We start from the raw sequence: 56523 nt of genomic DNA on the forward strand, positions 1-56523 counted from the left end.
GCAGATGGTAAGCTTTGGCAGATGGTCCGCGAGGAAGACCGCGCCTGGCATGCCGGGGCAGGGGAGTGGCACGGGCAGAGCGACATTAACTCCCGCTCAATCGGGATCGAGCTCGACAACGCCGGAATCCATCCCTTTTCTGAGCCCCAGCTGGCGGTACTCGAAGCGCTGCTCAAAGATGTCATGGCGCGCTGGAACATTGCGCCCGAGGGGGTTATCGGCCATTCCGACATGGCTCCGGGGCGCAAATTTGACCCTGGTCCTCGATTTGACTGGCAAAGGCTGGAACGACAGGACCTCGCAGCCAAACGTGGCGGCTCGCCTGTAACCCCCGAAGAATTCCGAGCCCTGGCCCAAGCCCGTGGCTACACCGCACCTGTTGATGACGCCACCCTGCTCGCAGCAACCCGCCTGCGCTATCGCCCCTGCGCTAAAGGCCCACTGGAAGCTGCCGACCTCACAGCACTTAGCTGATCCGCCCTTCTTCTGTTCAAAAATACCTCGGGGATGAATTGGCCGCAGGCCAAGAAGGGGCTGGCCCCTTTGCTTCGCCTCCACTCTTGACGCGACCTGATGCAGCGCATACCCACGCCTTCGCGCGGAGGGCCGGATGGCCGCTGGGGTCGCAAGGCGCCAGAGGAAAGTCCGGACTCCACAAGACAACGGTGCCGGGTAACGCCCGGGCGGGGCAACCCGACGGAAAGCGCCACAGAAATCAGACCGCCTGCGACTTCGGTCAAAGGTAAGGGTGAAACGGTGGGGTAAGAGCCCACCGCGCCCCTGGCAACAGGGGCGGCACGGCAAGCCCCACCGGGAGCAATGCCAAATAGGGTCCCCGCGCGGGCCGGTCGGCGTCAGCCGATACCGCCGCTAGGTATGTCCTGACCAAGAGGGACCGGGTTGGCAGCTAGAGCCGCGCAGCAATGCACGGCCCAGAGGAATGGTCATCGAAGGGGGTAACCCCGGAACAAGATCCGGCTTACAGGCCCTCCGCGCGTATCAGCCGATCAACTGCCCGGTGGTGTGTATGCTCCGGTCAATTTTGCGGCCTTCTTGGCGATGGCCGCGAAGTCTTTGGCCTTCCACGCGCGCACGGTGTGGATATTCGACACCGCGCCTGAGGCTGCAACCGCCATGCCAACCGCTACGGCATCCGTTCCATCCGGAACTTCACTGATGACAACGACGTCGTTTTCGCCGGTGGTCATGTAAAAGGCCAGCAGCTTGCCCCCGACCTTTTTTAACAGCGCCCTGACGGGTGCGGTGCGGTCTTTGGGCTTTTTCATCATGCCTTTGACGCCGTCTTCGGAATAGGATGCGTAGGTAATGAAAATGGGCATTGATACCTCCTGCAATGCAACGTGTTGAAGGACCCGTAATTTGGCCGGTCCATTGGCCGTCAAGTACGCCCGAGCGTACTGAGTTCTAAGCGGTCGCGATCAGCCAGATGCCCGCGACGATCAGTGCGAAACCGGTGATAGGGGCAAGCCACCACGCCCGCGGCAACAGCTTTTCCAACGCGACATAGATTGCGATCCCGGCGATCCAGTACAGATTCATGATCCCGCCCACGAACAGCAGGGCCATCAAGGCCCAGCAGCAACCCAGGCAATATGCCCCGTGCAGAGCGCCGACGCGGAACGCGCCGTAGCCTCCCGGTCGGTTATGCGCGGTCAGAAAATGGGTCGGACTTTGGCAGTGCCGCAGACAGGCTGTCTTCAGGCTCGAAAGCTGATAAGCGCCGGCTGCCAGCAGAACGCAGCCGGCAAAGCTGCGCGATCCGATCGTCATCATCGGACCGTCAGACAGGCCAATCCGCTCAAACCCCCATTGCGCCACGGTGGCGACAAGGCTGAACACGGCCCAGGCGACCAGATAACCGACCAAAAAACACAGGCTGAACCGCGCGGCGCGATCCTTCTCGGGTCCTGCGCGTTTCAGTGCAGTGTACAGCAGCACCGCAGGGGCGGCGCTGGGCGTCATCATGGCGACCATCATCACCCACCACATCAGAAAGATCAGTACGGTGTACGACAGGTCCCAAATTGGCGCGCCGCCCATCTGCATGGGTTGCCCGATCGGACCAGCCATGCGGGTCATCTCGACCGCGCTCATGTTCATCCCGATCCCGGCAATGGTGTACCAGGCGGACGCCAGGATGATCAGAAACACGCTGCCAAGGACGATGCCGCGATCCTGCCGCAACAACCGCTCGACCGGCCCGGCGCGGGGCGGGGTGGAGTGTAACGTCATGATGTGCCTCGGATCAGGCGCCCACGACACCGTGGCCAGATATATTCAGATGAGCCATATGCGCATGAGTTGCGTCAAAGTTCAGGCTTATCGCGCCGCCGGTGGTTTTCCCTGTGCCCGAGGCGGCCTCGGCATGGCGGTATTCGAATCCGTTCGGCAGTTGAATCGATGCACGATGCGGCGCGCCGGACACAATATGCGGTATCGGGCTGACTTCGACATCAAACAGACCCGACGCCTTGGCGTATCCTGACCGCTCATCTCGGTTCCAATCAAGCTCGATCGGAGCATACAGAGTTTCATGTTTGGTCGGGGCCATAGCGCTGTAGACATACCAGAATGTCGCCATCTCATCGGTGTCTTCACCGGTCATGATGGCCTGTAGCGCCGCACGCTGATCGGCGCTGGCGCTCTCGTCGATGATCAATTGCATCTGACCATTGCCCTCATGGATCGGTCCGGGCCAGTAATAGACCCCAGCCGCGCGCAACCCGCCCAGATCGGTGTCGCCATAGTGGCCGCTTTGAATATCGAATGCGACTACGGCCTCGCAATTGCCGTGTGTCGGTAGAACGCTGAACTGGCACGGACAGCCAAAGTTGCAGTTGCAATTGGCCAGCTCTTCGCCCTGAATAACCCATTCTGTCATGATGCCCCCCGGAAACGCTTTACAAAAAACGCTGCGCGATGCGGAAACAGCCTGTGATCAATGCCTCGGGGAACGAGCCTGAATTTGGCTTCTTGGAATAAAGCGCACACATATCACGAAATTACAATTCGTTCAAATGAACACAATTCGCGCGTGGCTGGAGTGCGTGATTTTGCCGGAACCGAGCGACCTGTATCGCCAGCCCCGATCAGATGGTATCCTGCGAAACCATACAGAATTTGTTCATTGGGAGGGTCACCATGAGTTTCATGAAAGCACTTGCATCCGTCGCGGTCGGATTTGCCGCTGCCAAAGGTTTGGAAAAGTACAAGCAGATGGGTGGCATGGCCGGTTTGCAGGACATGATGCAGGGCGCAGGGGGCGGGTTCGGCATGGACCAATTGGGCAAAATGGCCGAGCAGTTCGGAATGCCAGGTGGCGCGGGCGGATTGCAGGACATGATCGGCAAGCTTGGTATGGCAAACCCGGTTGGGGCAGCCGGTCTCGGCGGTCTGATGAATGCGATGCAGGGTGCTGCAAAAACCGGCAGTCAGCAAACCGTGGACATGATGGAAACCGTCTTTGGGGGAACTCCGGGCGGTGCCATGATGGAGGAGCAGGCCAAGTTGATGCTGCGCGCCATGATCCAGGCCGCCAAGGCAGATGGCGAGTTGGACGCGCATGAAAAGGAAACCATCCTGGGAGAGCTTGGGGACGACATCAGCGACGAGGAACGCGCCTTTGTTCAAGAACAGTTAGAGGCCCCGATCGACGTGATGGGTTTGGCCGCCGATTCTGGCGCGCCGCTCAAGACGCAGATCTACGCAACCTCGTTGGCGGCGATTCGTCTGGATAACCAACGCGAGGCCTCTTACCTGCACCAATTGGCCACGGCGCTGGGCTTGTCAGACGCTGAACGCGATCAGATTCACACCTATATGGGCGCACCGACCTTGTCGGCCTGATTTCCAGCGCAGCCCCGGCGCGAATGTCCTTGACATGGGCGGTGCAGGGCGTAAAAGCGCACGCTCAAGAGGATTCAACCGAAAGGCCCCTGCCTTTTCGGACGCAGGAGATAACCATGGCGAAGCCGACGACAATCAAGATCCGTCTGAACTCGACCGCGGGCACGGGCCACTTCTACGTGACCAAGAAAAACGCGCGCACCATGACCGAGAAAATGACCGTTCGTAAATACGACCCGGTTGCTCGGAAGCATGTTGAGTACAAAGAAGGCAAGATCAAGTAATCTGCTTTTTTGACGTGGAATGTAAAAAGGACTCTGCCGCCGGCAGGGTCCTTTTTTCTTGCGTGCCTGCCATTTCGTTGCTGGACGTGCCGAAATCGGGCCGTTGCAGTGGCGCATCAGCCCTACGGGTATTCTGATCCGGGGCGGCTTGCATTTTCGCGCTACCTACCGCTACGCTTGAGGTAACCGTTCCAAAATGTTGACCGCCATGAAAAAAATCATCTTGCCAGCTCTTGCTGTTTTGACCCTTTCGGCTTGTGACGACCCTTTCAACCGCGAAGGTGTCGGCTTTACCGGAATTGACGGCGAACCCCGCACCATCTCCGACGTGGAAGGCGCGGCGGCTTTTGTTCCTAGCGCAACCAATGTCCCGGCCGAGCTTGCCAAGTTACCAACGGTTCAAGTGACTTCTGACAAAACCGAGTTGGAAAAGCTGGCGGGCGTTGCGATCGACAATGGCGGGCGCAGCGATACCACAGCCGTGCAGCTGTCCGGCAGCGCGACAACCCTGTTCCTCAGCACCGTGTCGGTGAATGGGCAATTGTTCGGGGTTCTACGGACCCCCAACAACAGCACCAAAGTTGATAACTCGGTCGGATCCGTCTTCGGCGCCGAGACCGAGCGGTTCACCGGATGCCTGTCTGCCGGTCAGGTCTACCGCAAAGGCAGTTCTGAAAAGAGTTCAGGCTTCGCCGTTCCGCTAAACTGCAGCTAATAGACTTCTCTCTCAAGTCCAAAGCCCCCGCCGAATTTGGCGGGGGTTTTTGTTTGGCTTGCGACAAAGAAAAAGGGCGGACCCGTATGGCCCGCCCTTTGAACTTAAGTATTCCGGCCGCTTATTCGCGATTGCCAAACAGTTGCAGCAGGAACATGAACATGTTGATAAAGTCCAGATACAGGCTCAGCGCGCCCATGATCGCGGCCTTGCCCAACCATTCCTGATCTCCCGAGTGGGCCATTTGCAGATAGGTGGTCTTGATGTTCTGCGTGTCATAGGCTGTCAGACCGGCAAAGATCAGTACGCCCAGAACCGAGATGGCAAACGCCATCGCCGACGAGGCGATGAAGATATTAACGATCGAGGCAACGATCAGGCCGATCACACCCATGATCAGGAACGTGCCCATTGCGGACAGGTCTTTCTTGGTCGTGTAGCCATAAAGCGACAGACCCGCAAAGGCGATCGCAGTGATCAGAAACACCTGAATGATCGACTGGCCAGTGAAGACCAGGAAAATCCAGCTGATCGAAACGCCCATGACGGCGGCAAACACGTAGAACACGGTTTGTGCGGCCGCTGCCGACATGCGATTGATCCCGGCGCTGAAGCCAAAGACAAACAGCAGAGGGGCAAACATGATGACCCATTTCAGAGGCGACGCGAACAACGAGTAACCCAGCGATGTCAGATATTTGCCCTCGCTGAGCTGAGCTGCTGCCGCTGACGGATCGGTTGTCGTTGCCAGGCCCGAAATTGCCCAGGCCGCTGCAAAAGTGATCAGCATACCAACGGACATGGTGCCGTAGACTTTGTTCATATGGGCGCGAAGGCCCGCGTCAATCTCGGCAGCGCGCGCACCGGTCGCCGTCCGGATCGTGTCGAATTGTGCCATTAAAAGGGTCTCCCTTCATTCATCTGTTCCCGGCCCGCGTCTGCGGGCAGGTTTCCAAGCAAATATCGGAGAGTACGCCCTCTGTTTCAAGGGTTTTACGCTTAAAACTCAGCAAAACCATCAACAAAATCGGCAGGTCGCCCAATCCGGCGGCCTGCCAGTGCGACATGCACGATTAATACAGGTCCTTGAACCAGTTATCCGGCGCATCCCAGAACGGGCGGGCGGCTTCGGAATCTGCCTGGCGGCGGGTTACGCCGATGTCTTCAAGGGCCCGGCTATCCAAGCGCGCAAGCGTCCGGCGTTGCCGCGCCAGAGACAGAAAGTCCCGAATTCTCAGGCGACGAGTGGCAGGAACACCGCATTTGGACTGTGACAGCGCAATTTGGGTCATAATGATTGTCCTTTCGTGTTTGGGTGATGCCATTTCCGAATTGCATCAATTCTGTTGATCTATATGGCGGAGCATGGCACATTATTAAAACGAATGTTTTTGATGGCACTCATAAGGAATCGTGAAGTTGAGAAATTTGGACATCACCACACTCAGATCCTTTGTCGCCGTGGCCGACCACGGCGGGGTCACCCGCGCGGCAGGGTTTCTGCACCTGACGCAATCCGCCGTGTCGATGCAGCTTAAGCGTCTTGAGGAGCTGCTGGACCTGGACCTGCTGGATCGCAGCGGACGGACCATCGCCCTGACGGCGTCGGGCGAGCAATTGCTGGCCTATGCCCGACGTATGATTGCTTTGAATGACGAGGTGATCTCGAAACTCACGGATCAGGCGTTCGAGGGTGAGGTGGTGCTGGGCGTGCCGCATGATATTGTCTATCCGGCGATCCCCCGGGTCTTGCAGAGGTTCAACGCGGATTTCCCCCGCGTCCGCGTGCAGTTGGTGTCTTCCTATACCGTGCAGTTGAAAGAGATGTTTCAGCGCGGCGAATGCGATCTGATCCTGACAACCGAAGCATCAGCTTCCGACGGATCTGAAACCATTGCCGAACTGCCGTTGCGGTGGATCGGCGCGCCGGGTGGATCGGCGTGGCGCAAGCGCCCGATCCCTCTGGCGCTTGGACGTCGTTGCATGTTCCGCCCACAGGTCATAGCCGCGCTGGATACGGCGGGCGTGTCCTGGGAATTGTCTGTCGAAACCGAAAACGACCGCACGATCGAGGCCACTGTCAGCGCCGATCTGGCGGTTCACGCCATGCTCGACGGCACCGAGGCTGCGCATCTTGAACAGATCGACTCGGGCGGCGCATTGCCCGAGCTTCCGGCGCACCGGATCAACCTTTACGGCGGTGATAGCAGCCGAAACCCGGTTGTGGACGCACTTGCGGCGCTGGTCCGCCAGAACTTCCTGATGCTTGGGGGCACACCGCTCAGGGCTGTGGCGGGGTGATGGTCACGGCGTGATCACGATCTTTCCGGTGGATCTACGCTCTTTCAGCAATTGCATCCCCTCTGCCACATCGGTCAGAGGCAGGACGTGGCTGATATGCGGTTTGATCCGGCCTTCGCCGTGCCAGCGAAACAAGGTCGAGAAACTGTCCTTTACGACCTCGGGCCGGAACCGCAGATAGCCGCCGATGTAGACGCCGATCACGGTCAGGTTCTTGACCAGTAGATGATTGGCAGGGATCTGGGGGACCTCTCCCCCAGCGAATCCGATCGGCAACAGACGACCTTCGGGATTGGTGGCGCGGAAGGCGGCCTTGAAGACATCGCCGCCAATCGCGTCATAGACTACATCAGCACCGCCAAGCGCCAAAACCTCCTCGCGCAGGTCTTCGTCGGCATCGATCAGATGATCGGCCCCGGCCTGTTGGGCGACGGCCAACTTATCTGACCCGCGCGCCTGCGCGACAACGGTTGCGCCCATCAGCTTGCCAATCTCGACGGCCGTCAGGCCGACACCGCCTGCGGCGCCGGTGACCAACAGCGTCTCACCAGGTTGCAGATGCGCACGATGTGCCAACGCAATGTGGCTGGTGCCGTAGGCGATCTGAATCGCCGCCGCATCCTCGTAGGGCATGGTGTCGGGTAAAGGAATCGCTCGCTCGGCATCAAAAATGCCATATTCGGCCAAACCACCCTGGCCGCAATAAACGGCGACTCTGTCGCCGGGTCTGAGGTCTGTGACATTGTTTCCAATTTCGTCAACAATGCCTGCAACCTCCATACCCAGGGTAAAGGGGGCTTCAGGCGTGTCCTGATAGGTTCCCTTCTGCATGAGAAGGTCGGCGAAATTCAAACCGCAGGCTTTGATCTGTACGCGAATCTGACCGGAATCTGGCCTGGGAAGCCCTGTGTTGCAAAGCTCTGCAGCGCTGCCTTTGGAATTTACGCGGTATGCAAGCATGTCGGCTCTCCGGTTCGTTGACCGCATAGGCCTGTCTGTTAGCGGGAATGTCAAATCGAAAGGCGCGCACGGTCGGGCGCCCAACTGACCGGGCGCCGAAGTGTTGCCAAATCAGAAACAAACCGGTGTCAGGCGTGCTTTGTACAACCGTAAACAACTATTCGTAATCCGGAATTCAACCCTGCTTGAAAAAATACAGGAATGCGTCAATATTGGTCACAGGTGCCGTTCGGGGGGCATGTTCCGCGTTAGGAAGTCCTTAAGCAGCGACCCGCTACGTTGGCGGGGCAGCATTCGTAGCGAGTTCCTGAACGGTTGTTTGAGTTAAAGAGGAGACTACCAATGACCCATCACGTCGATGTCCATGTGGGCAAACGCGTCCGGCATCGCCGCTGGCTGATTGGCATGACCCAACAGCAACTGGCGCAGCAGGTTGGCATCAAGTTTCAACAGATCCAGAAATACGAAACAGGGGCCAACCGGATCAGCGCGTCGCGCCTTTGGGACATTGCCGAGGCTTTGGAAGTTCCTGTCAGCTTTTTCTTCGAGGGTCTGGAGGAGGCCCAGAAGGACGAAGCGGACAAATCGTCGGTACCTGCTGATCTGATGGGTGATAAAGAGGCGCTGGACTTGGTCCGCTCTTACTATGCCATCCCGGAAAACCAGCGCCGCCGCCTGTTCGAACTGGCCCGTGTATTAAGCGAAGTTGCATAATCGAACCGGCTTGACAATGCGGGGCGGTGATTGCACGGGTAGGCCATGCAACACTCCCCTGCCAGCGACCTAGAAATTGCCGAAGAAATGGCCGACGCGGCGCGGGCGGCCATTCTGCCTTTTTTCCGACAGCCAAATCTGGAAGCCGACAACAAGCTTGAGGGCGGGTTTGATCCGGTGACCATTGCCGATCGCGAAGGCGAAAAGGCCATGCGCGCCGTTTTGGCGCGTCATCGGCCCAACGACGGTATTTTGGGCGAAGAATTTGGCGAAAGCTCCGGCTCAAGCGGGCGAACCTGGGTTCTGGATCCAATTGACGGAACGCGTGGCTTCATCAGCGGCACCCCGACTTGGGGTGTTCTGATCGCACTTGGAACAGCTGCGGGTCCGTTTCTGGGTGTGATTGATCAGCCATTTATCGGCGAAAGGTTTACCGGGGTCGATGGTATTGCCATTTCCAAAGGACCGGCTGGCACGACGCAGCTTGCAACACGCAAGACCCGATCAATTGAGGATGCGATTGTCTTCACCACCTTTCCCGAGGTTGGCACCAAGGCCGAAGCTGAGGCATTCCAAGCCGTTTCCCGAAACGCAAAGCTGACGCGTTATGGCATGGATTGTTATGCCTATGCGCTTTTGGCGGCCGGGCAGGTCGATCTGGTGATCGAGGCCGGTTTGCAATCTTACGATATTCAGGCCCCCATTGCCTTGATCCAAGCTGCAGGTGGTATTGTGACCGACTGGCAGGGCAATCCTGCGCATGGCGGCGGGCGCGCCTTGGCTGCGGCCAACGCCGAACTGCACGCCGCGGCGCTTGAGATTTTGCGGCACTACTGAACCCTGTTGCCGCCACTCCGATACCCGGCTAAAATGGACTTGGCTGGTTCTTGAGCCCGTTTTCCACCAGCTGCGCACTTCCATTGCATGAGACGGGCGAATGCAGGAGTGCAAAAATGCCCGAAATTCTGATCCGAAACGCCGATAGTATTCTGACTATGGATGATACCCGGCAGGAGTTGGCTCAGGCCGATCTGCTGATCCGGGATGGCCAGATCGTGCAGGTGGGCCACGGTCTTGAAACTACCGGTGAAATCCACGACGGAAGCGGGTGCGTCGTTACGCCGGGTTTGGTGAACACCCACCATCACCTGTACCAGACCCTGACCCGCGCCGTGCCCGGCGGTCAGGACGCTTTGCTGTTTGGCTGGCTCAAAACCCTTTATCCGATCTGGTCACGGCTCGGTCCGGAAGAGATGTTTGTCTCGGCCCAGATCGGTTTGGCCGAACTGGCCCTGTCGGGCTGTACGCTCAGTTCCGATCATCTCTACCTCTATCCCAACGGGTCGCGGCTGGACGATACGATCGCCGCAGCGGCAGAGGTTGGTCTGCGGTTCCATCCAACGCGCGGTGCCATGAGCATAGGCGAAAGCGCGGGCGGTCTGCCGCCCGACAGTCTGGTCGAGGCCGAACGCGCGATACTTGACGATATGATCCGTGTTGTCGATGCGTTCCACGATCCGTCCGAGGGGTCTATGTGTCGCGTCGGGCTTGCGCCGTGCTCGCCATTTTCGGTCAGTCAGGACCTGATGCGGGATGCCGCCCTTCTGGCGCGTGACAAAGGCGTGATGCTGCATACCCATCTGGCCGAGAATGATGAAGACATTGCGTATTCGCAGGCCCAGTTCGGGTGCCGCCCCGGCCAATATGCCGAGGATCTGGGCTGGACCGGAGAGGATGTCTGGCACGCTCATTGCGTGAAACTGAATGGGATTGAGATCGACCTGTTTGCCAAGACCGGGACCGGCGTGGCCCATTGCCCCTGTTCAAATTGTCGTCTCGGGTCCGGTATCGCCCCTGTGCGCGACATGCGCGATCAGGGTGTGAATGTCGGCCTCGGTGTCGACGGTTCGGCCAGCAACGACAGCGGAAACCTGATACATGAGGCGCGGCAAGCAATGCTGTTGCAGCGTGTCGCGCGCGGCGCTGATGCTATGTCCTCGCGCGAGGCGTTGGAGATTGCTACGCGTGGTGGCGCCGATGTCCTGAACCGACCCGATTGCGGACGGCTGATGCCCGGCAAGCGCGCTGATATCGCCATCTGGGATACGCAAGGGATCGAAAGCGCAGGCAGTTGGGACCCGGCGGCCCTGTTGTTGGCAGGGCCGACCCGCGTCAAACATCTGTTTGTCGAAGGGCGTCAGATCGTACGCGACGGTCAAATCACGACGATTGATCTGCCGCACATGATCAAGCGTCAGAACCGTTTGGCTCAGGCCCTACGAGGTTAGCGGTCAACGCGGTTCCCGCCGATCCAGACATCAGCCACGGCCCGATCGTCACCCATCATGATGGTCGGGAACACCACTTCCCAAAGGTCGTGTGCCGTGGCTTCGCGTTGCGCGATATCGGGTGTCGAGGCCAGATCGAGCACAACCAGATCGGCCTCCATCCCCGGGGCGACGTTGCCGATACTGTCCGCCATCCGCAGCGAGCGTGCAGATCCTACCGTGCCCAGCCACAGCAGCTGTGCCGGATGCAACGGCGTGCCGCGCAGCTGGCCGATCTCATAGGCCGCCGCCATCGTGCGCAGCATCGAGAAACTGGACCCGCCGCCTGTATCCGTGGCCAGCCCGACCCGGTGACCGCTGCGCATCAGGCCGTCCATATCGAACAGGCCAGAGCCGATGAAGGTATTTGAGGTGGGGCAGTGGATCAGGGCCGCGTCAACTTCGCGCAACCTGTCGCGTTCGCGCGCTTCCAGATGGATGGCGTGACCGTAAAGTCCGTTTTTCCCGAGCAGACCAAACTGCTCGTAGGTGTCCAGATAATCGCGCGCATTCGGGAACAGGGACCGGACCCACTCAATCTCGTCGGTCTGCTCACTCAGATGCGTCTGCATCAGACAATGCGGGTATTCGGCCCACAAAGCGCCCATCGCCTCAAGCTGTTCGGGGGTTGAGGTGGGGGAAAACCGGGGCGTGATGGCATAAGACAGCCGGTCAATCCCGTGCCATTTTTCCAACAGGGCCTGGGACTGATCATAGGCTGTCTGGGCGGTGTCTTGCAGGCCGTCAGGCGCGTTGCGGTCCATGCAGGTCTTGCCCGCGACAACGCGCTGACCCCGCGCTTGCGCGGCGGAGAAAAAGGCCTCAACACTTTCGGGATGGATTGTGCAAAAGCTGCACATTGTCGTCGTGCCATGCGACGCTGTCAGGTCAAGATAGCGGTTAGCGATTTCGGCAGCATAGGCTGGGTCGCTGAACTTCATCTCTTCGGGGAATGTATAGCTGTTCAGCCAGTCGATCAGGCGTTTGCCCCAACTGGCGATCATCGCGGTCTGCGGATAATGCACATGCGGATCAACGAACCCGGCCATGATCAGGTGCTGCCCATAGTCTTTGACCAGCGCGTCCGGATATGTCTGCGACAACTCTGCAGCAGACCCCAGCGCTGCAACGCGCCCGTCCTGAACCACCACCGCTTCGTGTGTTTTTGCGGCCTCGGTCGGTTCCGTTTCGAAGGGTGAGCCATCAAAGCTCAGAACGCGCCCTTTCAAAAGCGACTGTTGCGCCATGTCGTGCTTACTCCACCCAAATTGTTGCCGCGCCACAGCATAGTGAGGCGAAACTTGCGGGTAAATTGGCGCATTGTCATTGTTTTCCGGTAGCTGCTTCTTCTATTTGTACGCCAATCGACAGGATAGGGGGCAGCGCATGACCACAGGCATTGACGAGGCCAAGCCGGAGCAACACGGCGATGAAGACGCCTATGCGCTGGACCGCCGAACCGTCGCGGCGATCCTGTATGCGGTTGACGTAGAAGATCGCGACAAGCTGATCGAGTTGATGGATCCGCTGCACCCGGCGGATATTGCTGACCTTCTGGAGCAGATCAACCCTTATGACCGGACGCGACTGATCCGGCTGTTCGACAAGGAATTCGACGGGGATATTCTGTCGGAGCTGGATGAAGCTGTCCGCGAAGAGGTCATCAACGTCCTGCGCCCCGACGTTCTGGCCGAAGCCGTCCGCGAGATGGAAAGCGACGATGTAGTCGATCTGCTCGAGGATCTGGAAGAGCCACAGCAGGAAACAATTCTGGACGCGCTGGAGGATTCCGAGCGTCATGCAGCCGAGCAGGCGCTGTCCTATCCCGAGAACTCGGCCGGTCGCCTCATGCAGCGCGAGGTTGTCATGGCGCCCGAGCATTGGACGGTGGGGCAGGCGATCGACTTCATGCGCGCCAACGATGATCTGCCGGAACAGTTCTATCACGTGGTGCTAGTCGACCCCCGGCTGAAGCCCATGGCGCAAGTCGCGTTGGGCAAGCTGATGGCCACGCGGCGAGAACGGCAACTGACGGACATTGCCGACGAAGAGTTCCACACCATCCCGGTCGATCAGGATGAAGAGGACGTGGCCTATGCGTTCAACCAGTACCACCTGATTTCTGCGCCCGTGGTGGACGAGGATGGACGTCTGGTGGGTGTAATCACCATTGATGACGCCATGGTCGTTCTGGACGAGGAACACGAAGAAGACATCTTGCGCCTTGCCGGTGTCGGCGAAGAAAGCTCGATCTCGGACAGTGTTTCCGCGACCAGCAAGCGACGGCTACCATGGCTTGCGGTCAATCTTTGTACCGCCATCTGCGCCTCGCTGGTGATTTCACAGTTCGAGGCGGCGATCGATCAACTGGTTGCGCTGGCAATTCTGATGCCCATCGTTGCGTCGATGGGCGGCAATGCCGGAACCCAATCGCTGACGGTTGCCGTGCGCGCTCTGGCGACCCGCGACCTGACCGCAGCAAACGTCGCGCGCGTGATCCGACGCGAGTTGCTGGTCGGGCTGCTCAACGGTCTGTGTTTTGCGATTGTTCTGGGAACGGTCGGAATGATGTGGTTCGACTCTCCGATGCTGGGTGTCGTGATCGGGACCGCTTTGGTCGTGAACATGATCATCGCCGGGTTCGTGGGTACGGTAGTCCCGGTGGTGCTGGACCGTCTTGGTGCGGATCCGGCGCTGGCGTCGGGAACCTTTGTAACGACAACCACGGATGTCATGGGGTTCTTCATATTCCTTGGCCTTGCAAGCGTGGTGCTGTTGTGACCGATCTGACTGAAATCAAAGCTGCCGCGCGCAAGGCGGCCTTTGCCCGTCGCAAAGCGGCGTTTGACGCGCGCATGCCCGGCGCGGCTGGTCGCTTGTCCGAAGTTCTGGCGGGGCACCGTGGCGTCCCTCTGTCCGGTTACATGCCGATCCGAACCGAGATTGACCCGCTGGCCGCCATGGCCGAAGCAACGGCCTATGGTCCGGTCGGCGTGCCGGTCATTCAGGCCGCTGGGCAGGCGCTGAAGTTTTCCCGCTGGACGCCCGAGGGTGCATTGAAGGATGGCCCTTTCGGCGCAATGGTGCCCGAAGTCGACGACTATTTCGACCCAGAGATTCTGATTGTGCCTCTGGTCGCATTTGACACGCGGGGCGGTCGGCTGGGCTATGGCGGCGGGTTTTATGACCGCACGCTGGAGGGGCTGCGCGCCAAACGCCCAACCTTGGCCATCGGCTTTGCCTTTGACGCACAGGAAGCAAGCGACCTGCCGCTGGAGCCGACCGATCAACCGCTGAATATGGTGGTTACCGAAAGCCGGGTGCTGACCTTCTGAACTTGGTCAGGCCGGGTTCTTTTCGCGGAAATACTCCCAGGCATCCACTTCGCGACCGTCGGGCAGAATGCAAACACCGGTCTGACCGTTCTCGCCATCGCGAATTTCATACTTTGCACCGCTTTCGATGCAAAAGGTAGCGGCAGGGTTTGCCAACTCGGTCGATTGCTCGGGCACCGGGTCGCAAGCGGCAAGCGGTGCAAGAATGGCAACAGGGAAAAGAAAACGGTGCATGTAAGCCCTCCGATCGAAAGAATTTGGTCGTTTATGGCTACGGTTAAAGCACTTGTGCTTGTGGGATACCACACTTAGGACGGGTCGGATGAGGATATTGTTTCTAGGAGACGTCATGGGGCGCGCCGGTCGCGCCGCCGTGCAGCAGCATCTGCCGCGCCTGCGCGATGAGTGGCGGCTGGATTTCGTCGTAATCAACGGCGAGAACGCCTCGAACGGAATGGGGTTGTCGGGGGATCATGCAAAGCTGTTGCTGGATGCAGGGGCGGATTGTATAACGCTCGGTGATCATGCCTTCGATCAGAAGGACATGCTCCAATTCATCGAATCCGAGCCGCGTATCGTGCGGCCCGTCAACTTTGCCAAAGGTGCGCCGGGCCGGGGGCATCGCCTGTTCACCGCGCCCGGCGGTCGCAAGGTGCTGGTGGTTCAGGTGCTGGGGCAGGTGTTCATGAAACGCCCGTTTGACGACCCGTTCTCGGCCATCGAACCGATCCTGAAATCGCACCCGCGCGGGGGCCAGGCGCAGGCGATCATCGTCGACATGCATTGCGAGGCGACCTCCGAGAAGATGGCGATGGGGCACTATTGCGACAAGCGCGCCAGTCTGGTGGTGGGGACCCATACTCATGTGCCAACCGCGGATGCCCAGATTTTACCCGGTGGTACGGCCTATCTGACTGATGCGGGAATGTGCGGAGACTACGACTCGGTCATTGGAATGGACAAGCAGGAACCCATGCGCCGTTTCATAACAGGCATGCCCAAAGCGCGGTTCACGCCGGCCAATGGCGAAGCGACGCTGAGCGGCGTATTTGTTGAAACCGATGACCGCGACGGTCATGCCAAAAGCGTAAAAATGGTGCGTGTGGGCGGCCGTTTGCAGCAAGCCGAACCCTGACGCCCATGTCGGGCTTGCCCTGTTGCTCGCAATGGGGGACACTGGGAACAGGGCATATGTGCCAGGCCAGGGTTCGGACAGAATACCAAGAATGCAATTCCTTCACCTGACAGAAACGGGCAGCGCGATACTGGCGCTGGTGATCGTTGCGGGCATGTTCGTGATGTTCCTGCGCGAGGTCTACCCGACCGAGGTGGTCGCCATCGGTGGCGTCGCCCTGATGCTGATGACGGGCATTTTGCCTTATCAAAGTGCGCTGGCGGTGCTGTCGAACCCGGCGCCCTGGACCATCGCGGCGATGTTCATCATCATGGGGGCTCTGGTCCGGACAGGGGCGTTGGACGCCTTCACCTCAGTCGCGCAGAAACAGGCGCAGGTGAACCCGCGCATCGCCATTGCTCTGTTGATGGGATTTGTTATCGTCGCATCGGCGGTGGTGTCGAACACGCCCGTCGTTGTCGTCATGATCCCCGTTTTTGTTCAGATCGCGCGTACATTGAACGTACCGGCATCGAAGCTGCTGATCCCGCTGAGCTATGCGGCGATATTGGGCGGAACCCTGACGCTGATCGGCACTTCGACGAACCTGCTGGTCGATGGTGTGGCCCGGGCCGAAGGCATGGCCGCATTCACTATTTTCGAAGTCACGCCGCTGGGTATCGCTTTGGTGATCTACGGCATGGTCTACCTGCGTTTCATTGCCCCGCATCTGCTGCCGGAACGGGACAGCATGGCAACCATGCTGAGTGACCGGTCAAAGATGAAGTTTTTCACCGAGGCCGTCATTCCCCCCGACAGCAACCTGATCGGGCGTGAAGTGACCGGTGTGCAGTTATTCAAACGCCCCGGCGTCCGCTTGATCGACGTCGTGCGCGGCGATGAATCGCTGCGCCGCAACCTCAAGGGCGTAACGCTGAACGTAGGGGACCGCGTCGTCCTGCGAACCGAAATGACCGAGTTGCTGAGCCTGCAGACCAACAAGGAACTGAAACGGGTTGATCAAGTCTCGGCGGTCGAAACCAAGACGGTTGAGGTTCTGATCACGCCGGGATGCCGCATGGTTGGTCGCACGCTGGGCGCGATGCGCCTGCGTCGGCGTTATGGCGTCTACGTGTTGGCGGTGCATCGTCGGAACCAGAATATCGGACGGCAACTGGACGATCTGGTGGTTCGCGTGGGCGATACGTTATTGCTGGAGGGCGCGCCGGGAGACATTCAAAGGCTTGCCGCCGATATGGATATGGTCGATGTCTCTCAACCCTCGGCCCGGGCGTTTCGGCGCAGCCATGCCCCGATCGCAATCGGCGCCTTGGTCGGGATCGTGGCGCTGGCCGCGCTGGGTATCGCGCCGATCCTGTTGTTGTCCGTAGTGGCCGTTGCAGTTGTGCTGATGTCCCGGTGCATTGATGCGGACGAGGCGTTTTCCTTTGTCGAAGGCCGCCTGCTGGCGCTGATATTCGCGATGCTGGCCATCGGCGCGGCGCTGGGCGAATCCGGCGCGGTTTCTCTGATCGTCGAGGCCGTTGCCCCGGGCCTGAGCGCTCTGCCGCCCTTCCTGATCATCTGGGCTGTCTACCTGCTAACCTCGGTTCTGACCGAGCTTGTGTCAAACAACGCCGTGGCCGTTGTCGTAACGCCCATCGCGATCGGGCTTGCCGGGGCGGTCGGGATCGACCCGCGACCGCTGGTCGTGGCGGTGATGGTGGCCGCGTCGGCATCCTTTGCCACACCCATCGGGTACCAGACGAACATGATGGTCTATGGCCCTGGTGGGTATCGTTTCACCGATTTCCTGAAAGTTGGCGTACCACTGAACCTGACCGTTGGACTGCTGGCTTCGCTGTTGATCCCGCTGATCTGGCCGCTCTGAAATCGGCGCAGAACCGCTGGTTTCGCAGCGTCATTCTTGTAAACTCATAATAACTCACAATCTTTGATTCATGAATTTGCAAAAGGGGATTAACCCATGGCCAAGACAAAACAGACTGTGAGGTATACAGCCGTTTTTGCGACGGTAATTGGCACCACGGTCGCTGCCGGAACGATCGAAGGCACGGCCACGTATCGCGAACGCATCGCGGTGCTGCCCGAGACAACCTTGTATGTCGAACTTCAGGATGTATCCCGTGCAGATGCCCCCGCGATCACGCTGGCGTCGCAACGCTATGCTCTGACGGGTGTGCCAGCCCCGTTCTCGCTGACCTATGATGACGCGTTGATACAAGAGGGCGCGCGATACAGTGTCCGGGCGACGATTGCGCATGGCGACAAGATGTTGATGACCACGGATCAGACCTATCCGGTTCTGACAAACGGGGCCGGAACCGCGGCCGATCTTGTGCTGGTGCAAGCCAGCGGGGCCAGTGATCAGGGGTCAGCCATGCTTGAAAACAGCAAGTGGACAGCCGTTGGTATCAACGGCGAGGTCCTGAATGCCGAGCGGCAGCCGCAGATCGAATTTACCGAAGGCGGGGCGTTTGGTGGCACTGGTGGATGCAACCGCTTTACAGGGCAGGCCGAGATTTCCGGCAACGCGATTGAATTTCCCGACAACATGGCGGCGACGCTGATGGCGTGCCCACCGGCGCAGGAAGAGGTTGAACGGCAGTTTTTTGACGCCTTACAGCAAGTGACGACCTACGCAGTTGCAGGCGACAGTCTGGTGTTTCTGGACGGGGCAGGCGAACCCGTTCTCAAGTTCATCCGTACACCATAAGCACTGGCCATCACGCGACGGCCCGCGACCTGCCTGCGTTTCGGCCCGAAAAGATGCAACCGCCCAGGAAAGTACCCTCAAGTGCGTTGTATCCGTGGTAGCCACCACCGCCAAAGCCTGCGACTTCCCCGGCTGCAAACAGGCCGGGGACAACCTGACCGTCCAATCCAATCATCTGGCTGTCCAGATTGGTCTGCAATCCACCCAGCGTTTTGCGGGTCAGGACGTGCAGTTTGACTGCGATCAGCGGTCCGTTTGCCGGATCAAGGAATCGGTGCGGTTTGGCGGTCCGGATCAGCTTGTCGCCGCGATAGTTGCGCGCCGCAAGGATCGCCATCATCTGCGCGTCCTTTGAAAACGGATTGTCGACCTGAGAATCCCGCGCCTCGATCTGGGCGCGCAGATGCGCTTCGTCGATCAAACCGCCACCCAGATGGTTCATACCGTTCACCAACTCGGTCAGTGTATTGGCGACGATGAAATCCTCGCCTTTCTCCTTGAAGGCCTCGACCGGAGCGGTGGCTTTCGAGCCCGAGAGTATCCGCTGGCGGATCACTTCCTTCCAGCTGCCCGAGGTGAAATCCGGGTTTTGTTCCGACCCGGACAGGGCGAATTCCTTTTTGATCACCTTCTGCGTCAGGACAAACCAGCTGTATTCATAGCCGGTTTTCAGGATCTCCCGCAGCGTGCCCAGCGTGTCAAACCCCGGCAGGCACGGCGGTTGCAAGCGATTGCCACGGGCGTCAAACCACATCGAACTTGGACCGGGAAGGATGCGGATACCATGCGCGGGCCAGATCGGATCCCAGTTGCGCACCCCTTCGGTGTAATGCCACATGCGGTCGCCGTTGATGACATGACCCCCGGCCTTTTCGCTGATCGGGATCATCCGCCCATCGACGTGGAACGGAACACCCGCCACCATGTCTTGCGGCGGCTCACCCAGGCGATCGCGTGGCCAGCTTTTGCGCACCATCTCGAAATTTCCGCCAATTCCACCCGATGTGACGATGATCGAAGGCGCGTAGACCTCGAACTCGCCTACCTCATCGCGGTTGGTTTTGCCGCCGCGCTGGGCGTCATCCTCTGCTAGTACCTCACCGGACACGCCCTTGGCGCTGCCGTTTTGCATGATGATGTGGCTGACTTGATGGCGGAACTTCAGCTGGATCAGCCCGGCCTCTTCATGCTCTTTCACGCGGCGAATGAAATGTTCCAGCACACCCGGTCCGGTGCCCCATGTAATGTGAAAGCGTGGAACCGAATTTCCGTGTCCATCCGCATAAGATCCCCCGCGTTCCGCCCATCCAACCACCGGGAACCAGCGCAAGCCCATCTGATGCAGCCAGGGCCGCATTTCACCGGCTGCAAACTCGACATACGCCTCAGCCCATTTGCGCGGCCAGAGGTCCTCGTCCCGGTCGAATTGCGCGCTGCCCATCCAGTCGCGCAGGGCCAGCTCACGGCTGTCGCGAATGCCCATCCGGCGTTGTTCCGGCGTGTCGATCATGAACAACCCGCCCAGGCTCCAGAACGCCTGACCACCCAGAAAATGCCCGGGCTCCTGATCCAGAAGGATCACTTTCTTGCCGCGATCTCCCAGCTCTGCCGCTGCCGCCAGCCCGGCAAGGCCGCCACCCACGACAATCGCGTCCGCCGTGTTGTTGGTCATGGGCTGTCCTTTCAGCGGCTGCGGAACCAGATGAGGAACGGGACCGCGACAACATACATCATGATTCCGTAAACGGCCGAGGGCAGGGCAAGCGGGCTGAACCCGCTTTCCGTCCCTGTGATCAGCGCAGCCAGCGTAATACCCATCGTTGCGTTCTGAATGCCGGTTTCGATCGAGATCGTCTTGCATTCGGTCCAAGAAAGCTTCGCGGCGCGTGCCAGCCCCAGACCAATGAGCAGCAGACCGATGTTCAGCGTGATCAGGCCCGCGCCCATGATGCCTAGGTTCTCGACGAAAATCTGCCAGTTTCCGGCCAGTGCGGCGATGACGATCAGAACAAAAAGAACGGTGGCAAGCTTGGATAAAGGACCTTCAATCCGGTTTGCAAACCCGGTTGCAAAGCCGCGAATTGCTACCCCGATGGCAACCGGCAGGGTGGTGATCAGGAACATTGCCACCGCAAGACTACTAATCGAAACCTCGGGTGCCGCGTCCCCCATAAAATGGACGACGGACCACGCCGCAAGGAAAGGAACCGTTATGATCGACAGCAAGCTGATGACCGCTGTCAGGCTGACGGACAGGGCGACATCACCCTTGGCCAGTTTCGACAGGATGTTGCTGGTGACACCGCCGGGGCAAAAGCTAAGAAGCATGAAGCCGACCGCAATTTCGGGCGGCAGGCTGAACAGTTTGACCGTGACAAAGGCGGCGAGGGGCAAAATCACCACCTGGCTCAGCGCGCCTATTGCGAACGGGTACTTGCGCCCCAGGACGCGTCGAAAATCCGCGACCTCAAGCCCGATACCCAAAGACAACATGATAATGGCCAGCGATAGCGGCAGGCCGACATTGATAAGCAGATCCAAGAACAACTCCTCCCCAGTCGTTCCCCTCAGCCTATGCGAGTGGTCAAGGGTCAGGCAACCGCGCCGTTAGGTCAGACGTACCGTTTGACAAATCGGCGCAGGATTTCGCCGGGTTGTGTAACATCGGCGGAATGGCAGATATCGATCAGAGATTGCGCATCTTGGGGCGGGAAATAGCCGTGGTCTTTGTAGATATTGATGCGCTGTTCAAAGTCTTTCGCATCAGCCTCGGGGTGGAACTGTGTGGCATAAACGTTCTGTCCCCATCGGATCATCTGAAAGGGGCAGGGGTCGGATGCGACCAGATGCACACAGCCTGGGGGCAGGGACTGAACGGCCTCTTTATGGCCGACAAAGGCGTCGAATTGTGGTGTCAGCTCCGCTGTTAACGGGTCCCGCAGCCCGTCTTCGGTCAAGTGGCAGGCCGAGGGACCGACCGGTTCACCATATTGCGCTTTGCTGACCTCGCCGCCCAAATGCGCGGCCAAAATGCCGAGGCCATAGCAACAGCCCATAAACGGGTGATCCCGCGCGGTGATCTGGGGCATCAGCCCCATAATTGCGCGTTCGATCCGCGCGTCCAACGGCGATTTGGTTTCCGGATCGTCGCTGACGCATCCCGGACCACCACCAACGATGACCCCCGCATAGTCAGACACATCCAGGCCTGCGGGCAAATCCTCGCAATCCAGCCGGATGCGGTGGGTCTGATCGGGCGACAAACCGCTGCGATTCAGGATCGAGGCAAATTCAGCGTCGGAGGCATCGGTTTCAGGGCGCAGTTGCAGGATCAAAAAACGTTTCATGGGCGGCTCTTACCTGTCAAAGCGGCCAGAAGACAAGAATTGCCGGTATGGAAACGGCGATGATCAGAATTTCAAGCGGCAGACCCATGCGCCAATAGTCACCGAACCGATAGCCGCCGGGGCCCAGAACCAGTGTGTTGTTCTTGTGCCCGATCGGGGTCAGGAACGCGGCCGACGCTGCAACCGCCACCGTCATCAAGAACGGGTCGGGCGAAACCTCGAGCGTGCGCGCCATCTGAATACCGACCGGAGCGGCGACAATCGCGGTTGCTGTGTTGTTCAACACATCCGACAGCGTCATCGTCACCACCATCAGAACCGTCAGGATCGCCCAGGCTGGCAGCCCATTCGTCAACTGGATCAGCGCATTGGCGATCAACTCGGTTCCGCCTGACGATTCCAGTGCGCTGCCCAGAGGGATCATAGAGCCCAGCAACACCACGACCGGCCATTCGATGTGGTTGTAGATATCGGCAATGGGCATGATCTTGGTCAGAACATAGGCGATAACCACAAGGCCCAGCGCCACCGGCAAGTAGATCAGACCGAGGCTTGCGGCCAGAACGGCGGCGGCGAACAGCCCGATCGCCAGCCAGGCCTTTTCGTTTGCAGTCACACTCAGCCCGCGTTCCGCCAGTGGAAGGCAGCCAAGCCATTCCGTGACATCTGCGCCCCGATCGCGCGGGCAAAGCAGCAGAAGGATATCGCCCGGCTGCACCTCGGTCTTGCGGACCTGGCTGGTGATGCGGCGACCCTGTCGGGAAATTCCCATCAAAACTGTGCTTTGCCGCCAGGCCAGACCCAACGCCTGTGCCGTTCGACCGGTGATACGCGCGCTTTCAGTGGCGACAACCTCGATGACCTCAAGCCCTTCGCCTTCGGCCGTCAGCACTTCTTGCCGGCGCGAATCCGAGAAATCCAGATTGAGTGCTGCGCGGAACTCATCCAGCGCTTCGGGCTTTGCTTCCAGAACCAACGCGTCGCCTTCATACAGCGTGGCATTTGTCGCACGCCCATAGCGGCGTTTGCCGTCCCGGATCAGGCCGATGATGGCGACATCTGACTTTTCTGCTGTGTCATAAAGCTCGGCCACGCGTTTGCCGATATGCGGTGACTCGGCCGGGACCGTCAATTCGGCGATGTAATCTGCCAGAACTTCCGATGTTTCTTTCTCTACCCCCCGGTCCGGCAGCAGCCGCCATCCAACCAACGCGACGAATGCAAGGCCCGAAATCGCGGCAATTCCGCCGACCGGGGCGAAGTCGAACATGCGGAACGGCTCGCCCAGTGTTTCGGCCCGGATCGAGGCGATGATGATATTCGGAGGCGTGCCGATCAGCGTCGCCATACCACCCAGAATGGTGGCAAAACTCAACGGCATCAGGCTGAGGCCCACAGACCGCCCGGCCTTGCGCGCGGTCTGAATGTCAACTGGCATTAGCAAGGCCAACGCAGCGACGTTGTTCATGAAGGCCGACAGAACCGCGCCGATACCGCCCATCAACGCGATATGCGCGCCCAGTCCGCGCGACGCGTCAACCAGAGTGCGAGTGATCAGGAACACCGCGCCCGATCGGACCAGCCCGGCTGAGACAACCAGCACCAGCGCCACGATGATTGTCGCCGGATGGCCGAACCCCGAAAACGCATTGTCGACTGGAACTACACCCAACACGACACCGATCATCAGCGCCGCGAAGGCAACCAGATCGTACCGGAACCGTCCCCAAAGCAGCATTCCGAATACGCTGATGAAAAGGGCAAAAAGAATAATTTGATCTGTCGTCATACGGTCACCATAGCTGCAGATACCGCCCGGGCAAGCCGGTCTCTTGATCCTGCCCCTCGCAAACGTCTATATGAGCGCCAAATACGCAATCACGATGACGAGGACGCACTATGGCAGGCCATTCCAAATGGGCCAACATCCAGCACCGCAAGGGGCGTCAGGACGCCGCGCGGTCCAAGCTGTTTTCCAAACTTTCCAAAGAGATCACCGTTGCCGCCAAGATGGGTGACCCCGATCCCGACAAGAACCCGCGCCTGCGTCTGGCGGTGAAAGAGGCTAAGTCGAATTCGGTCCCCAAGGACGTGATTGATCGCGCGATCAAGAAATCCGTAGCGGGTGAAGGCGATGAATACGAAGAAATCCGGTATGAGGGCTATGGCCCGAACGGTGTCGCCGTGATCGTCGAGACGATGACCGACAACCGCAATCGGACCGCATCAACCGTCCGGTCCACCTTCTCCAAGAACGGCGGCAACCTGGGTGAAACCGGCTCGGTCGGGTTTATGTTCGACCGCAAGGGCGAGGTCGTTTACCCCTCTGACGCCGGAGACGCGGATACGATTTTCGAAGCTGCCATCGAGGCTGGCGCGGAAGACGTCGAAAGCTCGGAAGACGGCCACATCATCTGGTGCGCCGATACCGATCTGAACGACGTGTCGAACGCTTTGGAAGGTGCGCTGGGCGAGTCTGAATCGACCAAGCTGATCTGGAAGCCCACAACCACCACCGAATTGGGTCTTGAGGACATGCAGAAGCTGATGAAGCTGGTGGACGCACTTGAAGACGACGACGACGTCCAGCGCGTCACCACCAATTTCGAGGCGACCGACGAGGTTATGGCCCAGCTTTAAGCGGCACTTGTTCAAATTGTCAAAAGCCCCGGTGATTCACCGGGGTTTTTTGTTGGATCAAAGGGTTCTTGGCCGCCGCGGTGAAAGTGGGTACATTTCCCGGGTTGCGGTCGCGCAACCAGATGCGGCGACCGGCATGGTCATGACACAGGCAGGTAGATGACGGACAAACCCACTGATCCGGCTAAGCGGAATGTTCCGGTTCTGGCCGGGCAGAGCATCCTGTCCCAGATTGCCTGGACGTTGGGAAGCCCCTCGGTCGTTCTGCCCTTTCTGGCGATTTCGCTGGAAATGCCGATGTTTCTGGCCGGGGCGCTGGTTTCGGTTCGTATGACCGGCAGTATGATCGCCGATGTGTTCCTTGCGCAGACAATCGCTACGCGCGAGCGGAAGAAACGCGCCATTGCCATGACCGAATTTGCCATCGGTGCCTGCCTTGTCATGGCGCTCGCCATTGCTGCTACCGGCGTGGTTCCGGTGATCGCGGTTGCATTTGTCTCGGCCTTTCTTCTGATCGGCCTGATCGAAGAGATACAGTCGCTGATGTTTACCGACCTGCTTGGGGATCACGTAAAATCCAAGCATCGGATGGTATTGCACTATTTACAGCTTGGCGCTGGCGGGTTGGGGGCCATTGGTCTGGCTTTGCTGATACATCAGGTCATGAAGGACAATCCGCCGTTTTCAAGGCATTCCGCTGTCATCGCGGTTTCGTTCGCGTTTTTTGTGTTGTCAGGTCTGTCGATTCTTGCAATGTCCGAGGCGGCCAAAAAGACACCGGAATCCGAAAAACCAGCAAAAAAGCGTAAGTTTTCCGAGAACTTCACCAATATCGTCCGCATGTTCGATCAACCTTGGTTCCGGCGATACATGGTCATGCGTATGCCGCTGGTAGTCGTGTCCCTGTCGGTGCCATTCTTCGCGCTGATCGCAGCTGAGGCGCATCACACCTCGGCCAGGGGGCTGACTGCGATGATCATTTCATCGGCCTCGGGCTATCTGGTGTCTGCGCCTCTGTGGCAGGCGGTCAACATGAAGTCGCATCGGGCGGTCATGGTGACCGGCACGTTGCTGGTGGCAGCCACCGGGTTGGCGCTGGTGGCGGTTCACTATCTTGACGCGGATCACGACGTTCACCTGCACGCCGTTGCATTGTTCGTGGTCACCGTGGCCGTGACCGGCGTCAGCAGCGCCCGCAAGCTGTATTTTCTGGACGTGGCCCCCAAGGATCAGCGCGTACAGGGCGCCGCAGCGGTCAAAAGCCTGTGCCGGATCACAGCAGTGATCCTTTCATCCGTTCTGGCTGCGGTTGCGCATATGAACGAAGTCTCTCTGGCGGTTTTGTTTATCTCGGCGGTCAGCATAATTGCTGCCATTCTGTGCTATCGCGTGGTTGTTCCGAACCGGGACCGCGCCGAGGCCGCTTGAACCGACGTCAGCTGGACGACACCATGACCTGAGCCGCAGCGCGCCGCACTGCACGGGTTAGTGGGGCCAGAGACGGGGCGAGGATGCGCCCGACCTGCCAGGTCAACGGAATGTCCAGCGGCGCATCCGGGATTAGTTCCTGTAACCGACCATCCGTGATCCAGGACCGGGCCAGCGGTTCGGGGTTCATGCCCCAGCCAAGCCCAGCAGCGGCCGCTTCGATGAACCCATGTGCTGAGGGCAGGAAATGTGTCGGCGGTGACAAGCGAGTGCCCAATTGCGCGCGCATCCATGCCGTTTGCAACGTGTCTTTCTGATTGAAGGTCAGGCATGGCGCGCGGGACAGAGATTTGTCAGTGACGCCCTGTGCGAACCAGGTTTGGATAAAGGCCGGGCTGGCCGTTGCCAGATAGCGCAAGGACCCCAGCGCGAGGGAATCGCAGCCCGTCACCGACTGACCACCTACAGTCACAGCGGCGCTGACCTCGCCGCGCCGCAACCAATCTGCGGAATGATCCTGATCATCGATCACCAAGTCGAACATCAGCCCGTCCGTCCGGGCCATCGCGTCTATGAACCAGGTCGCCAGACTGTCTGCGGGGACCGCGATTCTGACCCGGGCCGGGGCAGCGGTGTTGCGAAGCGCCAGATCGCGGCCCAATTGCGCCTCAAGCACGCCGATATCCTCGGCATGTCGTGCAATCCTCAGCCCGGCCCGAGTGCCTGTGCAGGGTGTTCCACGATGGATCAGAGTTGCCCCCACCCGATCCTCAAGCGCCTTGATCCGCTGCGAGATGGCCGAGGGTGTCACCGCCAACTCTGCTGCGGCAACCTCGAAGCTGCCATGGCGCAGAATGGCGGATAAGGCGGACAGGTGGTGCGGGTCGAACCTCATTAGCAGAACTAATCCAAGCTTACTTTCTTTAATTTGATAGGGTCGCGCACCTCGGATAGTCAACGCTCAATCACAGGAGGTTTCATGACCACATCCCTGATCGCTGGCTTTGCCCTGGGTTTCAGCCTGATTCTGGCCATCGGTGCGCAAAATGCCTTTGTGCTGCGGCAGGGGCTGCGGCGCGAGCATGTCTTTGTTCTGTGCCTGACCTGCGCCGTGTCGGATGCAATCCTGATCGCCGCAGGGGTCGCCGGTTTCGGAACGCTGGCGCAGGCCGCGCCGTGGTTCGAAACTGTGATGCGTTATGGCGGCGCCGTGTTTCTGACCTGGTACGCGCTGCGCAGTTTTTGGTCGGCCTGGCAGGGCGGTGCGGTGATGCAGGTCGGTGAGGGACAGCGTACCAGCCTGCGCGCGGCTTTGCTGACGGTGCTGGCCTTCACCTGGCTCAATCCGCATGTTTATCTGGATACGGTGGTGCTGATCGGGTCGATCTCGGCGCAGTATGACAGCCGCTTGGGGTTTGCGATCGGTGCCATGGTATCCAGTTTCGTGTTCTTCTTTTCTTTGGGCTACGGAGCAGGTGTATTATCGCCGATCTTTGCCCGCGCCCGGGCCTGGCAGATACTCGACATCGTAATCGGCGTGGTGATGCTGGGGATCGCGGTGAAACTTGTTACCATGTGAAGGGTTGTCGATCTGCGGGAATAGGTGTTCAACACACACATGAGTTCACCCGAAGATCAATCGCGCCCGCTTGTGGGGATGTTCTGGATGTTCGCCGCTGGTCTGTCCTTTGTCGGGATGACCGCGCTGGTGAAATCTCTGGGCACCACGATGAACCCGATTCAGGCGGCGTTCCTGCGCTATGCGCTGGGACTGGTATTTTTACTACCGGCGCTCCGGGCAATTCTGAATACCCGCATGACGCACCGAAATGTGACCCTGTTCGGGGTTCGCGGTGTGGTTCACGCCGCCGCAGTGATGCTGTGGTTTTTTGCGATGACCCGCATTCCCTTGGCCGAGGTTACGGCGATGAACTACATGACGCCCGTCTATGTCACCTTGGGCGCGGCCCTGTTTCTGGGTGAAAAGCTGGCCTTTCGTCGGATTGCTGCCATCGGTGTGGCACTGGTGGGTGTCCTGATCATCCTGCGCCCGGGTTTCCGCGAGATATCGCCCGGGCATATCGCGATGCTGGGAACCTCTCTGACGCTGGGTGGTTCGTACCTTCTGGCCAAGGTGTTGGTGCGCGACATACCGCCTTCGGTGGTCGTTGCGCATCTTTCGATCTGGGTCACGATCGCCTTGATTCCCTTTGCAATCGCTGTATGGGAACCGCCCAAGCTCGAAGATATCGGGATCCTGTTCCTGATCGCCAGCTTTGCAACGGCCGGGCATTATTTCATGACACTGGCCCTGCAGGCCGCGCCGGTCGCTGTAACCCAGCCGGTGACGTTCTTGCAACTGATCTGGGCCACATTGCTGGGCGCGCTGTTGTTTCACGAGCGGGTTGACATCTGGGTCGTGTCCGGGGGTACGCTGATCCTGGTCGCGCTCAGCTTTATTACTTGGCGCGAGGCTGTGCTGCAACGTGCAGGCAATACACCCCTACAAGGATCAGAAACGCCCGGTGATCGACCGCAGAAGGTTATTGATTGACGAGTCAATAAAAACCTCGTAGCTTTTCACTCTGTTGGGTGTGGCAGAGAGGCCGAAATGCCAAAGCTGGGAATGGAACCGATCCGGCGAGAAGCAATCGTCAAGGCGACGATTGCCGAACTTGGCGTGAAAAAGTCCCTGGACGTGACGGTCAGTCAGATCGCCAAGCGTGCAGGTATGTCCAGCGCGCTGGCGCATCATTATTTCGGCGGCAAAGATCAGATATTTCTGGCAGCCATGCGCCAGATTCTCAGTGATTTTGGTGCCGAGGCTCGGCAGCAGCTTAAGGACGCCGCGCCAGACGAGCGGCCGCGCGCGATCATCCGGGCCTGTTTCGCGCCTTCGTGCTTTACACCGGATGTGATTGCCGCCTGGATGACCTTTTATGTCCTGGCCCAGACAAACGACGACGCTCTGCGCCTGTGGCGGATCTATCAGGCGCGTATCCGGTCAAATCTTATCAGCGCTCTGCGCCCGATGATTGCCGATCCGGTTGAGGCATCCGAAGACATGGTCGCCCTTATCGACGGTCTGTATATCCGCGCCGCACTCAACGCCCCACAAGAGCCGAAATTGGCCGAGAACCATGCGCTGCGTGTTCTTGCCACGTTTCTACAGGTGAATAATGACCAAACCTAATATTCTGATCCTGATGGTGGATCAGCTGAACGGTACCCTCTTTCCCGATGGTCCGGCAGATTGGTTGCACGCGCCCAATCTCAAAAAACTGGCCGCGCGGTCGACGCGGTTTGCCAATGCCTATACGGCCTCGCCGCTTTGTGCGCCGGGTCGGGCCAGCTTTATGTCCGGTCAGTTGCCGTCGCGCACCGGGGTTTATGACAACGCGGCCGAGTTTCGCAGCGACATCCCGACCTATGCCCACCACCTGCGTCGGGCCGGGTATTACACCTGCCTTTCTGGCAAGATGCACTTTGTGGGTCCCGACCAGTTGCACGGGTTCGAGGATCGTTTAACCACCGATATCTACCCGGCTGATTTTGGCTGGACGCCGGATTACCGCAAGCCGGGCGAGCGGATCGACTGGTGGTACCACAACATGGGTTCGGTGACGGGCGCTGGTGTGGCCGAAATCTCGAACCAGATGGAATACGACGACGAGGTCGCCTATAACGCCAAGGCCAAGCTATACGATCTGGCGCGCGGCAAAGATGACCGTCCGTGGGCGTTAACAGTCAGCTTTACGCACCCACATGACCCTTATGTGGCGCGTCGCAAATACTGGGATCTCTACGAAGATTGCGAACACCTGCTGCCCGAGGTCGCGGATCTGGGATATGACAATCAGGACCCGCATTCCAAGCGCATCTTCGACGCTAACGATTGGCGCAGTTTCAACATCACCGAAGAGGATATCCGCAAATCACGACGCGCCTATTTCGCCAATATCTCGTATCTGGACGACAAGATCGGCGAAATCCTCGAGGTGCTTGAAACCACCCGGCAAGAGGCGATCATCCTTTTCGTCTCGGATCACGGCGATATGCTGGGCGAGCGCGGTCTGTGGTTCAAGATGACCTTCTTCGAAGGCTCGTCGCGGGTGCCGTTGATGATCTCGGCGCCCGGTTTGCCAGCAGGCCGGATCGACGCGCCTGTGTCCACCATTGATGTGACGCCGACGCTGGGTGCATTGGCTGGCGTCGATATGGCTGAAATTGCCCCTTGGACCGATGGCGAGGATCTGGTTCCGCTGGCCAAGGGGATCGAGCGTACAGCCCCCGTGGCGATGGAATACGCGGCCGAGGCGTCTTATGCGCCGCTGGTTTCGCTGCGCTATGGAAAATGGAAATACAACCGCTGCGCGCTGGACCCGGATCAGCTGTTTGATCTTGAGGCAGACCCGCATGAACGCACCAACCTTGCGGATGCGCCCGAACATTCGGGAACCTTGCAAACGCTTCGCGAAAAATCTCAAGCGCGCTGGGATCTGGACCGGTTCGACGCCGATGTCCGCGCCAGCCAGGCGCGCCGCTGGGTCGTGTACAAGGCGTTGCGGCAAGGCGGCTATTACCCCTGGGACTACCAGCCGCTGCAAAAGGCATCCGAGCGTTACATGCGCAATCACATGGACCTGAATATCGTCGAGGAAAGTCAACGCTTTCCGCGCGGTGAATGACCTCATCCTGAAGACCGGATTTCACAAGACGATGACGTACAAGACCCAACCCACCGCCAGCCATTTTATCGGCGGCGAATATGTCGAGGATACCGCAGGCGCGCCGATCGAGGTGATCTACCCCGCGACCGGAGAGGTTATCGCGACGGTACATGCCGCCACCCCGGCCATTGTCGAGCGTGCGATTGAAAGTGCGCGCCGGGCGCAGAAGGAATGGGCCGCCACCAGTGGCACCGAACGCGGTCGCATTCTGCGCCGGGCGGCGGACATGATGCGCGACCGCAATCATGACCTGAGTGTGTTGGAAACCTATGACACCGGCAAACCCTATCAGGAAACCTCGGTCGCGGATGCCACCAGCGGCGCGGATGCGCTGGAATATTTCGGTGGAATGGCTGCAACATTGACGGGATCGCACATCCCGTTGAGTGGTGGCGACTGGGCCTATACCCGGCGTGAACCCCTGGGGATTTGCGTTGGGATCGGGGCGTGGAACTATCCCACCCAGATCGCCTGTTGGAAAGGCGCGCCTGCGCTGGCCTGCGGAAATGCGATGATCTTCAAACCCTCCGAGACGACGCCGCTTTGCGCGCTGAAGGTGGCCGAGATCTTGCACGAGGCTGGACTGCCCGCCGGGCTCTACAATGTCGTGCAGGGTCTGGGTGAGGTCGGAGCGGCACTTGTGACCGATCCACGTGTCGACAAGGTCTCGCTGACCGGGTCGGTTCCGACCGGCAAGAAGGTCTACGCAGCTGCCGCCGCAGAGATGAAGCATGTGACGATGGAGCTTGGCGGCAAGTCCCCCTTGATCATCTTCGACGATGCCGATCTGGAAAATGCGGTTTCCGGGGCCATTCTGGGCAATTTCTACTCGTCGGGGCAGGTCTGTTCGAACGGCACGCGGGTATTTGTTCAATCCGGCATCAAGGATGCGTTTCTGACGCGACTGAGCGAACGGCTTCAGCAGGCAAAAATTGGCGATCCGATGGACCCCGAGACCAGCTTTGGCCCAATGGTCAGCGAAAGACAGATGGAGATCGTGCAGGGTTACATCGCCAAAGGCGTTGAAGAAGGCGCGCGCCTGATCACAGGCGGCGAACGCCTTGATCAAGAGGGATTCTACCTGCAACCGACCGTATTCGCAGAGGTCACCGACGACATGACCATTGCCCGCGAAGAGATTTTTGGCCCGGTCATGGCGGTGCTGGACTTTGCGGACGAAGCAGAGGTGCTGGCCCGCGCCAATGACACCGAATTCGGTCTGGCCGCAGGCGTGTTCACCCGCGACCTGACCCGCGCGCATCGTGTTGCTGCCGGGTTCGAGGCGGGAACCTGCTTTATCAACAGCTACAATGACGCCCCGGTCGAAGTGCCTTTTGGCGGCTCGAAACTTTCTGGTGTCGGGCGCGAGAATTCGGCGGCCGCGATAGAGCATTATTCGCAGCTCAAGTCGGTCTTTGTGCGCATGGGTGATCTTGAGGCGCCGTTCTGAACGCGCGCGAGCATGAAAAGATAGATTGGAACGCTGGGACAGGTTCCGAAATAAGCCCAAGGGCTTAGGAGACAGAGATGGAAGCAGATTTTGTCATCGTTGGCGCAGGCTCCGCCGGATGCGCGATGGCCTACCGGTTAAGCGAGGCGGGCGCCTCGGTTCTGGTGATCGAACATGGTGGAACCGATGTGGGACCGTTCATTCAGATGCCGGCAGCGCTTAGCTATCCGATGAACATGGCGCGGTATGACTGGGGATATAAGTCCGAACCGGAACCACATCTGAACAACAGGCGACTGGCCTGCCCACGCGGCAAGGTGATCGGGGGGTCGTCCTCGATCAACGGTATGGTCTATGTGCGCGGTCATGCCCGAGATTTCGATACGTGGGCCGATATGGGGGCAGATGGCTGGTCCTACGCGGATGTCCTGCCCTATTACAAACGGATGGAGACCTGGCACGATGGTGGTCACGGTGGCGACCCCAGTTGGCGCGGCACCGACGGGCCGCTGCACGTGTCGCGCGGGCCGCGTGAGAATCCGCTGTTCAAGGCGTTTGTCGATGCGGGCCAACAGGCCGGGTATGAAGTAACCGGCGACTACAACGGCGAAAAACAGGAAGGCTTTGGCCCGATGGAACAGACCGTCTGGAAAGGACGGCGCTGGTCGGCTGCAAATGCCTATCTGAAACCGGCGCTCAGGCGCGAGAACTGTGAAATCGTCAAGGGCCTGGCGTCTCGTGTGATCTTTGAAAACGGGCGCGCAATCGGTGTGGAACTGACCCGCGGCGGCAAGACCGAGATCATCCACGCCCGGCGCGAAGTCGTGCTTGCGGCCTCGTCAATCAATTCACCCAAGCTGTTGATGCTGTCGGGGATTGGACCTGCCGCCCATCTGGCGGAACATGACATCGATGTGATTGCGGATCGTCCCGGTGTGGGGGCAAATCTGCAAGACCATCTGGAGCTTTACATACAGCAGGCCTCGCTTCAGCCAATCACCCTCTACAAGCACTGGAACCTGATCAGCAAAGGCATCATCGGCGCGCAGTGGTTGTTTACCAAAACCGGGCTTGGGGCCTCAAACCAGTTCGAAAGTGCTGCGTTCATTCGATCGAAACCGGGCGTGGAATATCCCGATATCCAGTATCATTTCCTGCCCATTGCTGTGCGCTATGACGGTCAGGCGGCGGCCGAAGGGCACGGGTTCCAGGCCCATGTAGGGCCGATGCGATCCCCATCTCGCGGGGCGGTGACGCTGCGGTCGGCGCGGGCAGAGGACGCGCCGGTGATCCGGTTCAACTATATGAGCCACGAACAGGATTGGGAGGATTTCCGGACCTGTATTCGCCTGACGCGCGAGATTTTCGGGCAGGACGCGTTCAAACCCTTTGCGGGCAAGGAAATCCAGCCCGGTGCAGAAGTGCAGACCGACGAAGAGCTGAACGGCTTTATCGCTGAACACGCCGAAAGCGCCTATCACCCATGTGGAACCTGCCGGATGGGCCGCGCGGATGACAAGCATGCAGTTGTCGACCCAGAGGGTCGCGTGATCGGCGTGGACGGGTTGCGTGTCGCGGACAGTTCGGTCTTTCCTCAGATCACCAACGGAAACCTCAACGCGCCCTCGATCATGGTCGGCGAGAAGGTCTCGGACCACTTGCTGGGCAAGGATCCGTTGCCAAAGGCCAATGACCGCCCGTGGATTCATCCTGCCTGGGCGACAGGGCAGCGGTGATTTGATCCGCGTCAAAGCGGGATGACGGGCGGACGTTTAGACCTGTATTGCAACAAGTTGAATCAGGAGCGAACAGAGATGTCCCACACCCCGCATGAACTGGCCGAAGAGTTTCCGGACAAGGTTGACCTGATGAGCCAGCTCAAGCAGACCGACGCACATTTCGCGCGGTTGGCGGACGAGTACCACGAACTCAACCGCACCGTTCATCGGGCGGAAACCAATGTTGAGCCAATGGAAGACCTGGCCGAAGTTGAGCTGCGCAAGAAGCGCGCCGTGTTAAAGGATGAAATCTGGGCGATTCTGTCCAAAGCGTAAACAGCAAAAGGCGGGGTTTCCCCGCCCTTTCTATGTGACTTCGTAAGGCAAAGTTCCGCGGGAATGAGCGTCAATTGTCAGGCGACGTTCCAACGGCGGGACCGAGCGTTGATGGCAGGTTTGGCGCTCGCATATCCTGCATGAAATCCCGATCGGCTCATAGGCGCTGGCGTTGCCGATATCCAGATTGTCGGCATAGACCAACGCATCGGCGTGCCGTGTTTCACATCCCAATGCGATGGCATAACGGCGAACAGGCGCACCAAAAGAACCGCCGGACTTGGACACGTCGCAAGCCAATGAGATATAGCGCACCCCATCCGGCGTTTCCGCCAGCTGACGCAGGAAATGGCCGGGTGTTTCAAAGGCACGGTGAACGTTCCACAGCGGACAGGCCCCACCAAACCTTGCAAATTGCAACCGTGTGGCCGAGTGGCGCTTGGTGATCGTTCCGGCTTGATCCACCCGGACAAAGAAAAACGGGATGCCCTTTGCGCCTGGGCGCTGCAGGGTCGAGAGACGATGCGCAACCTGCTCGATCGAAGCTCCGAACCGATTGCTGAGCAATTCCAGATCATGCCGATAATCCTGCGCGGCAGCCAGAAACTTTGCGTAAGGCATCAGCGAGGCGCCGGCAAAATAATTGGCCAGACCGATCTTGGCGATCGAGCGCGCCTCGTCGCTTTGGAACTTTGCGAAATCCAATGTGGCTTCCAGCAATTTGTCCTGACTGATCAACGCCACTTGCAACAGCAGCTGAAAGACCTGCGTCTGGGGCGTCGCACGGGATGACAGGCGCAGGGTCTTATCCTGGGTATCATAGCTGCGCAGCGTTTCCATATCGGCAAAGCTGACCCGAATGCCGCGTTCGGTCAGGCTGTCCAACGCGGCCTGACGAATGCTGCCAGCGTCTTCGACACGCATAGCGAACCGTTCGGCGGCACGGTCAACGGCGTCAATGTAGTTGTCGCAATAGTGGAAAAAGTCGCGCACCTCCTCCCACGGGCTTGCCTGAATTTGCGCGTCTTCACGGCCAAGCGCCTCGTCCAGCGAGGCCAGCCGCTCGTGGGTTTGCCGGTAAGTGCGGTGCAATTCGATAAACGCCCGAGCCAGGGCAGGCGCGTTCGAAGCAGTCAGCCTCAGATCCGCCAGAGGCGGAATGTTGTCAGTGAACAGGGGATCGGACAAAGCCTCGCGCATATCCGAAACAAGGCGTTCACTGTCGCCCGTGCTGAGCTCGGTGACGTCCATCCCGAATTCCTGCGCCAGAGACAAAACAACCGTCGTTGATATCGGTCGGTTGTTGTTCTCCATCTGATTCAGATAGGGAAGGGAAACCCCAAGTTTTGCGGCGAACTCCTTTTGCGTCAGGGTCAATCGCGTCCGCATTTCTCGCAGTTTCGCACCTGCATAGAGTTTCTGAGTCGCCATGGCGCACCTTTGCAGATTTACTATTCGGGGAAGCTAACTTTGCAAACCCTGTTGATCAAGGTATTAAAGCCCCAAATTGCGCTCCCTGCGGATGACTGAAGTGATTGCAAGGATGGCCAATATCGAAGTAGCGAGCATTAGCCAAAGCAAGGGCATTGCCCCAGTTTCTCGGGTCAGCAATGCGCCCGCCAGGGCGCTGAGTGCTGCGCCTCCGCCCAGCATTATTGCGCCACTCAGCCCCGAAGCTGTGGCCGCCAGATGGGGGCGCACCGACAGGGACCCTGCGGTTGCATTCGGTATCGCCATGCCGTTGCCCAGGCCGACAAATGTCATGAATCCAAAGAAGCTCAGCGCTGTGCCTAGGTTGGAAAGAAACAATACGGCGGACAGTGCGACCCCTGCCGCGTTCAACCAGCATCCCCAAAGCACCATTTTGTTGACGCCAAACCGGACCGAATAGCGACCGCTGATGAAATTGCCGAAGAAGTATCCGATCGCCGGGGCGCCAAAATACATGCCGACTTCGGTTGCGGTCATCCCAAACACCACCGTTCCGATATAGGGCGCCCCGCCCAGATAGGCGAAGAATGCGCCAGAGGACAGTGCAGAGGAGAGCGAATAGCCCCAGAACCGCGGCGATGTAAGCAGCTCGGGATACTCGCGAAACTGTTCCAGCAGGGTCTTTCCGCTTTTGACAGTGGTTTCGCCAAAGTCGATATATGTAAGGCCCAGCGTAAGGGCGCCCAACGCAAATGGAAGCCAGAAATTGGCTTTCCAACCAAAGGCTTCCTCGAGCAATCCGCCGACCGCTGGGCCAATCATCGGCACAACAGCCATACCCATCGTGACGTAGCCGATCATCGAGGCTGCCTCGTCCTGCGAGTACATATCGCGCACGGCAGCGCGGCTAAGGACAATGCCGACGACGATGACGGCCTGGCACATTCGAAACACCAGGAAAATCTGCGCTGTTGGTGCGTAAATGCAGCCAAGCGTCGCCAAAAGGAACAGTCCCAACCCCCACAGCAAAACGGGGCGGCGTCCGGCCTTGTCGGCAATCGGCCCAATCAGAATTTGCAGAACGGCATTTACCAGCAGGTACAGAGCGATCGACAGCTGCATGACTTTGTAGTCAGTCTCAAAATGCAGCGCCATATTTGGCAGGCTCGGCAGGAACAGATTCATGCTGAGTGCTGATAGCCCGGAAAGCAGCACGAGCGTGGTGATTGTCGGCGGGGACCGATGCGTGGATAATGATCTAAACTGCATGGTTCACATGTATAAGCGGGTTTCCCGGGATTGCCATTCGACTTTGTAGTTGCTGACCAAAATTAGCAACTTTGCAATTATCATCTGAACATTTTCCAAAGTTTTGCAAATTTGCTGAAAATTCCTTTTGGCCTTGGTCGCGTAGCTATATGGTTGCGCCATATTTCACAGGGGACAATCGCCATGAAAGACATCCTTTCCGAGCTTGAAGACCGCCGCAACAACGCGCGGCTTGGTGGCGGACAAAAGCGGATCGACGCGCAACATGCGCGCGGCAAACTGACGGCCCGGGAACGGATCGAACTGCTGGTTGACGAAGGCAGCTTTGAAGAGTTCGACATGTTTGTCAGCCATCGCTGCACCGATTTCGGGATGGAAAGACAAAAGCCTGCTGGTGACGGCGTTGTAACAGGCTGGGGCACGATCAATGGCCGTATGGTCTATGTGTTCAGCCAGGATTTCACCGTGTTTGGTGGCTCTCTGTCGGAAACCCATGCGCAGAAGATTTGCAAGATCATGGATATGGCGGTGCAAAACGGCGCGCCAGTGATCGGAATAAACGACTCGGGTGGCGCGCGCATTCAGGAAGGCGTCGCCTCGCTTGCTGGCTACGCCGAGGTGTTCCAGCGCAACATCATGGCCTCGGGCGTGGTGCCTCAGATCAGCGTGATCATGGGGCCTTGCGCGGGTGGTGCGGTGTACAGCCCGGCGATGACCGACTTTATCTTTATGGTCAAAGACACCTCCTACATGTTCGTGACAGGCCCAGATGTGGTGAAGACCGTCACCAACGAGGTTGTCACCGCCGAGGAACTGGGCGGTGCGTCGACGCATACCAAGAAATCTTCGGTTGCCGATGGCGCGTTCGAAAATGACGTTGAGGCTTTGGCCGAGGTTCGCCGCCTGGTGGACTTCCTGCCGCTCAACAATCGCGAAAAACCTCCGGTCCGGCCTTTCTTTGACGACCCCGATCGCATCGAGACGTCGTTGGACACATTGATCCCCGACAACCCGAATACGCCCTACGATATGAAGGAACTTGTCAGCAAAATTGCGGATGAGGGTGATTTCTACGAAATTCAGGAAGATTACGCCAAGAACATCATCACCGGTTTCATCCGGCTTGAGGGGCAGACCGTCGGCGTCGTGGCCAATCAGCCGATGGTTCTGGCAGGGTGCCTGGACATCGACAGCTCACGCAAGGCGGCACGGTTTGTCCGATTCTGCGATTGTTTCGAAATCCCGATCCTGACTTTCGTGGATGTTCCGGGCTTCTTGCCGGGGACAAGTCAGGAATATGGCGGTGTCATCAAGCATGGTGCAAAACTGTTGTTTGCCTACGGCGAGGCCACAGTGCCGAAAGTCACCGTCATCACGCGAAAAGCCTATGGCGGTGCCTACGACGTGATGGCGTCAAAACACCTGCGCGGTGATTTCAACTATGCCTGGCCAACCGCCGAGATCGCGGTAATGGGCGCCAAGGGCGCGACCGAGATCATTCACCGTGCCGACCTGGGCGATGCGGACAAGATTGCCGGACATACACAGGACTATGAGGATCGGTTCGCAAATCCGTTTGTCGCCGCCGAGCGCGGCTTCATCGACGAGGTGATCATGCCGCAATCGACCCGCCGCCGGGTGTCGCGTGCATTTGCCAGCTTGCGGGGCAAGCAGTTAAAGAACCCTTGGAAAAAGCACGACAATATTCCGTTGTAAGCCACGTGGATGGGTGAACCCATCCGCGCTTTCCGACACTCGTAAGACAGGACGTCAAAGCCGAACTCGCCACATGACCCTCCGCCTCCGTCATATCTTTGCCGCCACCAACAGCGGTGCGCTTGCGATCCTTGCGGGAAGTGCCAGGTCTAGACGTGGCCTCGCCGCCGCCGTGGCGTTGTTTGTGTTGTGTCAGCCTGAAGGCTCGGTGGCGCAAAACCTGTTGCCTGTGCCATCCGGGCAACCTGTCGAACTGAGGAACGTGCTGCTGGACACAAACCCTGGCGAGCTATGGGTGCGGTTTCGTTTTGTTGCACCCAAGATCGGTTCGAACGCGGGGCAAATCACCTATGATGTGGCCATTGTTGATATGGCCCATCTGTGCGAGGTGCTCGCCATTCCCTATGTGGCGCGGCATCAGCTGGATCCTGCGCGTGTGGTTATCTCATTCTCGGACCGGGCGATTGACTTTGGCGTGTCTTCGCCCGAGGCGACGCAGTTTTTCGAAGCGTACCGGCTTGAGGACTCGCAATGTATCTGGGAAGGGCTGTGATCATGAAACAGCATGTCATTGGCATTCAGGTACATCCCGCAATTGTGCAGGCCGCGTTGGTCCGAGGCACGCGCGGGTGCGCACTGAATTGCTGCTCTTTGCCTGAAGGGGGGCAATCATGATCAAGCATCGCGGATTTCCGGGGCGTCTTCCGGGAACGGATTTTCAGTTCACCATTCGTCGCGCCAATCCCAAAGGCGTTACGCCACTGACGCGTCGCGAACGGTTTCGGGACCGTAAACCGGCAGACAAACGCGCGGATGTGGCTTTTCTGACCGCACTTTGGGAGCATTTTGGTGATCAACCCTTTGAGCGCGGCAATCTGGATGCCGGGCGGTTGAGCTGGTTGTTCGGGCGAGAAGTGATTGCGGCCGAGGATCCGTTTGATGCGGCAAGCTATGACGCGTTGCTGGTGATCGACCCGGACGCCGTGCGCGCGTCTTTTCCTGATATCGTTGACGGGAACGGATAGTCGTGCAGGTTGCTGCTGAACATAGAAAATGTTGCCGAATGGCGTGTAGCGCCTTGGTTCGAGGCACCGAACCAAAACGCCATGTCGGCGCATTTCTGCGCGCTAAATTTTCCGATGCGCGGGTTTCAGCCGGAATCGCAAATGGAAACAATCACCTATTGGCGGCAGAAATTGTACCGGGCAATCTGATCCAGCCGTGCGACTCGACTTTGCCTGCGTCGCACATGCACCTACTATTCCGTACCCCTTCCTTCCGCGGGCAGGCTTGTGTTCCCCACATAGTCCTGTCCGCGGTTTTCTTTTTGCCTATAAAGGGCATAAAGCAGCAAAAACCTGCGCATAATGCGCGGGGTCGGGCGTTGATATTGAATAACAACGCCTGTTTGCCCCATCTGCCGTCAACGACGACAAGATACACAAAAGGGCAGACATCATGCGATTCTCGAAACTCATCCTGGCGATGGCAACCTGTGCAGGGCTTGCGGCTTGCGGCGATACCACTGGAGAACAAGCGCTGCTTGGCGGTGGCGCGGGCGCAGTGGGTGCGGCCGTCCTTAACTCGGACCCGCTTTTCGGTGCAGTGGTCGGTGCAGCGGGCAACGTCCTGTACTGCAAGGCGCAGAACAACTGTAGATAACGCAAAATTCTTCGGGGCGCGCGCCGTCCCGACCGATATCGCAAAAAACGCCGCCGTGGGGTCGTATCCTCGCGGCGGCGTTTTGCGTTTTCCAAACATCAAGACAAAGGACGTTCCATGTTCAACAAGATCCTGATCGCCAACCGGGGCGAGATCGCATGCCGGGTCATCAAAACCGCCCGCAAGCTGGGAATTGGTACGGTTGCCATCTATTCGGACGCCGACAAGAACGCATTGCACGTCTCGATGGCGGATGAGGCCGTTCACATCGGGCCGCCGCCCGCCAACCAGTCCTATATCGTGATCGACAAGGTCATGGACGCGATCCGGCAAAGCGGCGCGCAGGCGATTCACCCGGGTTATGGTTTTCTGTCCGAAAACGCCAAGTTCGCCGAGGCGCTTGAGGCTGAAGGCGTTGCCTTTGTCGGCCCCCCCGTTGGGGCGATCGAAAGCATGGGCGACAAGATCACGTCCAAGAAAATTGCGCAGGACGCGGGCGTCAGCACGGTACCAGGTTACATGGGCCTGATCGAAGACGCTGACGAGGCCGTGAAAATCTCGAACGATATCGGCTATCCCGTGATGATCAAGGCCAGCGCCGGCGGCGGCGGCAAGGGCATGCGGATTGCGTGGAACGACGAAGAAGCGCGCGAAGGCTTCCAGTCATCCAAGAACGAAGCCGCGAACTCGTTCGGCGACGATCGAATCTTCATCGAGAAATTCGTAACCCAGCCGCGCCATATCGAAATTCAGGTGCTGTGCGACAGCCACGGCAATGGCATCTATCTGGGCGAGCGCGAGTGCTCGATCCAGCGCCGGAACCAGAAAGTGGTGGAAGAAGCGCCGTCACCCTTCCTTGACCCCGAGACCCGCAAAGCGATGGGTGAACAGGCTGTAGCCTTGGCCAAGGCCGTGAACTATGCCAGCGCTGGGACGGTGGAATTCATCGTCGATGGCGACAAGAACTTCTATTTCCTGGAAATGAACACCCGCCTTCAGGTGGAACATCCGGTAACCGAACTGATCACCGGCGTCGATCTGGTCGAACAGATGATCCGCGTGGCCGCAGGTGAGAAGCTGTCGATCACACAGGATGATGTGACGCTGACCGGCTGGGCCATCGAAAACCGTCTTTACGCAGAAGACCCTTATCGCAATTTCCTGCCGTCGATCGGCCGCCTGACCCGATATCGCCCCCCGCACGAGGTTGCTGCTGGCCCAATGCTGGTGAACGGCAAATGGCAGGGTGACGCGCCCGAAGGCGAGGCCGCAGTGCGCAACGACACCGGCGTATTCGAGGGCGGCGAGATCAGCATGTACTACGATCCGATGATCGCCAAGCTGTGCACCTGGGCCCCGACCCGCGAGAAAGCCATCGAGGCGATGCGCGTGGCGCTGGACAGTTTCGAGGTCGAAGGCATTGGTCACAACCTGCCGTTTCTGTCCGCTGTTATGGATCACCCGAAATTCGTCAGCGGTGACATGACAACGGCGTTTATTGCCGAGGAATATCCTGATGGGTTCGAGGGTGTCGAACTGCCCGAGGGTGACCTGCGACGCATCGCGGCCTCCTGCGCGGCGATGCATCGTGTCGCTGAGATCCGCCGCACTCGCGTATCGGGCCGGATGGATAACCATGAACGCAAGGTTGGCACCGATTGGGTCGTCACCTTGCAGGGGCAGGAGTTCTCATTGACCACTGATGCCGATCCCGATGGCTCGACCGTGACCTTCGATGACGGCACCGCTTATCGCGTGACGTCCGACTGGACGCCCGGCGATCAATTGGCTGTTCTGGACGTTGACGGCAGCCCGCTGGTGCTGAAGGTCGGCAAGGTATCCGGTGGCTTCCGCATCCGGAATCGGGGCGCTGATCTGAAAGTACACGTACGCACGCCGCGTCAGGCCGAGTTGGCCAAGTTAATGCCGGAAAAACTGCCACCTGATACGTCGAAAATGCTGCTCTGCCCGATGCCCGGTCTGATCGTGAAGGTCGATGTCGAAGTCGGGCAGGAAGTACAGGAAGGTCAGGCGCTATGCACCGTCGAGGCGATGAAGATGGAAAACATCCTGCGCGCCGAGAAGAAGGGTGTTGTTGCCAAGATCAATGCAGGCCCCGGTGACAGCCTTGCCGTAGATGACGTGATCATCGAGTTCGAATGATCATGTCCGCGCCGTTGCCACAACGTCAAAGGGTCCCGGTGGGTTGCGCCGGAGCCAGCGAGCGCGGTTCGGGTGGTCAGCCACCTTCGCGCCGTTCGCGGATCTCGCGCTGGCGCAAGGGCGTTTTGTCAATCGAACGGCCGATTTCACGCACGCTCCACGGGGATGGTTTGCGCAGCTTGACGACGCCATCCTTGTCAACAAAGACCATCTGGAACCCACGCGGGCGCAACTGCGACCGGATCGGGGACCGGGCAGACGGATCGGTATCGGTCAAGACAACCACATCGCGATCCCGCATCGCCTCTTCGCCCTCGATCAGCATGTCGAGCTGCTGTTGGAACCGTGGATCGGCGGGCGTGTCGGCAAAAACGACAATCGGACGGCTGACCCAGAGAAATTCGCTCAGGTCGCTGTCCGCTGTGGGGCGGACATATTCGTCCTCGGCAGGTGCGGTCCCGTCGGCGGCCAGGGCGGCCAGCGGGAATAGTGCCGAGAAAACAAGGGCAAGCGTACGGATCATGGGGCCTCCTGTTCCATCGAATATAGCCCCTGTTCCGCGGAATGCGACCGCCGGAATGCGGATGGACGTCAAAAAAGCGTACGCGTTTGGCGTTGTGGTGGATTAGGCGCATGGAAATCACACTGCATTTCGGGGCGCATCGCTGCGCCACCACCAGTTTTCAGGAATACATGCGCCGCAATACGCCAACGCTGGCCAAGCAAGGCATCTTGTTCTGGGGGCCGGAGGAAGTCAGGGAAACCGCCCTGCATGGGCTCAAGTCCATGACCAGCGAATCCCACGCCATGCTGCAACGAGAGCTCGACCGCTGCGAGGCACAAGGCATCACACATCTTCTCGTCAGCGAAGAGAACTTTCTGGGCATGATGCAACAGAACCTCAATCGAGGAGAGCTTTACCCCGAAGCGCAATTGCGCGCCCAATTGGTAGCTCGGGCTTTCGGTAACCGCGTGACCCGGATTGGGCTGAACATTCGTGCGCTCAGCGAATATTGGATTTCGGTCACCAGATATGCAGTCCGAAACAGGAAGCATTTCAATGGAATGCTACGCTGGAAAAAGATCGCTCAACATGATCGGAGCTGGCAGGCGGTGGTTTCAGATCTTGCGCACGCCTTTCCTGAAACACCCATACTGGTGCTCCCGTTCGAGGAGTTTTCGGGCCGCTCGAACATGCAATTGGCGCGACTGGTGAGCATGGAAGCCCCGACCGATGGGGCGGATCTATGGCTCAACAAAGGTGCAGAACAGGTCGTGCAAGACCCAAACAGCACCCAGCAAATGAAACTGTTGACGAAATACGCGGATGACCTGTCGTGGCTGGCATCCGGAGCTGACGGGTTGGCATCGCTATGCGTCCTGCCTGAAACAGCTCGTGGCTCTGCCGCGCCCGCTTGAGAGAGAATTGACAAGAGGATTAAGCAATGACCGACACAAAGGACTGGCAGGCGCTGGCTGAGAAAGAGCTGCGCGGTCGCCCGTTGGACGATCTGACCAAAGAGACGCTGGAAGGGATCAATGTCAAACCGCTCTATACAGCCAAAGATATCGCCGATCTGCCGCATATGGGAGCGCTGCCCGGTTTCGGACCGTTTACACGCGGGGTAAAGGCTACCATGTATGCCGGGCGTCCTTGGACGATCCGGCAGTATGCGGGTTTTTCGACCGCCGAGGAATCAAACGCTTTCTACCGCCGCAACCTTGCCGCAGGTCAGCAGGGCGTGTCGGTGGCGTTCGATCTGGCGACGCACCGGGGCTATGACAGCGACCATCCTCGCGTAGTCGGCGACGTTGGCAAGGCCGGTGTGGCGATTGACAGTGTTGAGGACATGAAGATCCTGTTCGATGGCATCCCTCTGGATAAAGTCTCTGTCTCGATGACCATGAACGGTGCGGTGATCCCGATTCTGGCCAGCTTCATCGTCGCGGGCGAAGAGCAGGGGCACGACAAGTCCGTCCTGTCCGGCACCATTCAGAATGACATTCTGAAAGAGTTCATGGTGCGCAACACCTATATCTACCCGCCCGAGCCGTCGATGCGGATCATTTCGAATATCATCGACTATACGTCGAACGAGATGCCGAAATTCAACTCGATCTCGATCTCGGGCTATCACATGCAAGAGGCCGGGGCGAACCTGGTGCAGGAATTGGCCTATACTCTGGCCGATGGGCGCGAGTACGTACGCGCTGCGACCGAGGCCGGAATGGACGTGGATAAGTTCGCGGGCCGCCTGTCCTTCTTCTTTGCCATCGGCATGAATTTCTTCATGGAGATCGCTAAACTGCGCGCCGCGCGTACGCTTTGGCATCGGGTGATGACCGAGTTCGGGGCAAAGTCAGAGCGCTCGAAAATGTTGCGCACCCACTGTCAGACTTCGGGCGTCAGCCTGCAGGAACAAGACCCCTATAACAACGTGGTCCGTACCGCTTATGAGGCGATGAGCGCGGTGCTGGGCGGCACCCAGTCGCTGCACACAAACGCGCTGGACGAAGCCATTGCGCTGCCCACCGATTTCTCGGCCCGCATTGCGCGGAATACGCAGTTGGTGCTGCAAGAGGAAACTGGCGTGACCGACGTGGTCGATCCGCTGGCGGGCTCGTATTACATCGAAAGCCTGACCAATGAGCTGATCGAAAAAGCCTGGGCCCTGATGGAAGAGGTCGAGGAAATGGGCGGTATGACCAAAGCCGTGGCCAGCGGTATGCCCAAGCTGCGCATCGAGGAAAGTGCGGCGCGGCGTCAGGCTATGATAGACCGGGGCGATGAGGTGATCGTCGGGGTCAACAAATACCGCAAGGAACAGGAAGACCCGATCGACATTCTGGACGTCGACAACGTGGCCGTTCGCGAAGCTCAGGTCGCGCGTCTGGAGCGTATCCGCGCAACCCGGGATGAGGCCGCCTGCCAGCACGCGCTGGAGGCCCTGACCAAAACCGCCCGCGACGGCGGCAACCTGCTGGCCGCCGCCGTCGAGGCCGCCCGCGCCCGTGCATCCGTAGGAGAGATCAGCATGGCAATGGAAAAGGAATTCGGCCGCCACCGCGCCGAGGTCAAAACCCTGGCCGGTGTTTATGGCGCCGCCTATGAAGGCGACGAAGGCTTTGCCGCGATTCAGAAGTCGATCGAGGAGTTTGCCGAAGCCGAAGGTCGCCGGCCCCGCTTGCTGGTGGTCAAGATGGGTCAGGATGGCCACGACCGGGGTGCCAAAGTAATCGCCACGGCCTTTGCCGATATCGGCTTCGACGTGGATGTGGGCCCTCTGTTCCAGACCCCGGCCGAGGCGGCTCAGGATGCGGTGGACAACGATGTGCACGTGATCGGGATTTCTTCGCAGGCAGCGGGGCACAAGACTCTGGCGCCGCAGTTGGTCAAGGAGCTCAAGAAAGCCGGGGCCGAGGACATCATCGTCATCTGCGGCGGTGTGATCCCGCAGCAGGACTATCAATTCCTCTACGATCACGGCGTCAAGGCGATCTTTGGTCCCGGCACAAATATCCCCGAGGCCGCACAGGACATCCTGAACCTGATCCGCGAGGCACGTGGCTGAAGCCTTGGAAATTCGAGATTTTCGAGACGAAAACTCTTGTGATACAAAGCCTTCAGCGAAGACTTGGGTCGTAAGGGCAGCGCGTTTTCGCGCTGTCTTTTTTTGATGCAGCAGGAGGGTGCCAATGCAACTTGATCATCTGGCCGTGTCCGGGGAGACGCTGGACGAGGCGGCAGCCCATGTGGAACAGGCGCTTGGTGTCCGATTGCAGCAAGGCGGCAAACACGCAAAATTTGGCACCTACAACCGGCTTCTGGGTCTTGAAAACGGACTATACCTTGAGGCCATCGCCATCGACCCGGATGCGCCACCCCCGGAACATCCAAGATGGTTCGATCTGGATCGGTTCAATGGGCGCGCACGGCTGACCAACTGGATATGCCGCGTGACGGATATCGAAAGCGTCACCATGCCCGATGGCCCGGTTGCGCCGATCGACGTTGAACGGGGCGCGTTGCGGTGGCGTATGGCAGTGCCGGGGTCAGGGCGATTGCCCTTCGACAATCAATACCCGGCGCTAATCCAATGGCGCGGCGATCTGCACCCCGCCGTAATGCTGCAGGCCAGCGGTTGCCGCTTGCGCCGCCTTGTTGTCTATCACCCCGAGGCGTTGGAGCTTGCACGACTGCTCGGCAAACTCGACCTAATCGAATTCGACACCGGCCCTGTCGCGATGCGGGCCGAATTCGATACGCCCTGGGGCGGGCGTGTGCTGGAATGATCGTCCGGGCAGCTAAAACCGCGGACGCGGCTGCGATTGCGGCGATCACAAATGCGGTTATCGAAGATACGCTGATCACATTCACAACGGCACAGCGGTCGACCGAGAGCATTGCCGAGGACATCGCCGCGCGATCCGGTCGCTATCTGGTTGCCGTGTCAAATGATCAGGTCGTTGGCTTCGCAACTTATGGCCCGTTTCGGTCGGGGCCGGGCTATGTGCATACGCAAGAGCACTCGATTCAGCTTGCGCAACAGGCGCGCGGGCAGGGGACGGGTCGTGCCTTGATGACCGCGCTTGAAGATACGGCGCGTGCGGATGGGGTTCATGTTCTGGTCGCCGGAATCTCTTCGGCCAACCCCGGCGCGATTGCTTTTCATGCGGCTTTGGGGTTTTCCGAGGTGGGTCGCATGCCCGAGGTTGGCCGCAAGTGGGACCGCTGGCTTGATCTTGTTCTGATGCAGAAAATTCTTTCTCCAGATCGCACCTGACAGTTGCGACATCGCGCGTTAGGGTGCGCCCATGTCGATCTGGACCCGAATATCCGATGCCATCAGTGCGCTTGCACAGGGCGAAAGCCTGACGGCCGTTTTTGAGAAACTGCGCACCCCGCCGGAACGCTCGGTTGCGTTTGCCATCGCTGTCATCGCGCTGGGTGCAAAAATGGCCAAGGCCGATGGGCAGGTGACGCGCGACGAGGTTACCGCCTTTCGCGAGGTTTTTCAGATCGCCCGCGATGACGAGGCCGGTGCGGCCAGGGTGTTCGACATGGCGCGCACGGATGTGGCGGGCTATCAAGACTACGCCCGCAAGATCTCGCGGATGTTTGGCGATGACAGCACCACGCTTTGCGATCTGATGGAGGGGCTGTTTCACATCGCCATGGCGGATGGGTTCTACCATCCGAACGAGAACGAGTTTCTGGAACAGGTCAGCCGAATCTTCGGCCAGACCGAAGCGCAGTTCATGGCATTGCGCGCACGGTTCGTCCCTGATGCGCCAAACGATCCCTATACGGTTCTGGGGGTCGCGCGCGACATGCCGATCCCCGAGATTCGCAAGGTCTGGCGACAATTGGTCCGCGACACGCATCCGGATGCGATGATGGCACGGGGTGTTCCGGAAGAAGCCGTGCGGTTGGCGGAAAAAAAGATGATCGACATCAACCGTGCCTGGGACGAGATCAACGGTGCAAAGGTCTAGGCCATGCGTCTGGCGACCTACAACATAGAATGGTTTGCCAACCTCTTTGATCGCAACGATGAGCTGATCGCGGATAACAGCTGGTCCGGCCGCCACGACATCACCAAGGCCCAGCAGATCGAGGCCATCGCCAAGGTGCTGACCGCATTGGATGCAGACGCGGTTCTGATCGTCGAGGCACCGAATACGGGAAAGTCGCAAAACACTGTGCGCGCGTTACAACGATTTGCCGAGGCTTTTGATCTGCGAACGGTACAAGCAGTCATGGGGTTCCCAAATGACACGCAGCAGGAATTGGCCTTGTTGTTCGACCCCAAGGTTCTATCGGTGCGCCATGACCCACAAGGCGAACCAGCCGAGGACACCGGCAGCCGCGATGCACCGCGTTTTGACACTGTGTTTCGTATCGATCTGGATGTGGACGCGACCGAGGATCTGGTGCGGTTTTCGAAGCCTCCGATGGAACTGGCTGTTGCAACCGCGCGGGGCCACGCCTTTCGCCTGATCGGGGCGCATCTTAAGTCCAAAGCGCCTCATGGCGCAGCCTCGCGCGACGAAGCGATACGGATTTCGATTTCCAACCGGCGCAAGCAATTGGCTCAGGCGATATGGCTGGCGCAACGGGTCGCGGAACATAGCGCGAAAGATGAGGCGGTGATACTGCTGGGCGACTTGAACGACGGGCCGGGGTTGGACGAATTTGAACATCTGTTCGGGCGTTCCTCGGTCGAGATTTTGCTCGATTCCGGGCTTTATGATCCGCACGCGGTTCAGGCGCATGGCCCTCGGGCACATACCGCCCTCTCCACCGCGCGGTTCGCCCGTCCGGGCGAGGGTCGGTACCTTGAGGCGCTGCTGGATTACGTCATGGTCAGCCCGGAATTGCGCGCTTATCGGCCAGACTGGCGCATCTGGCATCCCTTCAGGGACAGCGTCTGCTATAGCGCACCAGAGCTGCGCGAGGCTCTGTTGATGGCGTCAGATCACTTTCCGGTAACGCTGGATATTGATCTGTAACCTTTCAACCAAGCCGGTCATCCCTTATATTTGAAGCATGACACGCTTCCTGATGATCCTAGTTGTTTGCGTCGGCCCGACCGCTCCTGCCTTTGCACAGGACGACGAACCAAAATCGCTGATGGAGCGGGGGGCGGAACTGTTCCTCGAGGGACTGCGGGAAGAAATGGAGCCCACGTTCGAGGATCTGCGCGGGCTTGCCGATCAGTTCGGACCCGCCATGCAGTCCTTTGTTCAGGAAATGGGTCCTGCGCTGGCGGAGCTCGCTGCGCAGGTCAGGGATTGGAGCGCCTATGAAGCGCCCGAGATGCTGCCCAATGGCGACATCATTATCCGCAAGAAACCAAAACCTGATCTGCCTGAAGTGCAAGAACCTACACCCGAGGGCTTTACCGATATCTGAGACACGCGCGTCAGCCGCGCATGATGACTCGGGTTTCCGACTTCAGCGCGTTTGCGAGGGAATTGAAACGCACCTCGGCCACTTCGTTGAAGAAAGGCGTGCCGCTTTTGGGCAATATCAGATCAAGTTTCTGCTTTTTCGGAAAGTACCGCAGCTGACCCATCGCCGCATCTGGTTGCATCCGCAACATCGCGCCAAACCGCATGGCTTTGCCTAAAATCTCGGCCTGTTTCTGTTCGCGCTCATCCAATAGCTCATACAGAGGCGTGAACCGGTCGCCTTCACGCTTGTTGCGATAGCGATGCTGCAGCGCCAGTCCGATAAACACACGTTCCGCGTGTTTGAGCCCACTCATATTGGCGCGAGTGACGTATTCAAAGCAGACCTCGGCGCGGTAATCGGGATGGGCGCGCCAGCTGACATCGTGCAACAGGCAGGCGGCCTTGATCAGACGAATTTTTTGCTGCGGTGCCGACTTGAACAGCGGCATCGCGAAATCGAACAGATGTTTGCCGAAACCCGGCTGCCGCGCATCTTTGGATTCGGCAAAGCGGCTGGCCTCGATCAGCGGGTCCCGGTCACGCAGTCGTTGCGGCATTTGCTGGTACAGCAACCCCTCACGGATACCATAGCTTGAGATGGCGATGTCTTTGGGTTTGAAGGTCCGGATCAACCGGGCCAGCACATCCATCGCATAGGGAATAAGCGCCATCCGCGAGCTTGAGACACCTGCTTGGCTGCGCAATTTGTCCGGATCGCCTTTTTCGATGAATTTGATGGTTTCACGCACCGATTTGTGCGTCATCCGGTATTCATGCAACACGTTCAGCGGGTACCCCCTGCGCAGCATGTCCAGCCGCGCGAAGGCACGCCAACTGCCGCCGACCAGAAACAGACGATCGCGCTGCGGACCCATCTGGTCCCGCATCTCTTCAAGCGTCTTTTTGATATGCGCTTTTCTGGCGCGTCGCCCGCCTTTGATATCGCGCAGTTTCAACGGACCAAGCGCCGAGGTCATCCGGCGTCCCACCTCGCCTTCGCCGATTTCAGCCAGTTCGACAGACGATCCGCCGATGTCGCAGATCAGACCATAGGCCCCGGGCCAGCCCAGCAACACGCCCTGGGCAGACAGGCGGGCCTCTTCTTCGCCGTTGACGACATTGATGGTCAACCCGGTTTGCGCCTTGACCTGTTCGCAGAATTCAGGGCCATCTTCGGCCTCGCGCACCGCGGCGGTAGCAACTGCGTGCAGCGCAGGCAGCCCCAGATCCTTGGCGAGCGCTTGAAAACGCAACAGGGCTGCCATAGCACGCTCGCGCCCACGGGGGTTCAGGCGACCGGTATCGGACAGGCCAGCGCCCAACTCGCACATCACCTTTTCGTTGTAGAAATAGGCCGGAGACCGCGCCGCGCCGTCAAAAATGACCATTCGGACCGAGTTTGATCCCACATCCACAACTCCGACCCGCGACAGGGCCCGCGCGCCGGGATCGTCGAACAGCGGTTTGCCAAACACACCGTAATCCGCTGCGTCAGTCTTGGCGGTTTGTTTCATTGTGTCCCCAGTCCTTTGGATCACAGGATGCGAAATCGTCCGATCCGGGTCAATCATCCGTATTGTCCGCCGACTGCAACGCATTCAGGCTGCGCGCAGCCAACGCGCGGGTGATCTCGCGCTTCTCGGTCAGGGCGAGGTCGTCAAGATACCCGACCACCGTGGCCGCTGTTTCAAAACTGCGATCCATATGCTTGACCAGATAGGCGATCACATCGGGGCCCGGGTTCAATTGACGATCGACAAATAGCTTGGCGAGCACCGCACCAAGCAGAGCGTCATCGGGGGCTTCCAGCGCAACATGGTGCGCACCTTGAACCCGGCTGTGCAGATCGGCGAGTGTGAGGCCCCAGAATTTCGGAGCAACCCGTCCGGTCATCAGCAGCGCGTTGCCTTCGGCAAGGGTCAGGTTGTGCAGGTGAAACAGGGCATTCTGCTGTTCCACATCCCCGGCTATGACCGGCACATCCTCGACCGCAACGGGTTTGCTGGCCAGGTCCGGGACGTCTTCGTACCGCAGCGCCGCCGCTTGCACAATTTGCGCACCGGTTTCAGCGGCCCAGACATGTGCCAAATGGGTCTTGCCCGCCCCAGCCGGCCCGGTCAGAACCAGCTTGTTTCCGGGCCACGAAGTTGCCGAGATCATCGCAACGGCCAGCGCATTTGAGGGTGAGACAAAAAAGTCCTCGCGCCCCAAGGCTGTCTTGGACGGAAGATCGAAACTCAGTTGAGTGGCCATTTACTCGGGGTCCTGAGTCGGCCCTTCAAGGCCCGTGTATAGGCGGCTATGCAAATATTGCTGCGTGCCAAACCGCGCCAGAACGCCAAGGGCCGCGGCCACCGGGACAGCGACCAGCATCCCGACAAAACCAAACAAAGCGCCGAAAACCGACAGTGCCAACAACAGCCAGACCGGGTGCAGACCAACCGAACTGCCGACCAGTTTTGGGGTCAGGAAATTGCCCTCGGTCACCTGGCCCAGCATGAAGATACCCGCGACCATTGCGACGTGCACCCAATCCCCCCAGAACTGGAATAAGGCCAGACCAATAGCCAGCGCGCCCCCGATCAATGCGCCGAGATAGGGGATAAAGGTCACCAGCCCAGCGATGGCCCCGACAATCAGGCCAAACTGCAAGCCGACGACCATCAAGGCAATGGCGTAATAGGTGCCAAGGATCAGGCAAACGGTGCCCATTCCGCGCACGAATGAGGCCAGAACGGCGTCAATCTCTCCCGCCAGGCGCATGATCGTTGGGGCGTGGTCGCGGGGCAGCAACTCGCCAATGCGGGCGATCATGCGATCCCAGTCCAACAGCATATAGACGGCGACAACCGGCACGATCACCAGCAGAACCACCACGTTGATGGCAGATCCGACCGAGGCCAGCACGGTTTGCAGAACATCCCCAGTTTTGGATTTCAGCGTTTCACCGAACGAAACAAGCATCTGGTGTGTGCTCGATTCACGGTCCAGCAGCGAAGGGAACTGTTTCTCGATGAAAGCCCGCAATTCCTTGAACAGGCTGGGCATGACGTCGATCAGGTCCAGCAGCTGAGTGATCAGCGCCGGAACCACCATCACGATCATCAGGACAAATGCCAACACGCCGACAACGGTAATCAACGCAGTGGCCGCAACCCGGGAAAAGCCCAGCTTTTCCAAGCGATCAGCGACCGGATCCAAGAAATAGGCAATCGCGCCACCGATAACAAAGGGCAGCAATACGTCGCCGAGCAGCCACAGCACCACGACAAAAACCGCAGCGGCAACGCCCCAGTACCTCAGCTGATCCTTCACCGGCAAAGCCATGGCGCATTCCCTTGTTGCACAGCGTTGCCGTGTTCTTGGCCCATGACGCCTTGCGATGCAAGCGGTTCATGGCGCGCGCCTTTTTGACGCTTCAGTCGGCTAGTGTCCCCAGTTCCGGCGTATCGCTCGTCGCTGTTTCGTCGGGCCAGTTGGTCCGCCAGATTTCGGCCGACCAATGTCCGCAATGCACCGCAGGCCGGTCGAATCCGGGCAAGGCGGGCAACAGGGGCGCGACCACCACATCGTGACGCGGGACCGCGAAGTATGGAAACGAGTACCGTTCCTTGCCGGACCGATTGACCACACGGTGTGGTGTCGATTTCAACCGCCCGCCCGACCACAGCTCCAACATATCTCCGATATTGACGACAAAGCCCTCGGGCGGGCAATCGGGTGTGATCCAGCCTCGATCGCGCGTCTGCACCTCCAGCCCGCCGACTGGATCGGGGGCGATGATGGTCAGTGCGTCGGTATCCTTGTGCGGGTGTATGCCGTAACCATCTTCGCCAGGGGCCTGAGGCGGGTAATGCAACAGGGTCATGTTGGTCATCGGGTCGCGGAAAGCATCGCATAGCGTGTTAGGTTTCAGTTCAAGGCCAATCTCAAGCGCGCCCAGCAGAGCTTCGGCTACACGATCCAGCTGCGACCAGTAGCCCAGCAGAATCTCGCGTGCCTCTGGGATTTCGCGGGGCCAGCGATTTGGGCCGTAAAGCGCACATTCCTGCCGGATCGATGCGCCTGCTGCCACTTCGTAATGCAGTTTGTAGCCTTCGTATTTGTCCGCAACACCCGACCCGTCATTCGGAGAGAAAAACCCCATCGGGATGTAGCCGCGATAGTTCTCGCGGGTGATCGCCTGGTCCCATTTGCGCGATTCCTCGATGTCGAAAATCGCGCGGACCGCCTGTCGGACCTGATCCACAGATTGCTGGGATATGCCGGTTCCAGTGATCGACAGAAACCCGATGCTGGTGCAGGCGTCCATTATCCGTTGGACAACGCTATCACGCGCTGCCGTATCGGACTCCGCCAACGGCGCGATGTCGATGGTTGGAATCTGCGCCATCAATTGATCCTGACCCCCTGGCGTTGCAGCTCTTTCTGGACCGGGGCAAGGTCCATCTGGTCAGGATCCTGATTGGATTTCAGAGACAGCGCGGCAGCGATGCCCGCGCCTTGGCCCATAACGGCGCAGCAGGACATGTTGCGCGTCGCTGCGTGTGCCACCCGGTCCGACCCATGCGAACGTCCGGCGACCAGCAGACCCTTAACGCCCTTCGGCAGCATCGAGCGATAGGGAATCTGCATATACCGCCCGGTGGTGGGTAGGATCAGAATGCCGTAGCCGTCGATGAATTCAGGGTAGATGCCGATCGAATCCTCGAACCGGCCCTGATGACGGGCATCGTCTTCGGTCATGTTGTAGACGGCGTCGATCTTGCGGGTGTCACGGATGCCGATGGTCATTCCGAAATTTCTGAGCCGTGCGTTTTCGCAGCCTGGCATGAAACGACGCAGCGCTTCGATCGCCAGCATGGATTGTCGGCGCCCCTCGATCTCGCCGCGGGTCAAACTGTCGGGGTCGGTTCCGTCGATCTCATCCAGATGAATGAGGTTCATATAGGTCAACTCACCGGTGTCATGCATGGCTCCCCAGGTGCCCGCGATGGTGTTCAGATGCGGTGGGATCAGACCTTCTTCGATGGCCTGCTGGAACGGTTTCTTGACGAAGGGCGAGAACATGTCGTCCTCTTTGCCCGAGGTTTCGATATTCCATTCGCCGCCGCCGCCCCAGTCCTTGTAGGTCTGCGGGTCAGATTTGATCCCTTCCATAAAGGCGCGCTTATCGACGCCTGCCAGATGGAACATGACCGAGGCAGCCATCATGTCCTCGCGCGCCGTTTTGAATGTTGGCGCACCCGCACGATAGGCCACGTCCGCGTCGCCTGTAGCGTCGATCACCACGCGGGCCAGAATGGCCTCGCGCCCGGCCTTGGATTCGGTGATGACACCTGTGATCCGGTTGCCCTCCATGATCGGAGCAACGAACTGCCGGTGTAGCATGGGATGCACGCCGGCTTCTTCGACCAGCTTGTCCGCAACCAGCTTGAACCCTTCGCTGTCCAGTTCATAGCTGAGCGACTGGCTTTCCGGCACCGCCGCGCCCATATCCTTGGCGCGGGTTTCGAATTCCATGCCGATCCCACCGGCCTCGACTGTCTGTTCGTGACGGTACCAGGCAAAGCCTTCGACGCCGACAGCGGTGATGTTGCCACCCATGCAGCCGAACCGGTCCATCAATGTAACCTCGGCCCCGGCGCGCGCCGCTGATAGCGCAGCCGCCAGACCCGCAGGGCCGGAACCCACTACCAGCACATCGGTCTTTTGAATGACGGGGATCTCGCGGGCGGGTTCGGTGATTGTCTGCATCGCGGCCTCTGTTGACTTGTCGCTGTGTTAGGTTTGAGCGTCCTGATTGGCAGGTCAATCAAAAAACCGACTGGTCCCAAGTCGCAAAAACACCAATGCGCGATTGCCCCCGGCGGGGCTTTGGCATAATCACCGTTGAAGTCGAATTCTTTGCTTTGAAGGTCAAACAATGCGCCTCAGCCGTTACTTTCTGCCCGTTCTCAAGGAAAACCCGTCCGAGGCTCAGATCGTCAGCCATCGGCTGATGCTGCGCGCGGGCATGATCAAACAGGCCGCCGCTGGTATCTATTCCTGGTTGCCGCTGGGGTTCAAAGTGCTGCGCAAACTGGAAAACATTGTACATGAGGAACAGGCGCGGGCGGGCCATATCGCGATCCAGATGCCGATCCTGCAATCGGCCGACCTGTGGCGCGAATCCGGCCGGTATGACGATTACGGTCAGGAAATGCTGCGGATGAAGGACCGGCATGACCGTGACATGCTGTATACGCCGACCGCCGAGGAACTGGTGACCGATATCTTCCGCGGCCATGTCAGCAGCTACAAAGACCTGCCGCTGACGCTCTATCAGATCCAGTGGAAATTCCGTGATGAAATCCGTCCGCGTTTCGGCGTGATGCGGGGGCGCGAGTTCTATATGAAAGACGGCTACAATTTCGACCTCACCAAAGAGGACGCGCTGCACGCCTATAACCGCCATCTGGTCAGCTATCTGCGCACTTATGAGCGTATGGGCCTGCAAGCCATCCCCATGCGCGCCGATTCCGGCCCGATCGGCGGTGACGACACACATGAATTTCTGGTGCTGGCCGATACCGGTGAGTCCGAGGTTTTCTATGACAGCGCCGTCACTGACCTGACCTTTGGCGATCGTGAGATCGATTACGACAGCCGCGAACAGTGTCAGGCGATCCTGGAAGAGTTCACCTCGAAATACGCCCGCACCGACGAAACCCATGACGAGGCGCTGTTCAATCAGATCCCCGAGGAACGCCGCCGCGTTGCGCGCGGAATCGAAGTCGGCCAGATTTTCTATTTTGGCACCAAGTATTCCGAGCCCCTCGGCGCGACCGTGCAAGGCCCTGACGGTAAACCTGTTCCGGTCCATATGGGCAGCCACGGCATTGGTGTCAGCCGCCTGATCGGCGCAATTATCGAAGCCAGCCATGACGACAAGGGCATTATCTGGCCCGAAGGCGTGACGCCTTTCCATTGCGGCATCGTGAATCTGAAGCAAGGTGATGAAGAGGCGGATGCGGCCTGTGACAAGATCTACGGCGCGTTGACCGCGCTGGGCCTTGAGCCGCTTTATGATGACCGCAACGAACGGGCAGGGGGCAAGTTTGCCACAATGGACCTGATCGGCCTGCCGTGGCGCATTACCGTTGGCCCGCGCGGTCTGAAAAACGGTGTGGTCGAACTGACCAGCCGTCGCACTGGCGAAAGCGAAGAACTTAGCCCCGAGGCCGCAGTGGCGAAAATCGCTGAGATTTATGCCGGCATCGCCTGAACAAGGCGATGCGTGCGAAACTTATGAACGGCTGACTGTTGGCCGGGCGGCCAGC

57 protein-coding genes and 1 other RNA gene (2 of these 58 running past the window's edge) are annotated in these 56523 nt (G+C 59.1%); 36 read left to right on the forward strand and 22 right to left on the reverse strand.

All coding sequences use genetic code 11. The features are described from left to right. Both ACR0JA_RS08610 and rnpB read left to right on the forward strand, forming a co-directional pair. On the forward strand, nt 1-474 hold the 3' portion of the coding sequence (locus ACR0JA_RS08610; protein WP_480572779.1) for an N-acetylmuramoyl-L-alanine amidase. Its footprint begins 183 nt before the window's first position; 474 of the gene's 657 nt are visible here — the last part of the coding sequence; its start codon lies off the left edge, out of view; its stop codon occupies nt 472-474. A gap of 124 nt (nt 475-598) precedes the next feature. Further along, nucleotides 599-998: RNase P RNA component class A (rnpB, locus tag ACR0JA_RS08615), an RNA gene on the forward strand. Nucleotides 999-1007: 9 nt separating this feature from the next. Here the strand turns inward: rnpB and ACR0JA_RS08620 are convergent. The 3 genes from ACR0JA_RS08620 to ACR0JA_RS08630 form a co-directional block, all read right to left on the reverse strand. After that, entirely contained in the window at nt 1008-1340 is a 333-nt protein-coding gene (locus ACR0JA_RS08620; RefSeq protein WP_480572781.1) for a GYD domain-containing protein, read from the reverse strand. Nucleotides 1341-1425: 85 nt separating this feature from the next. After that, nucleotides 1426-2253, reverse strand: a complete 828-nt coding sequence (locus ACR0JA_RS08625) for a DUF2182 domain-containing protein (protein WP_480572783.1) — start codon at nt 2251-2253, stop codon at nt 1426-1428. Between the two features lie 13 nt (nt 2254-2266). Next, entirely contained in the window at nt 2267-2902 is a 636-nt protein-coding gene (locus ACR0JA_RS08630; RefSeq protein ID WP_480572785.1) for a DUF1326 domain-containing protein, read from the reverse strand. A gap of 260 nt (nt 2903-3162) precedes the next feature. Here ACR0JA_RS08630 and ACR0JA_RS08635 point away from each other — a divergent pair, with 260 nt between their 5' ends. The 3 genes from ACR0JA_RS08635 to ACR0JA_RS08645 all read left to right on the forward strand — a co-directional run bounded on the left by ACR0JA_RS08635 (nt 3163) and on the right by ACR0JA_RS08645 (nt 4866). Then, complete coding sequence (locus ACR0JA_RS08635; RefSeq protein ID WP_480572787.1) at nt 3163-3867, forward strand: DUF533 domain-containing protein; 705 nt, start codon at nt 3163-3165, stop codon at nt 3865-3867. A gap of 116 nt (nt 3868-3983) precedes the next feature. After that, nucleotides 3984-4151, forward strand: coding sequence for a 50S ribosomal protein L33 (gene rpmG / locus ACR0JA_RS08640; RefSeq protein ID WP_005630270.1), 168 nt, complete (start codon nt 3984-3986; stop codon nt 4149-4151). Between the two features lie 208 nt (nt 4152-4359). Continuing rightward, nucleotides 4360-4866, forward strand: coding sequence for a hypothetical protein (locus ACR0JA_RS08645; RefSeq protein WP_480572789.1), 507 nt, complete (start codon nt 4360-4362; stop codon nt 4864-4866). Between the two features lie 121 nt (nt 4867-4987). Here ACR0JA_RS08645 and ACR0JA_RS08650 read toward each other — a convergent pair whose 3' ends face one another. Continuing rightward, the gene (locus ACR0JA_RS08650) at nt 4988-5764 is read right to left on the reverse strand and encodes a Bax inhibitor-1/YccA family protein (protein WP_480572791.1); all 777 of its coding nucleotides are present in this window, start codon (nt 5762-5764) and stop codon (nt 4988-4990) included. A gap of 175 nt (nt 5765-5939) precedes the next feature. Next, a complete protein-coding gene (locus tag ACR0JA_RS08655) occupies nt 5940-6158 on the reverse strand; it encodes a DUF1127 domain-containing protein (protein WP_480572792.1) in 219 nt (72 codons plus the stop codon). A gap of 127 nt (nt 6159-6285) precedes the next feature. Here ACR0JA_RS08655 and ACR0JA_RS08660 point away from each other — a divergent pair, with 127 nt between their 5' ends. Further along, nucleotides 6286-7167 (forward strand): LysR family transcriptional regulator, encoded by an 882-nt coding sequence (locus ACR0JA_RS08660; protein WP_480572794.1) that lies wholly within the window; start codon nt 6286-6288, stop codon nt 7165-7167. Nucleotides 7168-7170: 3 nt separating this feature from the next. Here ACR0JA_RS08660 and ACR0JA_RS08665 read toward each other — a convergent pair whose 3' ends face one another. Further along, nucleotides 7171-8127 (reverse strand): NADPH:quinone oxidoreductase family protein, encoded by a 957-nt coding sequence (locus tag ACR0JA_RS08665; RefSeq protein ID WP_480572796.1) that lies wholly within the window; start codon nt 8125-8127, stop codon nt 7171-7173. Between the two features lie 342 nt (nt 8128-8469). Between ACR0JA_RS08665 and ACR0JA_RS08670 the strand changes: the two genes are divergently transcribed. From ACR0JA_RS08670 to ACR0JA_RS08680, 3 genes are all read left to right on the forward strand, one after another. After that, on the forward strand, nt 8470-8841 hold the full coding sequence (locus ACR0JA_RS08670) for a helix-turn-helix domain-containing protein (RefSeq protein ID WP_480572798.1): 372 nt from the start codon (nt 8470-8472) through the stop codon (nt 8839-8841). A gap of 45 nt (nt 8842-8886) precedes the next feature. After that, nucleotides 8887-9678 (forward strand): histidinol-phosphatase, encoded by a 792-nt coding sequence (gene hisN, locus ACR0JA_RS08675; RefSeq protein WP_480572800.1) that lies wholly within the window; start codon nt 8887-8889, stop codon nt 9676-9678. Between the two features lie 116 nt (nt 9679-9794). Beyond that, nucleotides 9795-11129, forward strand: coding sequence for an 8-oxoguanine deaminase (locus tag ACR0JA_RS08680; RefSeq protein ID WP_480572802.1), 1335 nt, complete (start codon nt 9795-9797; stop codon nt 11127-11129). Here the strand turns inward: ACR0JA_RS08680 and guaD are convergent. Beyond that, nucleotides 11126-12415 (reverse strand): guanine deaminase, encoded by a 1290-nt coding sequence (guaD, locus tag ACR0JA_RS08685; RefSeq protein WP_480572804.1) that lies wholly within the window; start codon nt 12413-12415, stop codon nt 11126-11128. The two genes, ACR0JA_RS08680 and guaD, sit on opposite strands and share 4 nt — an antisense overlap. 139 nt (nt 12416-12554) lie before the next feature. Here guaD and mgtE point away from each other — a divergent pair, with 139 nt between their 5' ends. Then, nucleotides 12555-13949: a magnesium transporter gene (mgtE, locus tag ACR0JA_RS08690; protein ID WP_480572806.1), complete on the forward strand. Its 1395-nt coding sequence runs from the start codon at nt 12555-12557 to the stop codon at nt 13947-13949. Continuing rightward, nucleotides 13946-14503: a 5-formyltetrahydrofolate cyclo-ligase gene (locus ACR0JA_RS08695; protein ID WP_480572808.1), complete on the forward strand. Its 558-nt coding sequence runs from the start codon at nt 13946-13948 to the stop codon at nt 14501-14503. The genes mgtE and ACR0JA_RS08695 overlap by 4 nt, the downstream gene beginning before the upstream one ends. Nucleotides 14504-14509: 6 nt before the next feature. Here ACR0JA_RS08695 and ACR0JA_RS08700 read toward each other — a convergent pair whose 3' ends face one another. Next, the gene (locus ACR0JA_RS08700) at nt 14510-14737 is read right to left on the reverse strand and encodes a putative hemolysin (RefSeq protein WP_480572810.1); all 228 of its coding nucleotides are present in this window, start codon (nt 14735-14737) and stop codon (nt 14510-14512) included. Nucleotides 14738-14825: 88 nt separating this feature from the next. Here ACR0JA_RS08700 and ACR0JA_RS08705 point away from each other — a divergent pair, with 88 nt between their 5' ends. From ACR0JA_RS08705 to ACR0JA_RS08715, 3 genes are all read left to right on the forward strand, one after another. After that, entirely contained in the window at nt 14826-15638 is an 813-nt protein-coding gene (locus tag ACR0JA_RS08705) for a TIGR00282 family metallophosphoesterase (RefSeq protein WP_480572812.1), read from the forward strand. A gap of 91 nt (nt 15639-15729) precedes the next feature. Beyond that, nucleotides 15730-17508, forward strand: coding sequence for an SLC13 family permease (locus tag ACR0JA_RS08710; protein ID WP_480572814.1), 1779 nt, complete (start codon nt 15730-15732; stop codon nt 17506-17508). A 96-nt stretch (nt 17509-17604) separates the two neighbouring features. Further along, a complete protein-coding gene (locus ACR0JA_RS08715; protein ID WP_480572816.1) occupies nt 17605-18354 on the forward strand; it encodes a YbaY family lipoprotein in 750 nt (249 codons plus the stop codon). 10 nt (nt 18355-18364) lie between these two features. Here ACR0JA_RS08715 and ACR0JA_RS08720 read toward each other — a convergent pair whose 3' ends face one another. From ACR0JA_RS08720 to ACR0JA_RS08735, 4 genes are all read right to left on the reverse strand, one after another. Further along, nucleotides 18365-20026, reverse strand: a complete 1662-nt coding sequence (locus ACR0JA_RS08720; RefSeq protein ID WP_480572818.1) for an FAD-binding dehydrogenase — start codon at nt 20024-20026, stop codon at nt 18365-18367. An 11-nt stretch (nt 20027-20037) separates the two neighbouring features. After that, a complete protein-coding gene (locus tag ACR0JA_RS08725) occupies nt 20038-20895 on the reverse strand; it encodes a bile acid:sodium symporter family protein (RefSeq protein ID WP_480572820.1) in 858 nt (285 codons plus the stop codon). A 71-nt stretch (nt 20896-20966) separates the two neighbouring features. Then, complete coding sequence (locus ACR0JA_RS08730) at nt 20967-21701, reverse strand: glutamine amidotransferase (protein WP_480572822.1); 735 nt, start codon at nt 21699-21701, stop codon at nt 20967-20969. A 16-nt stretch (nt 21702-21717) separates the two neighbouring features. Then, on the reverse strand, nt 21718-23490 hold the full coding sequence (locus ACR0JA_RS08735; RefSeq protein ID WP_480572825.1) for an SLC13 family permease: 1773 nt from the start codon (nt 23488-23490) through the stop codon (nt 21718-21720). A 110-nt stretch (nt 23491-23600) separates the two neighbouring features. Between ACR0JA_RS08735 and ACR0JA_RS08740 the strand changes: the two genes are divergently transcribed. Together ACR0JA_RS08740 and ACR0JA_RS08745 are read left to right on the forward strand one after the other, a co-directional pair. Further along, nucleotides 23601-24341 (forward strand): YebC/PmpR family DNA-binding transcriptional regulator, encoded by a 741-nt coding sequence (locus ACR0JA_RS08740; protein WP_480572827.1) that lies wholly within the window; start codon nt 23601-23603, stop codon nt 24339-24341. 159 nt (nt 24342-24500) lie between these two features. After that, nucleotides 24501-25769, forward strand: a complete 1269-nt coding sequence (locus tag ACR0JA_RS08745; RefSeq protein WP_480572830.1) for an MFS transporter — start codon at nt 24501-24503, stop codon at nt 25767-25769. Nucleotides 25770-25776: 7 nt separating this feature from the next. Here ACR0JA_RS08745 and ACR0JA_RS08750 read toward each other — a convergent pair whose 3' ends face one another. Further along, a complete protein-coding gene (locus tag ACR0JA_RS08750; protein WP_480572833.1) occupies nt 25777-26664 on the reverse strand; it encodes a LysR family transcriptional regulator ArgP in 888 nt (295 codons plus the stop codon). An 84-nt stretch (nt 26665-26748) separates the two neighbouring features. Here ACR0JA_RS08750 and ACR0JA_RS08755 point away from each other — a divergent pair, with 84 nt between their 5' ends. The 7 genes from ACR0JA_RS08755 to ACR0JA_RS08785 all read left to right on the forward strand — a co-directional run bounded on the left by ACR0JA_RS08755 (nt 26749) and on the right by ACR0JA_RS08785 (nt 34003). Further along, nucleotides 26749-27348 (forward strand): LysE/ArgO family amino acid transporter, encoded by a 600-nt coding sequence (locus ACR0JA_RS08755; protein ID WP_480572836.1) that lies wholly within the window; start codon nt 26749-26751, stop codon nt 27346-27348. A 39-nt stretch (nt 27349-27387) separates the two neighbouring features. Continuing rightward, nucleotides 27388-28323 (forward strand): DMT family transporter, encoded by a 936-nt coding sequence (locus tag ACR0JA_RS08760; protein WP_480572839.1) that lies wholly within the window; start codon nt 27388-27390, stop codon nt 28321-28323. A gap of 57 nt (nt 28324-28380) precedes the next feature. After that, complete coding sequence (gene betI, locus ACR0JA_RS08765) at nt 28381-28962, forward strand: choline-binding transcriptional repressor BetI (RefSeq protein ID WP_480572842.1); 582 nt, start codon at nt 28381-28383, stop codon at nt 28960-28962. Beyond that, nucleotides 28949-30457, forward strand: a complete 1509-nt coding sequence (betC, locus tag ACR0JA_RS08770; protein ID WP_480572845.1) for a choline-sulfatase — start codon at nt 28949-28951, stop codon at nt 30455-30457. Before betI ends, betC begins: the two co-directional genes overlap by 14 nt. Before the next feature lie 31 nt (nt 30458-30488). Continuing rightward, entirely contained in the window at nt 30489-31949 is a 1461-nt protein-coding gene (gene betB / locus ACR0JA_RS08775) for a betaine-aldehyde dehydrogenase (RefSeq protein ID WP_480572848.1), read from the forward strand. A 77-nt stretch (nt 31950-32026) separates the two neighbouring features. Next, on the forward strand, nt 32027-33685 hold the full coding sequence (betA, locus tag ACR0JA_RS08780) for a choline dehydrogenase (protein ID WP_480572851.1): 1659 nt from the start codon (nt 32027-32029) through the stop codon (nt 33683-33685). Nucleotides 33686-33763: 78 nt separating this feature from the next. Beyond that, nucleotides 33764-34003 carry an HP1242/YdcH family protein gene (locus tag ACR0JA_RS08785; RefSeq protein ID WP_480572854.1) on the forward strand — a complete coding sequence of 80 codons (240 nt, stop codon included), beginning with the start codon at nt 33764-33766 and terminating at the stop codon, nt 34001-34003. Nucleotides 34004-34033: 30 nt separating this feature from the next. Here ACR0JA_RS08785 and ACR0JA_RS08790 read toward each other — a convergent pair whose 3' ends face one another. Both ACR0JA_RS08790 and ACR0JA_RS08795 read right to left on the reverse strand, forming a co-directional pair. After that, on the reverse strand, nt 34034-35434 hold the full coding sequence (locus ACR0JA_RS08790) for a helix-turn-helix domain-containing protein (protein ID WP_480572857.1): 1401 nt from the start codon (nt 35432-35434) through the stop codon (nt 34034-34036). Between the two features lie 63 nt (nt 35435-35497). Continuing rightward, nucleotides 35498-36703, reverse strand: coding sequence for a multidrug effflux MFS transporter (locus ACR0JA_RS08795; protein ID WP_480572860.1), 1206 nt, complete (start codon nt 36701-36703; stop codon nt 35498-35500). Nucleotides 36704-36886: 183 nt separating this feature from the next. Here ACR0JA_RS08795 and ACR0JA_RS08800 point away from each other — a divergent pair, with 183 nt between their 5' ends. The 5 genes from ACR0JA_RS08800 (at nt 36887) to ACR0JA_RS08820 (ending at nt 42244) form a co-directional block, all read left to right on the forward strand. Then, a complete protein-coding gene (locus ACR0JA_RS08800) occupies nt 36887-38419 on the forward strand; it encodes an acyl-CoA carboxylase subunit beta (protein WP_480572863.1) in 1533 nt (510 codons plus the stop codon). Nucleotides 38420-38492: 73 nt separating this feature from the next. Beyond that, entirely contained in the window at nt 38493-38972 is a 480-nt protein-coding gene (locus ACR0JA_RS08805; RefSeq protein ID WP_480572866.1) for a DUF6497 family protein, read from the forward strand. Between the two features lie 118 nt (nt 38973-39090). Beyond that, a complete protein-coding gene (locus tag ACR0JA_RS08810; protein ID WP_480572869.1) occupies nt 39091-39444 on the forward strand; it encodes a hypothetical protein in 354 nt (117 codons plus the stop codon). A 433-nt stretch (nt 39445-39877) separates the two neighbouring features. Then, entirely contained in the window at nt 39878-40081 is a 204-nt protein-coding gene (locus ACR0JA_RS08815) for a hypothetical protein (RefSeq protein ID WP_480572872.1), read from the forward strand. A gap of 117 nt (nt 40082-40198) precedes the next feature. Further along, nucleotides 40199-42244 (forward strand): acetyl-CoA carboxylase biotin carboxylase subunit, encoded by a 2046-nt coding sequence (locus ACR0JA_RS08820; protein ID WP_480572875.1) that lies wholly within the window; start codon nt 40199-40201, stop codon nt 42242-42244. A gap of 76 nt (nt 42245-42320) precedes the next feature. Here the strand turns inward: ACR0JA_RS08820 and ACR0JA_RS08825 are convergent, their stop codons facing one another. Then, nucleotides 42321-42767: a DUF4174 domain-containing protein gene (locus tag ACR0JA_RS08825; RefSeq protein ID WP_480572878.1), complete on the reverse strand. Its 447-nt coding sequence runs from the start codon at nt 42765-42767 to the stop codon at nt 42321-42323. Between the two features lie 110 nt (nt 42768-42877). Between ACR0JA_RS08825 and ACR0JA_RS08830 the strand changes: the two genes are divergently transcribed. The 7 genes from ACR0JA_RS08830 (at nt 42878) to ACR0JA_RS08860 (ending at nt 49160) form a co-directional block, all read left to right on the forward strand. Then, nucleotides 42878-43663, forward strand: a complete 786-nt coding sequence (locus ACR0JA_RS08830; RefSeq protein WP_480572881.1) for a hypothetical protein — start codon at nt 42878-42880, stop codon at nt 43661-43663. Between the two features lie 26 nt (nt 43664-43689). Beyond that, entirely contained in the window at nt 43690-45816 is a 2127-nt protein-coding gene (gene scpA, locus ACR0JA_RS08835) for a methylmalonyl-CoA mutase (protein WP_480572884.1), read from the forward strand. 124 nt (nt 45817-45940) lie between these two features. Next, the gene (locus ACR0JA_RS08840; RefSeq protein WP_480572887.1) at nt 45941-46537 is read left to right on the forward strand and encodes a VOC family protein; all 597 of its coding nucleotides are present in this window, start codon (nt 45941-45943) and stop codon (nt 46535-46537) included. After that, a complete protein-coding gene (locus tag ACR0JA_RS08845; RefSeq protein ID WP_480572890.1) occupies nt 46534-47028 on the forward strand; it encodes an N-acetyltransferase family protein in 495 nt (164 codons plus the stop codon). The genes ACR0JA_RS08840 and ACR0JA_RS08845 overlap by 4 nt, the downstream gene beginning before the upstream one ends. Nucleotides 47029-47059: 31 nt before the next feature. Further along, nucleotides 47060-47740, forward strand: coding sequence for a TerB family tellurite resistance protein (locus ACR0JA_RS08850; protein WP_480572893.1), 681 nt, complete (start codon nt 47060-47062; stop codon nt 47738-47740). 3 nt (nt 47741-47743) lie between these two features. Further along, on the forward strand, nt 47744-48757 hold the full coding sequence (locus ACR0JA_RS08855) for an endonuclease/exonuclease/phosphatase family protein (RefSeq protein ID WP_480572896.1): 1014 nt from the start codon (nt 47744-47746) through the stop codon (nt 48755-48757). Nucleotides 48758-48809: 52 nt separating this feature from the next. Further along, nucleotides 48810-49160 carry a hypothetical protein gene (locus ACR0JA_RS08860; protein WP_480572899.1) on the forward strand — a complete coding sequence of 117 codons (351 nt, stop codon included), beginning with the start codon at nt 48810-48812 and terminating at the stop codon, nt 49158-49160. Between the two features lie 10 nt (nt 49161-49170). Here the strand turns inward: ACR0JA_RS08860 and ACR0JA_RS08865 are convergent, their stop codons facing one another. From ACR0JA_RS08865 to ACR0JA_RS08885, 5 genes are all read right to left on the reverse strand, one after another. Continuing rightward, nucleotides 49171-50715 (reverse strand): Ppx/GppA family phosphatase, encoded by a 1545-nt coding sequence (locus tag ACR0JA_RS08865; protein WP_480572902.1) that lies wholly within the window; start codon nt 50713-50715, stop codon nt 49171-49173. Nucleotides 50716-50764: 49 nt separating this feature from the next. Then, a complete protein-coding gene (locus tag ACR0JA_RS08870; RefSeq protein ID WP_480572905.1) occupies nt 50765-51454 on the reverse strand; it encodes a P-loop NTPase family protein in 690 nt (229 codons plus the stop codon). Then, a complete protein-coding gene (locus tag ACR0JA_RS08875; RefSeq protein WP_480572908.1) occupies nt 51455-52528 on the reverse strand; it encodes an AI-2E family transporter in 1074 nt (357 codons plus the stop codon). It lies immediately after the preceding gene. A gap of 91 nt (nt 52529-52619) precedes the next feature. Continuing rightward, nucleotides 52620-53594 carry an isopenicillin N synthase family dioxygenase gene (locus tag ACR0JA_RS08880; protein WP_480572911.1) on the reverse strand — a complete coding sequence of 325 codons (975 nt, stop codon included), beginning with the start codon at nt 53592-53594 and terminating at the stop codon, nt 52620-52622. Beyond that, complete coding sequence (locus tag ACR0JA_RS08885) at nt 53594-54958, reverse strand: FAD-dependent oxidoreductase (protein WP_480572914.1); 1365 nt, start codon at nt 54956-54958, stop codon at nt 53594-53596. The genes ACR0JA_RS08880 and ACR0JA_RS08885 overlap by 1 nt, the downstream gene beginning before the upstream one ends. A gap of 169 nt (nt 54959-55127) precedes the next feature. Between ACR0JA_RS08885 and proS the strand changes: the two genes are divergently transcribed. Further along, nucleotides 55128-56468 carry a proline--tRNA ligase gene (proS, locus tag ACR0JA_RS08890; protein WP_480572917.1) on the forward strand — a complete coding sequence of 447 codons (1341 nt, stop codon included), beginning with the start codon at nt 55128-55130 and terminating at the stop codon, nt 56466-56468. A 21-nt stretch (nt 56469-56489) separates the two neighbouring features. Here proS and ACR0JA_RS08895 read toward each other — a convergent pair whose 3' ends face one another. Then, a protein-coding gene (locus ACR0JA_RS08895; protein ID WP_480572920.1) for a hypothetical protein crosses the window boundary here: on the reverse strand, nt 56490-56523 show its 3' end. It continues 326 nt past the right edge of the window; only the last 34 of its 360 coding nucleotides appear in the window; its start codon lies off the right edge, out of view; the stop codon is at nt 56490-56492.

It is taken from the genome of Ruegeria sp. AM4 (assembly GCF_056540665.1).

Bases quoted from the DNA above. Each gene is read 5' to 3' on its own strand.
- ACR0JA_RS08620 (WP_480572781.1), bottom strand. From the start codon at position 1,340: ATGCCCATTTTCATTACCTACGCATCCTATTCCGAAGACGGCGTCAAA.
- ACR0JA_RS08625 (WP_480572783.1), bottom strand. From the start codon at position 2,253: ATGACGTTACACTCCACCCCGCCCCGCGCCGGGCCGGTCGAGCGGTTG.
- ACR0JA_RS08630 (WP_480572785.1), bottom strand. From the start codon at position 2,902: ATGACAGAATGGGTTATTCAGGGCGAAGAGCTGGCCAATTGCAACTGC.
- ACR0JA_RS08635 (WP_480572787.1), top strand. From the start codon at position 3,163: ATGAGTTTCATGAAAGCACTTGCATCCGTCGCGGTCGGATTTGCCGCT.
- rpmG (WP_005630270.1), top strand. From the start codon at position 3,984: ATGGCGAAGCCGACGACAATCAAGATCCGTCTGAACTCGACCGCGGGC.
- ACR0JA_RS08645 (WP_480572789.1), top strand. From the start codon at position 4,360: ATGAAAAAAATCATCTTGCCAGCTCTTGCTGTTTTGACCCTTTCGGCT.
- ACR0JA_RS08650 (WP_480572791.1), bottom strand. From the start codon at position 5,764: ATGGCACAATTCGACACGATCCGGACGGCGACCGGTGCGCGCGCTGCC.
- ACR0JA_RS08655 (WP_480572792.1), bottom strand. From the start codon at position 6,158: ATGACCCAAATTGCGCTGTCACAGTCCAAATGCGGTGTTCCTGCCACT.
- ACR0JA_RS08665 (WP_480572796.1), bottom strand. From the start codon at position 8,127: ATGCTTGCATACCGCGTAAATTCCAAAGGCAGCGCTGCAGAGCTTTGC.
- ACR0JA_RS08670 (WP_480572798.1), top strand. From the start codon at position 8,470: ATGACCCATCACGTCGATGTCCATGTGGGCAAACGCGTCCGGCATCGC.
- hisN (WP_480572800.1), top strand. From the start codon at position 8,887: ATGCAACACTCCCCTGCCAGCGACCTAGAAATTGCCGAAGAAATGGCC.
- ACR0JA_RS08680 (WP_480572802.1), top strand. From the start codon at position 9,795: ATGCCCGAAATTCTGATCCGAAACGCCGATAGTATTCTGACTATGGAT.
- guaD (WP_480572804.1), bottom strand. From the start codon at position 12,415: ATGGCGCAACAGTCGCTTTTGAAAGGGCGCGTTCTGAGCTTTGATGGC.
- mgtE (WP_480572806.1), top strand. From the start codon at position 12,555: ATGACCACAGGCATTGACGAGGCCAAGCCGGAGCAACACGGCGATGAA.
- ACR0JA_RS08700 (WP_480572810.1), bottom strand. From the start codon at position 14,737: ATGCACCGTTTTCTTTTCCCTGTTGCCATTCTTGCACCGCTTGCCGCT.
- ACR0JA_RS08705 (WP_480572812.1), top strand. From the start codon at position 14,826: ATGAGGATATTGTTTCTAGGAGACGTCATGGGGCGCGCCGGTCGCGCC.
- ACR0JA_RS08710 (WP_480572814.1), top strand. From the start codon at position 15,730: ATGCAATTCCTTCACCTGACAGAAACGGGCAGCGCGATACTGGCGCTG.
- ACR0JA_RS08715 (WP_480572816.1), top strand. From the start codon at position 17,605: ATGGCCAAGACAAAACAGACTGTGAGGTATACAGCCGTTTTTGCGACG.
- ACR0JA_RS08720 (WP_480572818.1), bottom strand. From the start codon at position 20,026: ATGACCAACAACACGGCGGACGCGATTGTCGTGGGTGGCGGCCTTGCC.
- ACR0JA_RS08730 (WP_480572822.1), bottom strand. From the start codon at position 21,701: ATGAAACGTTTTTTGATCCTGCAACTGCGCCCTGAAACCGATGCCTCC.
- ACR0JA_RS08735 (WP_480572825.1), bottom strand. From the start codon at position 23,490: ATGACGACAGATCAAATTATTCTTTTTGCCCTTTTCATCAGCGTATTC.
- ACR0JA_RS08740 (WP_480572827.1), top strand. From the start codon at position 23,601: ATGGCAGGCCATTCCAAATGGGCCAACATCCAGCACCGCAAGGGGCGT.
- ACR0JA_RS08745 (WP_480572830.1), top strand. From the start codon at position 24,501: ATGACGGACAAACCCACTGATCCGGCTAAGCGGAATGTTCCGGTTCTG.
- ACR0JA_RS08750 (WP_480572833.1), bottom strand. From the start codon at position 26,664: ATGAGGTTCGACCCGCACCACCTGTCCGCCTTATCCGCCATTCTGCGC.
- ACR0JA_RS08755 (WP_480572836.1), top strand. From the start codon at position 26,749: ATGACCACATCCCTGATCGCTGGCTTTGCCCTGGGTTTCAGCCTGATT.
- ACR0JA_RS08760 (WP_480572839.1), top strand. From the start codon at position 27,388: ATGAGTTCACCCGAAGATCAATCGCGCCCGCTTGTGGGGATGTTCTGG.
- betI (WP_480572842.1), top strand. From the start codon at position 28,381: ATGCCAAAGCTGGGAATGGAACCGATCCGGCGAGAAGCAATCGTCAAG.
- betC (WP_480572845.1), top strand. From the start codon at position 28,949: ATGACCAAACCTAATATTCTGATCCTGATGGTGGATCAGCTGAACGGT.
- betB (WP_480572848.1), top strand. From the start codon at position 30,489: ATGACGTACAAGACCCAACCCACCGCCAGCCATTTTATCGGCGGCGAA.
- betA (WP_480572851.1), top strand. From the start codon at position 32,027: ATGGAAGCAGATTTTGTCATCGTTGGCGCAGGCTCCGCCGGATGCGCG.
- ACR0JA_RS08785 (WP_480572854.1), top strand. From the start codon at position 33,764: ATGTCCCACACCCCGCATGAACTGGCCGAAGAGTTTCCGGACAAGGTT.
- ACR0JA_RS08790 (WP_480572857.1), bottom strand. From the start codon at position 35,434: ATGGCGACTCAGAAACTCTATGCAGGTGCGAAACTGCGAGAAATGCGG.
- ACR0JA_RS08795 (WP_480572860.1), bottom strand. From the start codon at position 36,703: ATGCAGTTTAGATCATTATCCACGCATCGGTCCCCGCCGACAATCACC.
- ACR0JA_RS08800 (WP_480572863.1), top strand. From the start codon at position 36,887: ATGAAAGACATCCTTTCCGAGCTTGAAGACCGCCGCAACAACGCGCGG.
- ACR0JA_RS08805 (WP_480572866.1), top strand. From the start codon at position 38,493: ATGACCCTCCGCCTCCGTCATATCTTTGCCGCCACCAACAGCGGTGCG.
- ACR0JA_RS08810 (WP_480572869.1), top strand. From the start codon at position 39,091: ATGATCAAGCATCGCGGATTTCCGGGGCGTCTTCCGGGAACGGATTTT.
- ACR0JA_RS08815 (WP_480572872.1), top strand. From the start codon at position 39,878: ATGCGATTCTCGAAACTCATCCTGGCGATGGCAACCTGTGCAGGGCTT.
- ACR0JA_RS08820 (WP_480572875.1), top strand. From the start codon at position 40,199: ATGTTCAACAAGATCCTGATCGCCAACCGGGGCGAGATCGCATGCCGG.
- ACR0JA_RS08825 (WP_480572878.1), bottom strand. From the start codon at position 42,767: ATGATCCGTACGCTTGCCCTTGTTTTCTCGGCACTATTCCCGCTGGCC.
- ACR0JA_RS08830 (WP_480572881.1), top strand. From the start codon at position 42,878: ATGGAAATCACACTGCATTTCGGGGCGCATCGCTGCGCCACCACCAGT.
- scpA (WP_480572884.1), top strand. From the start codon at position 43,690: ATGACCGACACAAAGGACTGGCAGGCGCTGGCTGAGAAAGAGCTGCGC.
- ACR0JA_RS08840 (WP_480572887.1), top strand. From the start codon at position 45,941: ATGCAACTTGATCATCTGGCCGTGTCCGGGGAGACGCTGGACGAGGCG.
- ACR0JA_RS08845 (WP_480572890.1), top strand. From the start codon at position 46,534: ATGATCGTCCGGGCAGCTAAAACCGCGGACGCGGCTGCGATTGCGGCG.
- ACR0JA_RS08850 (WP_480572893.1), top strand. From the start codon at position 47,060: ATGTCGATCTGGACCCGAATATCCGATGCCATCAGTGCGCTTGCACAG.
- ACR0JA_RS08855 (WP_480572896.1), top strand. From the start codon at position 47,744: ATGCGTCTGGCGACCTACAACATAGAATGGTTTGCCAACCTCTTTGAT.
- ACR0JA_RS08860 (WP_480572899.1), top strand. From the start codon at position 48,810: ATGATCCTAGTTGTTTGCGTCGGCCCGACCGCTCCTGCCTTTGCACAG.
- ACR0JA_RS08865 (WP_480572902.1), bottom strand. From the start codon at position 50,715: ATGAAACAAACCGCCAAGACTGACGCAGCGGATTACGGTGTGTTTGGC.
- ACR0JA_RS08870 (WP_480572905.1), bottom strand. From the start codon at position 51,454: ATGGCCACTCAACTGAGTTTCGATCTTCCGTCCAAGACAGCCTTGGGG.
- ACR0JA_RS08875 (WP_480572908.1), bottom strand. From the start codon at position 52,528: ATGGCTTTGCCGGTGAAGGATCAGCTGAGGTACTGGGGCGTTGCCGCT.
- ACR0JA_RS08880 (WP_480572911.1), bottom strand. From the start codon at position 53,594: ATGGCGCAGATTCCAACCATCGACATCGCGCCGTTGGCGGAGTCCGAT.
- ACR0JA_RS08885 (WP_480572914.1), bottom strand. From the start codon at position 54,958: ATGCAGACAATCACCGAACCCGCCCGCGAGATCCCCGTCATTCAAAAG.
- proS (WP_480572917.1), top strand. From the start codon at position 55,128: ATGCGCCTCAGCCGTTACTTTCTGCCCGTTCTCAAGGAAAACCCGTCC.